Origin of the sequence: Bradyrhizobium sp. sBnM-33, assembly GCF_032917945.1 — a bacterium.
Taxonomy (GTDB): domain Bacteria; phylum Pseudomonadota; class Alphaproteobacteria; order Rhizobiales; family Xanthobacteraceae; genus Bradyrhizobium.
Genome location: NZ_CP136624.1, coordinates 3,318,813 through 3,374,563, shown reverse-complemented (window position 1 = coordinate 3,374,563; position 55,751 = coordinate 3,318,813). Strand labels below are relative to the sequence as shown.

55 protein-coding genes and 4 pseudogenes (2 of these 59 cut by a window edge) are annotated in these 55,751 nt (G+C 61.1%); 27 read left to right on the top strand and 32 right to left on the bottom strand.

The window, feature by feature from the left end; genetic code table 11:
* The 10 genes from RX328_RS15635 to RX328_RS15590 all read right to left on the bottom strand — a co-directional run.
* Positions 1-573 carry the 5' portion of an ABC transporter ATP-binding protein gene (locus RX328_RS15635; protein WP_213251562.1) on the bottom strand. Its footprint begins 138 nt before the window's first position, so only the first 573 of its 711 coding nucleotides appear in the window; its start codon is at positions 571-573; the stop codon falls past the left edge of the window.
* On the bottom strand, positions 570-1,289 hold the full coding sequence (locus RX328_RS15630; RefSeq protein ID WP_213251563.1) for an ABC transporter ATP-binding protein: 720 nt from the start codon (positions 1,287-1,289) through the stop codon (positions 570-572). The genes RX328_RS15635 and RX328_RS15630 overlap by 4 nt, the downstream gene beginning before the upstream one ends.
* On the bottom strand, positions 1,286-2,317 hold the full coding sequence (locus tag RX328_RS15625; RefSeq protein WP_213251564.1) for a branched-chain amino acid ABC transporter permease: 1,032 nt from the start codon (positions 2,315-2,317) through the stop codon (positions 1,286-1,288). The genes RX328_RS15630 and RX328_RS15625 overlap by 4 nt, the downstream gene beginning before the upstream one ends.
* A 7-nt stretch (positions 2,318-2,324) precedes the next feature.
* Entirely contained in the window at positions 2,325-3,188 is an 864-nt protein-coding gene (locus tag RX328_RS15620) for a branched-chain amino acid ABC transporter permease (protein ID WP_213251565.1), read from the bottom strand.
* Between the two features lie 6 nt (positions 3,189-3,194).
* Entirely contained in the window at positions 3,195-4,460 is a 1,266-nt protein-coding gene (locus RX328_RS15615) for an ABC transporter substrate-binding protein (RefSeq protein WP_213251566.1), read from the bottom strand.
* Between the two features lie 279 nt (positions 4,461-4,739).
* A complete protein-coding gene (locus RX328_RS15610) occupies positions 4,740-5,129 on the bottom strand; it encodes a nuclear transport factor 2 family protein (protein ID WP_213251567.1) in 390 nt (129 codons plus the stop codon).
* A 14-nt stretch (positions 5,130-5,143) separates the two neighbouring features.
* Positions 5,144-5,941, bottom strand: a complete 798-nt coding sequence (locus RX328_RS15605; protein WP_213251568.1) for a MoaF C-terminal domain-containing protein — start codon at positions 5,939-5,941, stop codon at positions 5,144-5,146.
* A gap of 15 nt (positions 5,942-5,956) precedes the next feature.
* Positions 5,957-6,745, bottom strand: coding sequence for an SDR family NAD(P)-dependent oxidoreductase (locus tag RX328_RS15600; protein ID WP_213251569.1), 789 nt, complete (start codon positions 6,743-6,745; stop codon positions 5,957-5,959).
* Positions 6,746-7,229: 484 nt separating this feature from the next.
* Entirely contained in the window at positions 7,230-8,129 is a 900-nt protein-coding gene (locus RX328_RS15595) for an MBL fold metallo-hydrolase (protein ID WP_213251570.1), read from the bottom strand.
* 114 nt (positions 8,130-8,243) lie between these two features.
* Entirely contained in the window at positions 8,244-8,876 is a 633-nt protein-coding gene (locus tag RX328_RS15590; RefSeq protein ID WP_213251571.1) for a DsbA family protein, read from the bottom strand.
* 120 nt (positions 8,877-8,996) lie between these two features.
* Between RX328_RS15590 and RX328_RS15585 the strand changes: the two genes are divergently transcribed.
* Positions 8,997-9,911: a LysR family transcriptional regulator gene (locus RX328_RS15585; protein ID WP_213251572.1), complete on the top strand. Its 915-nt coding sequence runs from the start codon at positions 8,997-8,999 to the stop codon at positions 9,909-9,911.
* Positions 9,912-10,264: 353 nt separating this feature from the next.
* On the opposite strand, the gene RX328_RS15580 is transcribed toward RX328_RS15585, so the two are convergent.
* The 4 genes and pseudogenes from RX328_RS15580 to RX328_RS15565 all read right to left on the bottom strand — a co-directional run bounded on the left by RX328_RS15580 (position 10,265) and on the right by RX328_RS15565 (position 13,338).
* A complete protein-coding gene (locus RX328_RS15580) occupies positions 10,265-10,978 on the bottom strand; it encodes a dihydrofolate reductase family protein (RefSeq protein ID WP_213251573.1) in 714 nt (237 codons plus the stop codon).
* Positions 10,979-10,988: 10 nt separating this feature from the next.
* Positions 10,989-11,762 carry a glucose 1-dehydrogenase gene (locus tag RX328_RS15575; protein ID WP_213251591.1) on the bottom strand — a complete coding sequence of 258 codons (774 nt, stop codon included), beginning with the start codon at positions 11,760-11,762 and terminating at the stop codon, positions 10,989-10,991.
* A 286-nt stretch (positions 11,763-12,048) separates the two neighbouring features.
* Positions 12,049-12,439 (bottom strand): annotated as a pseudogene (locus RX328_RS15570) (cupin domain-containing protein).
* Between the two features lie 116 nt (positions 12,440-12,555).
* Entirely contained in the window at positions 12,556-13,338 is a 783-nt protein-coding gene (locus tag RX328_RS15565; RefSeq protein WP_213251574.1) for a carboxymuconolactone decarboxylase family protein, read from the bottom strand.
* A 113-nt stretch (positions 13,339-13,451) separates the two neighbouring features.
* Here RX328_RS15565 and RX328_RS15560 point away from each other — a divergent pair, with 113 nt between their 5' ends.
* From RX328_RS15560 to RX328_RS15540, 5 genes are all read left to right on the top strand, one after another.
* Positions 13,452-14,348, top strand: coding sequence for a LysR family transcriptional regulator (locus tag RX328_RS15560; protein WP_213251575.1), 897 nt, complete (start codon positions 13,452-13,454; stop codon positions 14,346-14,348).
* A 409-nt stretch (positions 14,349-14,757) separates the two neighbouring features.
* Positions 14,758-15,648 (top strand): LysR family transcriptional regulator, encoded by an 891-nt coding sequence (locus RX328_RS15555; protein WP_213251576.1) that lies wholly within the window; start codon positions 14,758-14,760, stop codon positions 15,646-15,648.
* Between the two features lie 164 nt (positions 15,649-15,812).
* Positions 15,813-16,259 carry a (2Fe-2S)-binding protein gene (locus RX328_RS15550; protein ID WP_213251577.1) on the top strand — a complete coding sequence of 149 codons (447 nt, stop codon included), beginning with the start codon at positions 15,813-15,815 and terminating at the stop codon, positions 16,257-16,259.
* Positions 16,260-16,269: 10 nt separating this feature from the next.
* Positions 16,270-18,513, top strand: a complete 2,244-nt coding sequence (locus tag RX328_RS15545; protein ID WP_213251578.1) for a xanthine dehydrogenase family protein molybdopterin-binding subunit — start codon at positions 16,270-16,272, stop codon at positions 18,511-18,513.
* Positions 18,514-18,599: 86 nt separating this feature from the next.
* Entirely contained in the window at positions 18,600-19,484 is an 885-nt protein-coding gene (locus RX328_RS15540) for a LysR family transcriptional regulator (RefSeq protein WP_213251579.1), read from the top strand.
* A 65-nt stretch (positions 19,485-19,549) separates the two neighbouring features.
* Here RX328_RS15540 and RX328_RS15535 read toward each other — a convergent pair whose 3' ends face one another.
* From RX328_RS15535 to RX328_RS15520, 4 genes are all read right to left on the bottom strand, one after another.
* The gene (locus tag RX328_RS15535; protein ID WP_213251580.1) at positions 19,550-19,780 is read right to left on the bottom strand and encodes a hypothetical protein; all 231 of its coding nucleotides are present in this window, start codon (positions 19,778-19,780) and stop codon (positions 19,550-19,552) included.
* A complete protein-coding gene (locus RX328_RS15530; protein ID WP_249726374.1) occupies positions 19,777-20,223 on the bottom strand; it encodes a cyclophilin-like fold protein in 447 nt (148 codons plus the stop codon). The genes RX328_RS15535 and RX328_RS15530 overlap by 4 nt, the downstream gene beginning before the upstream one ends.
* Before the next feature lie 332 nt (positions 20,224-20,555).
* Positions 20,556-22,952, bottom strand: a complete 2,397-nt coding sequence (locus RX328_RS15525; RefSeq protein ID WP_213251581.1) for a membrane-bound PQQ-dependent dehydrogenase, glucose/quinate/shikimate family — start codon at positions 22,950-22,952, stop codon at positions 20,556-20,558.
* Between the two features lie 178 nt (positions 22,953-23,130).
* A complete protein-coding gene (locus RX328_RS15520; RefSeq protein ID WP_312018004.1) occupies positions 23,131-24,246 on the bottom strand; it encodes an alpha/beta hydrolase in 1,116 nt (371 codons plus the stop codon).
* Positions 24,247-24,952: 706 nt separating this feature from the next.
* On the opposite strand from RX328_RS15520, the gene RX328_RS15515 reads away from it, so the two are divergent.
* From RX328_RS15515 to RX328_RS15505, 4 genes and pseudogenes are all read left to right on the top strand, one after another.
* Positions 24,953-25,162 (top strand): SDR family oxidoreductase, encoded by a 210-nt coding sequence (locus RX328_RS15515; RefSeq protein WP_213251582.1) that lies wholly within the window; start codon positions 24,953-24,955, stop codon positions 25,160-25,162.
* Positions 25,163-26,789: 1,627 nt separating this feature from the next.
* Positions 26,790-27,008 (top strand): DUF1214 domain-containing protein, encoded by a 219-nt coding sequence (locus RX328_RS15510; protein ID WP_213251583.1) that lies wholly within the window; start codon positions 26,790-26,792, stop codon positions 27,006-27,008.
* On the top strand, positions 26,969-27,106 hold the full coding sequence (locus RX328_RS43620) for a DUF1214 domain-containing protein (RefSeq protein ID WP_410734061.1): 138 nt from the start codon (positions 26,969-26,971) through the stop codon (positions 27,104-27,106). The genes RX328_RS15510 and RX328_RS43620 overlap by 40 nt, the downstream gene beginning before the upstream one ends.
* Before the next feature lie 682 nt (positions 27,107-27,788).
* Positions 27,789-28,288: pseudogene (locus RX328_RS15505) on the top strand (winged helix-turn-helix transcriptional regulator).
* 125 nt (positions 28,289-28,413) lie between these two features.
* Here the strand turns inward: RX328_RS15505 and RX328_RS15500 are convergent.
* Positions 28,414-29,601 (bottom strand): ABC transporter substrate-binding protein, encoded by a 1,188-nt coding sequence (locus tag RX328_RS15500; RefSeq protein ID WP_213256099.1) that lies wholly within the window; start codon positions 29,599-29,601, stop codon positions 28,414-28,416.
* Positions 29,602-29,726: 125 nt separating this feature from the next.
* Positions 29,727-30,479 (bottom strand): alpha/beta fold hydrolase, encoded by a 753-nt coding sequence (locus tag RX328_RS15495; RefSeq protein WP_213256101.1) that lies wholly within the window; start codon positions 30,477-30,479, stop codon positions 29,727-29,729.
* 667 nt (positions 30,480-31,146) lie between these two features.
* On the opposite strand from RX328_RS15495, the gene RX328_RS15490 reads away from it, so the two are divergent.
* A complete protein-coding gene (locus RX328_RS15490; protein WP_213256103.1) occupies positions 31,147-31,329 on the top strand; it encodes a hypothetical protein in 183 nt (60 codons plus the stop codon).
* Between the two features lie 150 nt (positions 31,330-31,479).
* Here RX328_RS15490 and RX328_RS15485 read toward each other — a convergent pair whose 3' ends face one another.
* The 4 genes and pseudogenes from RX328_RS15485 to RX328_RS15470 all read right to left on the bottom strand — a co-directional run.
* Complete coding sequence (locus RX328_RS15485) at positions 31,480-32,151, bottom strand: TetR/AcrR family transcriptional regulator (RefSeq protein ID WP_213256105.1); 672 nt, start codon at positions 32,149-32,151, stop codon at positions 31,480-31,482.
* 103 nt (positions 32,152-32,254) lie between these two features.
* Positions 32,255-34,117, bottom strand: coding sequence for an AMP-binding protein (locus tag RX328_RS15480; protein ID WP_213256107.1), 1,863 nt, complete (start codon positions 34,115-34,117; stop codon positions 32,255-32,257).
* A gap of 206 nt (positions 34,118-34,323) precedes the next feature.
* Entirely contained in the window at positions 34,324-34,965 is a 642-nt protein-coding gene (locus RX328_RS15475; protein ID WP_213256109.1) for a 2-hydroxychromene-2-carboxylate isomerase, read from the bottom strand.
* A 435-nt stretch (positions 34,966-35,400) separates the two neighbouring features.
* Positions 35,401-35,697 (bottom strand): annotated as a pseudogene (locus tag RX328_RS15470) (STAS domain-containing protein); the annotation flags it as partial.
* A 50-nt stretch (positions 35,698-35,747) separates the two neighbouring features.
* Between RX328_RS15470 and RX328_RS15465 the strand changes: the two are divergent.
* From RX328_RS15465 to RX328_RS15455, 3 genes are all read left to right on the top strand, one after another.
* Positions 35,748-35,915 (top strand): DUF1488 family protein, encoded by a 168-nt coding sequence (locus tag RX328_RS15465; RefSeq protein WP_213256112.1) that lies wholly within the window; start codon positions 35,748-35,750, stop codon positions 35,913-35,915.
* Between the two features lie 640 nt (positions 35,916-36,555).
* Entirely contained in the window at positions 36,556-36,927 is a 372-nt protein-coding gene (locus RX328_RS15460; RefSeq protein ID WP_213256114.1) for a hypothetical protein, read from the top strand.
* A gap of 34 nt (positions 36,928-36,961) precedes the next feature.
* Positions 36,962-37,105, top strand: a complete 144-nt coding sequence (locus tag RX328_RS15455; RefSeq protein ID WP_213256116.1) for a hypothetical protein — start codon at positions 36,962-36,964, stop codon at positions 37,103-37,105.
* 329 nt (positions 37,106-37,434) lie between these two features.
* On the opposite strand, the gene RX328_RS15450 is transcribed toward RX328_RS15455, so the two are convergent.
* Entirely contained in the window at positions 37,435-37,878 is a 444-nt protein-coding gene (locus tag RX328_RS15450; RefSeq protein ID WP_312018126.1) for a hypothetical protein, read from the bottom strand.
* 232 nt (positions 37,879-38,110) lie between these two features.
* On the opposite strand from RX328_RS15450, the gene RX328_RS15445 reads away from it, so the two are divergent.
* From RX328_RS15445 to RX328_RS15435, 3 genes are all read left to right on the top strand, one after another.
* Positions 38,111-38,380, top strand: a complete 270-nt coding sequence (locus tag RX328_RS15445; RefSeq protein ID WP_213256118.1) for a hypothetical protein — start codon at positions 38,111-38,113, stop codon at positions 38,378-38,380.
* A gap of 49 nt (positions 38,381-38,429) precedes the next feature.
* Entirely contained in the window at positions 38,430-38,660 is a 231-nt protein-coding gene (locus RX328_RS15440; protein ID WP_213256120.1) for a hypothetical protein, read from the top strand.
* A 447-nt stretch (positions 38,661-39,107) separates the two neighbouring features.
* The gene (locus tag RX328_RS15435) at positions 39,108-39,320 is read left to right on the top strand and encodes a hypothetical protein (protein WP_312018127.1); all 213 of its coding nucleotides are present in this window, start codon (positions 39,108-39,110) and stop codon (positions 39,318-39,320) included.
* 167 nt (positions 39,321-39,487) lie between these two features.
* Here RX328_RS15435 and RX328_RS15430 read toward each other — a convergent pair whose 3' ends face one another.
* Positions 39,488-40,357: an NmrA/HSCARG family protein gene (locus RX328_RS15430; RefSeq protein WP_213256122.1), complete on the bottom strand. Its 870-nt coding sequence runs from the start codon at positions 40,355-40,357 to the stop codon at positions 39,488-39,490.
* A gap of 105 nt (positions 40,358-40,462) precedes the next feature.
* Between RX328_RS15430 and RX328_RS15425 the strand changes: the two genes are divergently transcribed.
* Complete coding sequence (locus tag RX328_RS15425) at positions 40,463-41,353, top strand: LysR family transcriptional regulator (RefSeq protein WP_213256124.1); 891 nt, start codon at positions 40,463-40,465, stop codon at positions 41,351-41,353.
* A gap of 33 nt (positions 41,354-41,386) precedes the next feature.
* Here RX328_RS15425 and RX328_RS15420 read toward each other — a convergent pair whose 3' ends face one another.
* On the bottom strand, positions 41,387-41,905 hold the full coding sequence (locus RX328_RS15420) for a hypothetical protein (RefSeq protein WP_213256146.1): 519 nt from the start codon (positions 41,903-41,905) through the stop codon (positions 41,387-41,389).
* Here RX328_RS15420 and RX328_RS15415 point away from each other — a divergent pair.
* A pseudogene (locus RX328_RS15415) lies at positions 41,871-42,497 on the top strand (NYN domain-containing protein). The gene RX328_RS15420 and the pseudogene RX328_RS15415 sit on opposite strands and share 35 nt — an antisense overlap.
* Before the next feature lie 33 nt (positions 42,498-42,530).
* Here RX328_RS15415 and RX328_RS15410 read toward each other — a convergent pair.
* Positions 42,531-43,184, bottom strand: a complete 654-nt coding sequence (locus RX328_RS15410; protein WP_317258743.1) for a GGDEF domain-containing protein — start codon at positions 43,182-43,184, stop codon at positions 42,531-42,533.
* 1,901 nt (positions 43,185-45,085) lie between these two features.
* Here RX328_RS15410 and RX328_RS15405 point away from each other — a divergent pair.
* Positions 45,086-45,274: a hypothetical protein gene (locus tag RX328_RS15405; protein ID WP_213256128.1), complete on the top strand. Its 189-nt coding sequence runs from the start codon at positions 45,086-45,088 to the stop codon at positions 45,272-45,274.
* Between the two features lie 15 nt (positions 45,275-45,289).
* On the opposite strand, the gene RX328_RS15400 is transcribed toward RX328_RS15405, so the two are convergent.
* Positions 45,290-45,517 (bottom strand): hypothetical protein, encoded by a 228-nt coding sequence (locus tag RX328_RS15400; RefSeq protein ID WP_213256147.1) that lies wholly within the window; start codon positions 45,515-45,517, stop codon positions 45,290-45,292.
* Between the two features lie 294 nt (positions 45,518-45,811).
* Positions 45,812-45,973, bottom strand: a complete 162-nt coding sequence (locus RX328_RS15395; RefSeq protein WP_213256130.1) for a hypothetical protein — start codon at positions 45,971-45,973, stop codon at positions 45,812-45,814.
* Between the two features lie 1,081 nt (positions 45,974-47,054).
* Between RX328_RS15395 and RX328_RS15390 the strand changes: the two genes are divergently transcribed.
* Complete coding sequence (locus RX328_RS15390; protein ID WP_283772446.1) at positions 47,055-47,177, top strand: hypothetical protein; 123 nt, start codon at positions 47,055-47,057, stop codon at positions 47,175-47,177.
* Between the two features lie 437 nt (positions 47,178-47,614).
* The gene (locus RX328_RS15385) at positions 47,615-48,076 is read left to right on the top strand and encodes a GFA family protein (protein ID WP_213256132.1); all 462 of its coding nucleotides are present in this window, start codon (positions 47,615-47,617) and stop codon (positions 48,074-48,076) included.
* 399 nt (positions 48,077-48,475) lie between these two features.
* On the opposite strand, the gene RX328_RS15380 is transcribed toward RX328_RS15385, so the two are convergent.
* On the bottom strand, positions 48,476-49,510 hold the full coding sequence (locus RX328_RS15380; protein WP_312018129.1) for a hypothetical protein: 1,035 nt from the start codon (positions 49,508-49,510) through the stop codon (positions 48,476-48,478).
* Complete coding sequence (locus RX328_RS15375) at positions 49,413-51,311, bottom strand: ATP-binding protein (protein ID WP_312018130.1); 1,899 nt, start codon at positions 51,309-51,311, stop codon at positions 49,413-49,415. The genes RX328_RS15380 and RX328_RS15375 overlap by 98 nt, the downstream gene beginning before the upstream one ends.
* Before the next feature lie 237 nt (positions 51,312-51,548).
* Here RX328_RS15375 and RX328_RS15370 point away from each other — a divergent pair, with 237 nt between their 5' ends.
* From RX328_RS15370 to RX328_RS15350, 5 genes are all read left to right on the top strand, one after another.
* The gene (locus RX328_RS15370) at positions 51,549-52,823 is read left to right on the top strand and encodes an epoxide hydrolase (RefSeq protein ID WP_213256134.1); all 1,275 of its coding nucleotides are present in this window, start codon (positions 51,549-51,551) and stop codon (positions 52,821-52,823) included.
* A 19-nt stretch (positions 52,824-52,842) separates the two neighbouring features.
* Positions 52,843-53,259, top strand: coding sequence for an organic hydroperoxide resistance protein (locus tag RX328_RS15365; protein WP_213256136.1), 417 nt, complete (start codon positions 52,843-52,845; stop codon positions 53,257-53,259).
* A gap of 67 nt (positions 53,260-53,326) precedes the next feature.
* Positions 53,327-54,388 carry an alpha/beta fold hydrolase gene (locus tag RX328_RS15360; protein ID WP_213256138.1) on the top strand — a complete coding sequence of 354 codons (1,062 nt, stop codon included), beginning with the start codon at positions 53,327-53,329 and terminating at the stop codon, positions 54,386-54,388.
* A 67-nt stretch (positions 54,389-54,455) separates the two neighbouring features.
* Complete coding sequence (locus RX328_RS15355) at positions 54,456-54,923, top strand: cytochrome P460 family protein (RefSeq protein ID WP_249727163.1); 468 nt, start codon at positions 54,456-54,458, stop codon at positions 54,921-54,923.
* A gap of 250 nt (positions 54,924-55,173) precedes the next feature.
* Positions 55,174-55,751, top strand: partial view of an alpha/beta fold hydrolase gene (locus tag RX328_RS15350; protein ID WP_249727165.1) — the 5' portion only. 148 nt of this gene lie beyond the right edge of the window; only the first 578 of its 726 coding nucleotides appear in the window; the start codon lies at positions 55,174-55,176; its stop codon lies beyond the right edge, outside the window.

The following is a 55,751-nucleotide window of genomic DNA, read 5'->3' as shown; positions in this document are numbered from 1 at the left end:
CAACAGGACGCCGACCCCCTGGGATGCAAGCTTCTGAAGCACCGGAACCAAACGGGCGACGATGACTGGCGCCAAACCGAACGACAGCTCATCTGCAAGCAGATACCGCGGTTTTCCGATGATGGCCTGCGCGAGCGCCACCATCTGCTGCTGTCCGCCGGACAAATCGCCCGATCGAACACGCAAGCGGTCGCGCAGCTCCGGGAATGTGTCGAGCGCAACGTCGAGGGCCGACCGGAGTTCAGCACGCGTGAGATGGCAGCCCGCCACCTTCAGATTGTCCTCCACGCTCAGGTCGTTCAGCACCTGATGACCTTCGGGCACGGCCGCGACGCCGCTCGCCCGAATGCCGTCCGGCCTCTTCCCCACGATGGACTGGCCGTCGAGCGTGACAACGCCGCTGGAAACCGGCAAGACGCCCGCGATTGCAAGCACGAGGCTGCTCTTGCCCGCGCCGTTGGCGCCGAGCAGAGCGGTTATCCTGCCCGGCGAGATCGTCAGATCTACGTCGTGCAGAATCGCCTTGCCGCTGCGCGCGACGTTCAAGCGTTGCACTGTCAGCCCGGTGCTCACGCGTCCTCCTCCACGACGCCGAGATACGCGGCCCTGACCTTCGGATCGGCAAGCACGTCCGGAGTTCGGCCGTAGGCAATCGGCGAACCGAAATCGAGCACCAACGTCGCTGCGCAAGTTGCGGAGATGAGATCGACATCGTGATCCACCAGCAATACCTGCGCGCCGCAGTAGTCGTGAACATTCTTGATGACTTGGCGCAGATGCTCGCTCTCGTCCTGCGCAAGGCCGGCGCCGGGCTCGTCCATCATGATCAGGCGCGGGCTTCCAACGGTCGAGCGGGCGATCTCCGCCATGCGCCGCTCATAGGCGTTGAGGTTACGGCCGAGCACATTCGCCTTGGCACCGAGACCAACGAAGTCCAAGGCCTTCGCAATCAGCGTCCGACGCGGCTGGCCGTCGGTCGGCACATTATCGAGCACCGCGGCCACATTATCGGCTGCGCTCAGATTCTCGACCACCTGCTCGTTCTGGAACGTACGGCGTATGCCGAAGGCGGCGCGCTTATAGGCGGGAATGCCTTTAAGGTCCTTGCCATCCACCCTGACCAAGCCGGCTGCGGGACGTATGAAGCCGGACAGAACATTGATGAGCGTTGTTTTTCCGGCCCCGTTAGGCCCAACCAGTCCGGTAATCGGCTCCGGCAAGTTCGCCGTCAACGCGTTCAGCCCGCGCACACCACCGAACAGCACCGTCAGATCGTCGATCTCGATCACGAGGGTGCCCTTCCTTCGCGTTTGAAGCGTCGGGCAACTGCCTGGACCATATCGGCAAGTTGACCCGCAATGCCCTGCGGGGCGGTCATCAGGGCGTGCAGCAGTCCAATCCCGAAAAGCATTGTCGCGATATTGCCGTCGACATGAAATTCATTCAGCAATGCAGGGAAAGCTCGCAGCAACAGCCCGGCGATGATTGGTCCAAGCCAGGAATAGGCGCCCCCGACAATCGTCAACGCAAACAGCATGATTGACTGGCTGGCCGGGAATGCGCTGCCGTCGAGCTGTCCTACGCCGCCGGCGAGCAATCCTCCTGCAACGCCCGCGAGGAAGCCGGCAAGGGCGAAGGCCCAGACCTTGTACGCGACGATGTGGACGCCTCCCGCCAGCGCGCAAACTTCACCCCGTCGAATCATGGCCCAGGCGCGGCCGGGCCGTCCGCGCAAATGCGCCAGGACGACGAGATAGCAGAGCGCCGTGATGACCACGGCATAGCGGAAATAGGCCGGATCGCTTTGCGCAAGGAATGGGCGGGCCATCATGACGCGGCTCCCCGTGCTCTTGCCGAGAATGCCGGTGCCGCCGTCGGGAAACCCAAAGGCACTGATCAGCACCTGTATCGCGCCCGCCATCATCAACGTGATGATGGCAAGATACAGCCCACGCATCCTGAGAGCTGGCAGCCCGACAACCAGGCCGACAAGAGCCGCCGCTGCTCCACCGGTCAGAAGCGCGAGTTCGAAGGGCGCGCCGATTCCGTGGGATATCCGCAAGGCGAACCACCCGCCGACGCCGAGCAGGCCGAACTGCGCAAGGGAAACCATGCCAAGCTGCGCAAAAAGAAGGCTGACGCTCAGGCTCGCGACCACGAGTGCGGCGACCGAAATCAGCACACGGAGCCAATAACCGCTAAGGAGCGACGGAAGAAAACAGAGGGCAATGAGCGCGCTTACGCAGAGAGCGATCTCCCGAAGTGGTAATCGGCCGGAGACGACGAGCGAAACTCCATCAAGACTTCGATCGGTCACTTCACGATCACCTGTACACAAATACGGGTTTGCGCTGCATCCACAGCATCGCGCCGACGGCAAAGATGAAGGGAGTCGCGGAGCGGAACGGGCCTATGACGGGCACCGGTGTCAGAAGCGCCTCGCAGACGCCGATCGCAAGGGCGCCCGCAACTGTCGCGGGAAGAGACGAAAAACGCCCGATGACCGCAGCGGCGATAGCCGGGATGACAGCGAACGTAAGAGATTGCCCGCTCAACCGCTGCAGGTCAGCGAGCAGCACGCCGCTCACCCCAGCCAGCACGCCGGAGATAACCCAGGCCCAACCGTCGATACGAAAGACGCGGACTCCTAGCATCGCGCTGAGCTCACGATTGCTGGCGAGAGCGCGCATCTGAAGACCCATGCGGCTGCGCGCGAGAAACAGCATGACGACGGCCGTTACCAGCACCCCGAGCCCGAAGGCGATGGCGCGCGTCAACGTGACACGGACGCCAAGAAGTTCGAAGCCCATCGTGTCGGTCGGCAGGCGAAGACGACGCGGCGCCTCTCCCCAGAGATAACCCATGAAGCCGAGCAATATCAGAGCAAAGCTGAGTGTTGCCACCGCACGCGTGATCGGGTCGCTGTGTACCAGACGCGTCGCGATCAGGCGACCATAGGCCAGCGAGACAACAGCGGCGACGGCCACGCCTACAATCCATGACAAGGCCTCCGGGCCGCCGCGCTCGACGATCGACCAGGAAATGAAGGCCGCCAGGGCGCCGACGGCGCCCTGGGCAAAGTTGACCACGCCTGAAGCCCGGTACAGCACGACGATACCGACGGCCGAGAGTACATACGTCGCGGCCAACGCGAGACCCGAGACAAGAAACGGCGCGAAATCGGGCATACTGACTTACTTCGCGAGGCCGATCGTCTTCTCGTACGCGCGCACGTCGTCAAGTTCAGGATCTTCCGACTCGATGCAAGTCGGCTTCGGCATCAGCTTGCCGTCCTTCACGAGCGAGACGGGCCCTGCATGGTTGGCGTTGTGGCGGGGACCGTCGCCGATGTACCAGGGTGAGCACAACATATCGCTTTCGAAGCGCTTGACGTTCCGCAGGGCCGCCGTCACCGCCGCCCGGTCAGTCTTGGCGGGGTCCAACTTCAGCAGGGTTTCTGCGGTGACGCGAGCGGCGAGATACCCGGCTTGAGAGAACGTGTCGCGAGGATCCGAGGCCTTGCCATATTTCTCCATCACCGCGAGCCAGTTCTGCATATCCGGCGTTCCGGCATCGGCGGCCTTCAACTCCATGTCGACCGTGACCTTGCCGTCCCAATATTTGCCGATTGCGCGGGGAAAATCCAAATTGTAGAGCGACGCCGGACCCGTGAAGTGCACCTTGTCCGCCAGCCTCTGTTCCTCTGCAGCCGCGAAGATGGGAACCGCCATCCCTTTGGGCGTCCCCACGCTGATCACGTCCGGCTTGAAAGCCATCGCCTCAAGGATAATCGAGGTGGCATCCAAAGTACCGGGGTCAAAGGTTATGATCTTTCCATCGCCGCCCTGCTTCTTGATCCACGTGACCGCTCCGGTGCACGACCATTCGCCGACGTTCGGAATATTTGGCGCTATACAGACAAGGCGCTTGATCTTGCCAGGATAAGATTGCGCCACATCCATCACTGCTTTGGTGTTGCTGACGCGTGGGCCGGCATTGGTCGGTGCGTAATTCTTCTGGAAGAAACAGTCACGGGGCACGCCGACGCCGGCGATCACCATGATGTCTTCCTTTTCGTAAAGCCCCTGGTTTGCGCCACAATCGACGAAGCTCATATTGCCGACCAGGGCGACTGCTTTTTGGTCTCGGATGAGCTTGGCTGCAACCTGCGAGGACTGCTCTGGATTCCAGGCGTCATCCTCGAGCAGATACTTGATGGGGCGTCCGTTCACGCCGCCATTGGCGTTGAGGCACTTGAAATAGGCGGCCGCCGCCAGGCCAGAGGAGCTGAAATTATCGGGGCCAGTTATGCTGACGATGCCGCCGATGACGATCGGCTCGCCAGCAGCTGCCTTGCCGGTATTGGCGCCACACTTGGGATCTGCGGCATACGCCGCGCTGGTCAGGCAAGACATCAGCGTCCCGACAATCACAGCTAAGAACGCACTTCTCGACTTCATAAGGTTTCCTCCCCTGAAAAATCTCTCGCCTTCGGCTCAGCGATCTCCAGCGCGTCTGGCTCTCGCCATGGCGAACGCCTACCCTTGAAGCGCGAAACGAGCGCTCGCCGAGGAGGGACGCCACAGCGCATTTTTTGTTGACTGCGCAGAACGATCAGACACTAGGCCCGACGCACGGAGCCCGTCTTGGACTCGGACGCGGCCGTCTAGGACGTAAACGCGCGAGTTCAGCGAGGAGATGCCGGTCGCCATGGGAGGCCGGCATCTCTTCCAGCGTACTTAATTCGTCGCTTCAACGACGAGCTTCGTGTCGGTGAACTGCTCGAAGCGAACGACCTGGCCGTCCTCCATGTCCCAGACATGGACCACGCGGGCCTTCATCGTCCTTCCCGTCCTCTTGAACCGTCCCGTATAAGTGCCCATGCCGACGATGATCGAACCGGCGTCGGCAAGCCTCTCGAGCGAGAACGAGTAGTCGTCCCACTCTTCGCCGATCCGCTTGAACACTCCGGCGATGATCGCCTCCGGGCCGACATAGGTGCCCGCGTACGGGAAACCGGCCATCTCCGTCCACACGGTCTGCCCAGTGATCGGGGCCATCATGCCGTCCACGTCCTTGCGATCCGAGGCAGCATAATGCGCCTTGATCGCCTCGTAATTCTTGCTCATGTCGTTCGTCCCGATCAGACCGGCTGCTTGCCGGCGTCGTAGATGGTCCTGGATTTCATCTGGATGAATGCCCCGGCGGGTTTGTTTTCGACCGCGCCCTGGCTGGTCACGCCGAGAAACTTCCCTGTCGAACGCATGGCGTCGAGATTGTAGAAGAAGATCGACGCTACGGGGATGATGAACTCGCGGAAACCGAACACATACTGGTCGGTGTCGAATTTATAGGTCGTCGCCAGATCGACGTCGCCCTGGCCGCGCTGCACGCCGACCAGATTCTGCCACGCGTATCGCTCGGAACTCAGGTAGATATGCTCATAGAGGTGATTGGGACTGTATTCATAGTGTGAGGTAAGCCCAATCAAATCTCTGGTCGGTGCCGGCTCAACGCCGCCGGGCGTGTCGGCGGAGGTGCCGAGAATACCAGGTGTGTAAACTTGCGCTACACGTGGCTCGCCGGGGGCCTCGGCCGCATCGCGGACGCGCTCACGTACCGACAACACACGACGCGTCTTGACGTTGACGACAAAGGCCTCGTCCTCGCGCGGTCGCGCAGAAAACGTCATGTTGATGAAGAACACGTCAGGCGCGACCGAAAGCGCCTCGTACCAGTCTGCGCTCGCTTCGCTGCCTTCGCTCCACTCTACTTTATCGGGTGAAGCAAACAGCAGCCTGATATTGCGCCCGCTCTTCAGTACAATGTCGAAGACCTGCCCGGAGAGCGCATCTGTTACGGGTAATCGATTGGTCGCGATGCCGGCAGAAAAATCATCGAAATGCTTCCAATCGGCAGGTCGGTTTGCTTCTGCTTCCATTCCTCTTCCCTCTACTCAATCGACAAACGCCAGCGTCGGGAGGTCCACAACCGCGGCGCCGCCATCGACGGTCAAAATCGATCCGTTCATTGCCGAGGCTTCATCCGAAGCGACAAAGCAGATCACATTGGCAACCTCCTCGGGTGTCGCTGGACGGCCGAGCGGAACGTCCTTCGTGACCAGCCGATACGCTTCGTCGATCGACGAAAGACCATGCTTATCGACGACGACCTGCATCTGTTCGTCGGCCATGGCTGTCGCCACCCAACCCGGGCAGACGATATTGGTTCGCACACCCTGGCGACCGTAGTCCCGTGCAAGCGACTTGCCGAGCCCGATACAGGCGTGCTTCATCGTCACATATCCGGCCGCCTGGGGTCCTGCAAACAGGCCGGCGATCGACGCGACGATCACAATGGCCCCTCTCCGCTCGATCAGATCGGGAAGGCTCTCGCGGGCGCAAACGAACGCCGTATCCAGATTGAGCCGTGTCGCAAGCGCCCAATTCTGATCGCTCATGGAGATCGTTGGGCCGACGCCGTGCCCGCCGGCGTTGGCGATCAGAATGTCGACTGGACCGAATTGGCGATGGATCTGCTCGAGTGCCCCCCGCACGGCCTCACCGTCGGCGGCGTCGCCCTGCACCACAAAGCACCCAACGTCATCAGCGATGGCGCGAAGTGGCTCTAGACGGCGGCCCATGATCGCCACCTTGGCACCCTCGGATACGAGGCGGCGCGCAACAGCGGCGCCAATTCCGGTCCCACCCCCGGTGATAAGAGCGGTTTTTCCTGAGAATCTCATGTTCGCGATTTAGCTCCCCGTATCTGTGCACTCACGAAAGTTCGGGGCATCCGTGCGTCGGCGTTAGCGGTGATGTAAGCGTCGCGACGCCAATAGCTGCCATCACCAAGCCGCTTTAGTCCCCGGGGCTTGGATGGAGATCAGAAATACGCCGGTTCACCGGCTTCGTCTTGGACTCCGGCGCGATCACTGTGGGACCCAAACGCATGTCGGCGCCGCAGCAAGGCAGCCTCGGTCGAGCCGATCGTCTGGACCTGAATGGACTGCGCAGGGGCAATTTGCGGAAGCGACGAGAGCAGCTATTGAAAATCAGAGACGGAGTCTACATCGTCACCTGGCGGGAGATACTGATCGATCTCGCCGCGGCGTCTGAGGCGGCCTCCGGAGAATGCAAGCCGTGAGCGAGAGCGACCAGCGGGTAGCGGCCGCTCTCGTCCGACGAGGCTTCACGAAGTGGCGCGGATCATTGAGATCGGCGCACGTATCAGCCCCACTTCATTTCGCCTTTGGCGACCTTGGAGCCGATGTCGAGGGCGACGCCCATCCCGAGATTGGGAAACCGCGCTTCCATCGCAGCTTTCAGCGCCGCGCTGTCCTTGGCCTTGGCCAATTCCTCTTCGAATGCGACCAGATAGGCTTTGGTGTGTTGAACGCCTGAAAGATCGGTTGCCGCATCAGGCTTCATATGGCCGGCCACGACGACGGCCGGCTTGCGCGCGGCGATCTTGTCGAGGTTTGCGATCCAGGCAGCGCGTATATCCGCTGTCGGCGTGTCGGCGGTCCAGACGTGGACGCCTGAGAAGATCATGACGCCGCCGAAAACAGCTTTGAGTGATGGCACCCAAAGATAGCGACGGTTGGCCAGACCTTCCGCGGCGATGATTTCGACGGTCTCGCCGTCGACCGTCAGAGATGGACCGTCAAACGCCTCTGGCAGAACGACATCGGAGAGGGTCTGCGGGCCGTTCTCCTTGAGCTGCGGTCCCCATACGGCAAGCTTCTTCTCGACATTGCCCTTGATCGCTTCGAGCGTCGCCGCGGCGGCGATCACCTTCACACCCGGAAAGGCGTCGCGAACCGGTTTAAGGCTGAAGTAGTAGTCTGGATCCGACTGGCTGATGTAGATCGCAGTGAGCTTCTTGCCGGTCGCCTTGATCGCGTCGGCCAACGCGCGGCCATCTGGATAATTGAAGCCGCCGTCGATCAGAACGGCTTCGGTCGGGCCGGATAACAGCACCGGGGCGCGGAAGAATCCGTTGGGACCCGCCGGGAAATGCTTCCAGCTCAATTTGGATTCGGCGGCATGGCCGAACTCCGCTGAGGCAAGGACGGCTGTTGCGCTGGCCGCAAGGGTTGTCATCACGATATCTCTCCGAGTGTACATCTGGATCTCCATTGGGTCTTTGCGAAACGATTGAACGTTGCCGGCAGGCAAGTGAAGTATCCGGCGATCTCTACGTGAAAGCGGCGAAGCCTTGAGCACTGCCGATTGGCGGGATCAGGCGGCCTGCAGCTGTGAAACGAGAAGGTCGAAGCGGCCGAACAGGAGGTTGCCGCGCAGCAGACGACGTTCGGCACCGTCGCCCACGAGCAGTGCCGGAACGCCGGAAACGCCGAACCGCTGCATCTCGGACCGTGCGGCCTCGATCTGCCGGCGGTAGGCTAGCGTCAGTTCATCGTCCGGCGTTCGCACGCGTTCAGCCGCAGCGGGAACTCCGATCGACTGAAGGATGTCGCCGACCTCGGGCAGGCTGCCAATGTCGCGTCCATCCACATAGCGCGCATGCTGGATCGCCTTGAGTGCTTCGAACTCCCTAGTGGGTTCAGTGACGCGCACGGCGACCAGGCCGAGGGTTGCCGGTGCCGAGTCGAACATGCCGCCGGTCTTGCCCAGGACGTGGGTGCGGTAGATTTCGGAAAAGGGTTGGCCCGTGAGGCGCGCAATCCGTTCATCGTTCTGCCAGGCATAGGCCGCGAATTGCGCATCCATCGCGCGCGCCCCCTCGCCCGCGAACAGACCGGTCGGCACAAGCTCAAGCGCCACATCATCCCGCCGGGTGAGTTCTTCCAGCGCGGGGTGCGCGCCATAGCACCAGCCGCAAAGCGGATCGAATAGATAGGTCACGCGCATGTTCAATCCCGCCGTCGATTTCGTTGACGGCGGGATAGGCGAATTCTATTCGTCGATAAATAGCATGTAATGGTACATACTGTGTGCTAATAACTTACAATATGTTTCCGAAGGTGAGGTATGGAATCGATCAATCTCAACCGCCTGGCCTACTTTGCGGCTGTCGTGGACGCAGCTTCCTTTACCCGCGCAGCGGATCGGCTCGGCATCACGAAGACCGTGGTCAGCCAGCAAGTCGCCAAGCTCGAGCAGGAACTCAAAACCGGCCTGCTGGTTCGCACCACCAGGCGTGTTGAGCCTACGGAAGCCGGCCGCTTGCTTCACGCGCGATGCGTCATGATCTTGCGTGAAGCTGAAAACGCGTTCGCGGAACTAGCTCAGACGAATGCGGAGCCGATGGGACTTCTGCGGATCGCTGCTCCAAACGATTATGGCTCATGCACGCTTGCGCGGCTGGCAGCGGCGTTTTCGCGAAATCATCCGGCCTGTCGGGTCGACTTGATACTGGCCGACAGCAAGATCGACCTCGTTGCGAACCAGATCGACCTCTCGATCCGCGTCGGCTGGCTCGACGACTCGAACCTGCAGGCCAGGCGGATTGGGAGTTTTCGGCAATTGCTGGTGGCCGCACCGGGCATCGTCAAGAGAGGCGCCATAGTGCAGCCGAAAGACCTGGCATCCCTGCCATTCGTTACCAACGGCGCGCTCAAGGAGCCGCTGCAATGGCACTTTACCAAGAACGATTTTGACCGGCAGGCGGTTCGCATGAAGCAAACGCTGACCATCAATACAACTCCGGCAGTTCTCGCCGCGACCCTCGCCGGCGCGGGTCTCGCCGTGTTGCCCGATTTCCTGGTCACCGAAGACATCAGGGCCGGCCGGCTGATCCGCGTGCTGCCGCTATGGACGCTTCCGGCCGGCGGCATCCATGCCGTTTACCCGGCCGCGCGTTTCCGCCCGCCCAAGGTAACCGCATTCGTGGCGATGCTGATGGAGGAGCACAAGCGCACGGCGCTGACCAGGCTGGGAAGGTAGACGCTCGTGATCGTCTTGCGCGCTGGCGAGCTCGATCGAGAAGGTGCCGTCCGGCGAGCGCTGGATCGAGGAGATCAAATTCGCGGTTACCGCGTCCAGCTCCATATCCATAACTACACCATCAAACTACTCACTCGCCGCAGCAACCTCCCTTAGCCAGCGCGGCTCCAGAAATGTCTTATTCGCCACTGCAGCTGAAGAGCTGGGCTTATCTTGCGCACGAAGCTCTAGCGGTCGGTATTGGGGTGACCGGTGGTCCCATGCTTCTGGCAATGAAACCGACTAACTACCTCCTGAGGCCGCCGTTCGCTTTTGATCCCTCTGCAGATAATCCGTAGTGACGGCGGGTGAGTTTACCGAGCGTCCGCCCGCGGGCTCGCGTTTTCGATCCGGTACCGCAGCAGCATCGCACCGCCTTCGAGGGCTTGGCTGCCCTCCAGCACCATCCCGGTGACCGGTGCGCGCTGGTCGGCTTCGGCTTCCGTGGAATCGAAGACGCTCGGTGCCCCCTTGGCGCCGTCGACCACCGGACAAAGGATGAGGTGGAGTTCATCGACAAGTCCCGCTCGCAGAAACGCGCCATTGGTGCCGCCCCCTCCTTCCAGGAGGAGGCGCTTCACACCGAGTTCGCGATTGAGGACATCCAGCGTGAGGAGGAGGTCGAGCTCCGACTTTCCCGCGAAAATGTAGGATATGCCCTCGCTGCGCAGGCCCGCCAAATGCGAGTCCGCGACCGTCTCGCAAAGCACGACCACGATCGGATCGCCGCCGATGTCCGAACGGCCCCAGCAGATCTTGCCCTGACCGTCCAGCGCCACGCCGTACGCGTTTGCGTCGCGCCGAGCGAACCAGGGCTCACGGGGAAATCGCTCGCTCGCCGACGCCGCGTAGGGCTTGCCCTTGGCGAACTCCTGACCGGTGACGCGGCCGACCAGCCAGGCGTCGCCGGCAAGATCGTCATGCACGCGCTCGAAAAGTTTCCCGACTGTTCCCGTGGGCCGCCAGCGGCTGGGAAGCGTTCGGCCATCGACGCTCGCGGCCATCAGGCAGATGACATGCGGTTTCATGCAAATCCCTTCAAGCCGTCTGCCCGCCATCGACGATCATCGCGTGCCCTACGACGAAGGCGGCCGCCTCCGAGGACAGCCAGACGACAGTTGCGGCGATTTCCTCGGGCTTGCCCATCCTTCCGACAGGTTCCTGTGCGATCACTCTTGCTCGTCCCTCAGGCGTACCACCGCTGAAGCGATCCATCATCGGAGTCTCGATGATGCCGGGGCAAACGACATTGACGCGAATGTTCGACCCGGCGTAATCTAGCGCCGCCGCCTTCGAAAGGCCGACCACACCGAATTTGGCCGCGCAGTACGCCGCCTGGCCAAAGCCCTTGACCCCCGCACCCGAGGAAGTGTTGACGATCGAACCGCCCCCCTGCTTCATCATCAAGGGGATCTGGTATTTCATGCACAGGAATACACCGCGCAGGTCGACTTCGAGGATCCGGTCCCACTGTTCTTCCGTGATTTCGGCCAACGGCATGACGGGCTGTTCGATGCCGGCGTTGTTGAAGGCGTAGTCCAGCCGGCCGAACGCGTCGATGGTCTTGTCCAGCGCTGCCTTTACGTCCTGCCCACGCAAGACGTCGCGGGCGATGGCGATGGCCCTGCCGCCTGCCTCCTCGATCAAGCGGGCAGTTTCCTGGGCGTGCGCGTCCGATCGATCGACGACAGCGACGGCGGCGCCCTCGCACGCGAATGCCATTGCTGTAGCGCGACCGATGCCGGCTCCTGCCCCAGTCACAAAGGCGACTTTCCCCGCGAATTTGCCGTTCTCGTTCGACATTGGCGTCATCTCCGCAGTTGAAACAGGCCGCACTTCAGAACTCGCCTCACTTGGGCTTTGCGCCAAGCAGAAAGGGGGACGGGTCGCGAAGCGTGAACATCAGCGACAACAACGAGAGGAAATCGCTGACGGTCTCGTGCTGTCTCAGCGTGGCCTCAAGCGACTTGCCGTTCACTTTAGGCGGATTTTCATCGTCTCGCCTTGCGCAGCATCCGGCCTACCGCTCTTCCGCTGCCTGATCCAACGGCCGCCTCAAACCGAGGCCTCCCAAAGCTTTTCATTCGGCGTCTCAAAACTATTTGCGGTATTGCTCGTCGCTGACCTTTTCCATCCAGTCGACGTTCTTTCCGCCGATGGCTTCCTGGATCGCGATGTGCGTCATCCCGGTCGTAGGTGTGGCCCCGTGCCAATGCTTTAAGCCCGGCGGAAACCAAACGATATCGCCCGGTCGAACTTCCTCGATCAGTCCGCCCTCGCGCTGTACCCAGCCCAGACCGGAGGTAATCAGCAGGGTTTGCCCGAGCGGATGGGTGTGCCACGCCGTCCGGGCGCCGGGCTCGAAGGTGACATGTGCGCCGCTGACGCGAGCGGGCTCAGGCGGCTGAAATAGGGGATCGACGCGAACCGGTGAACCATTCCGCCGGTCCTTTGCGGGAGGGCTGTGAACCACTTCGCTTGATCTCCATCGTGCTGCTCCCTAGGTGCGAAGTTTGACCGGCGGCGGCCTGAATTCCTGCGAGTGAAGCAAGCGCGACACTAACGTCGACGAGCGCGCGCCTGCGCGATATCCGGTTCACGATCTTCATCGCGGTCGCTTCTCCATCACCTCTTTGAAAACGGGCAGCGCGGAGAAAGCGTTGGGCCAGCCGGAGTAGAAGGCGAGCTGAGTCACGACCTCGCCGGCCTGCTCCCGCGTCAAGCCGTTGTCCATCGCCCGGTTGAGGTGATAGGTGACCTGTGCCACCTGGCCGGTCGCGACGAGAGCGCTCACGGTCACGAGGCTGCGGTCGCGTGGTGCCAGACCGGGCCGGAGCCACAAATCGCGAAACAAGACGTCGGTCGTATACTGAACGAGCCCGGGGGCGACATCGCCGAACTGTTGACCAACCCGGGTTGCGCGCTGCGCTTCGGCGGCCTCGTCGAGCGGCAGTTGCGGCGCCGACGCGGCCGGAAGTTGATCCGCTCCGATGTTGCGGGCCTTGAAGACTTCCCTGGCAATTTGGACCGCCGATACGGCGTTAGCCCAGCCGGTGTAGAACGCAAGATGGGTGATGAGCTCTGAGAGCTCCGACGGTTTTACCCCGCTGTCGAGCGCAAGCCCGAGATAATGTGGGAGCTCTACTGTCTGGTTGCGCGCGATCAATGCAGCGGCCGTGACGATACTGCGGTCCCGCGGCGACAAACCCGGCCGCTTCCAGAGGTCGCCAGTGACGACGCGCTGGCCATACGATTCGAGCGCGGGCGCGACCGCCCGAAGGTCTTCCACCATCTGCGCCCCGGTTCCTTTCGTTGCTGCCGGCTGCGCCGCGACCCCCGTTGAGGCAACGAGGCACAAGCACGCCATGATCGTTGAAAACCGTTTCATCCAGTCCTCCTCAGTCCTTCAGGCGTCCGCCCCTCGGTCCGACCAACCTATGACTTCCCGAACACAACGATTAGATGATAAAAATTGGATGCAATTATTAGTTAGGCTCATCAATGGACCGGGACAATGCAAGCGACCTGCTTGTTTTCCTTGCGGTGGCCAGGGAGCGCAGCTTCACGCGCGCGGCCGCCAAGCTCGGCATGTCGCAATCCGCCGTCAGCCACATCATCCGTGCGCTCGAGGAAAGGGTCGGTATCAGGCTGCTCAATCGCACCACGCGCAGCGTGATGCCGACACAGGCCGGCGAGCGGCTGGTTCGGAAGATCGGCCCCAAATTCGAGGAAATGGATGGCGAACTGGCGGCCCTGAGTGAACTACGTGAGAAGCCGGCGGGTGCGATCCGAGTAACCGCGACCGAATACGCTGTTCACACGATACTGATGCCAGCCCTGGCTAGGATTCTTCCTAACCATCCCGACATCAAGGTAGAGATATTCATCGACTACGGCCTGACCAACATTGTCGCAGCCCAGTATGATGCGGGTATTCGGCCAGGCGAGTTGGTGGCCAAGGACATGATCGCAATGCGGGTGGGTCCGGATCTCAGAATGGCCGTGGTGGGCTCGCCCTCGTACTTCGCGGACCGGAAGAAGCCGCGCACCCCTCAAGAACTTACAGGGCACAATTGCATCAATCTTCGGCTTCCCACGCACGGCGGCAGCTTGTACGCTTGGGAATTCGAAAAGAACGGACGCGAACTGAACGTTCGCGTGGAAGGGCAACTCGTCTTCAACGGCGCCGGCGCGCTGCTTGACGGGGCCCTGCAAGGCTTTGGCCTAGTTTATCTGACGGAAGGTCACGTGGAGCCGTACCTTTCGAGCGGACGGCTTGTCAGAGTCCTGTCCGATTGGTGTCCGCCCTTTTCGGGATATCACCTGTACTATCCGAGCCGCCGGCAACCATCTCCGGCATTTTCCTTGCTAGTTGATGCGCTTCGATATCGAAGATAGGCGCGCCTCGTCCGAGAAGACGGTCGTCGGTGTTTGCGACATGCCGACCTAATTGGAATTGTGCGCAGCACAGCAACGCAAATGGCATCTCGAGAAGGCGCCCCAGGCTGCCGGCCGGCAGATCGTGTCGTTTTCGGAAGCATTTTTGTGGCCACTACGTCTTGCAACGGCTGTCGTCGCGCCTTCTGATCATTGCAATGCATCGCGCATCGCCGGGGCTCCGCTCCGCGCGCATCCGAGGCTCCTGCACTCGATTCGAACCGTCCACAGCGTTGTCAGGGCCTTGACCGGACTGTCGCGACGGCAGCTATCACTTTGGGGCTGCCTGGTTGGTCATGGCGCTGATTTAGCGCGCATCGGCGGCCACTAGCCAGTATAATCGGCATAGACTTATATGAGGATTAGATAAATGCCGAGCGGGAAGCTGGACGACCTGCTGGCCTTCGTGGCGGTTGCGCGGGAGCGCAGTTTCACAGGCGCGGCGGCCAAGCTCGGGGTGTCGCAGTCGGCGCTGAGCTACACCATCCGCGAACTCGAGGCGCGTCTGGGTGTGCGGCTGCTGACGCGCACCACGCGAAGCGTCGCGCCGACCGAAGCTGGCCAACGCCTGCTTCGGACCGCAGCACCTCGGCTCGAGGAGATAGAGTCCGAGCTTGCGGCGATCCGAGAGCTCCGGGAGAAGCCGGCAGGCACGATCCGGATCACAGCGACAGAATATGCCGCGGACGCGATCCTGCTGCCGAAACTGGCAAAGCTCCTGCCGGACTATCCCGACATCAAAGTCGAGATCATCATCGACTATGGGCTGACAGATATCGTCGCTCAAGGCCTTGACGCCGGCGTGAGAAGCGGTGAGCAGGTCGAAAAGGACATGATCGCCGTGCGGATTGCGCCGGATATGCGTATGGCTGTGGTCGGCGCTCCATCGTACTTTAGAAGCCGGCAAGCACCCAAGCGACCGCAGGATTTGATCGGCCACAACTGCATCAACTTGCGTCTGCCCACCCATGGCGGGCTGTATGCCTGGGAATTTGAGAAGGGCGGCCGTGAACTGAAGGTGCGCGTCGATGGTCAGCTGACCTACAACACGACCGCCCAGATATTGAATGCCGCCCTGGCCGGAATGGGCTTGGCGTATGTGCCCGAGGGTTGGGCACAACCCTATATTACCAAGGGCCGCCTCAAACGGGTGCTTGAGGAATGGTGCCTTCCGTATTCGGGCTACCATCTTTTTTACCCGAGCCGCCGACAACAGTCGGCAGCATTTAGCCTAGTGGTGGATGCACTGCGCCACGGCTAGCCGCTGCTCGGCTGATTGATCAAATAGACTCATAAGCTCATGCGGACCTGGCCATCTAATTCGGGACTGGAGCTTGAGTTAGACGTTGTTCCTCATTCCACGTCTTGTCCTGCGCACAGGTCCGCAACGTCGCGACCTCACGGGACAACCTGAGGAGCAGCTTTATGGAAGTAACCATCAACGGCAAGACTCATCAGGTCAAGATGGAGGCCGATACGCCTCTGTTGTGGGTGATCCGCGATGAACTCGGCATGACCGGCACGAAGTATGGTTGCGGCATTGCCCAGTGCGGCGCCTGCACCGTGCTGATTGATGGTCAGGCCACCCGGTCGTGCGTCACGCCCGTCGGCAGCGTCGCAGGGCAATCCATCACCACGATCGAGGCCATCGCCGACGATGCGGTCGGCCGCCGGGTGGTCGACGCGTGGGTAGCCATCCAGGTGCCGCAGTGCGGCTATTGCCAGTCCGGCCAGGTGATGGCCGCGACCGCTCTCATCAAGCAGAACCCGAAGCCCAACGACCAGGACATCGCGGCCGCAATGGTCAATCTATGCCGCTGCGGCACCTACAACGCCATCGCCGCCGCGGTCCGGCAAGTCGCACAGGGTTAAAAGGGCCGTCATGAACAGCATGAACCACGATTTCGGCCCCGCCAGCGATCTGATTGAACAACGGCCGGTGAACCTTTCGCGGCGCGACTTTCTCGGCGCCTCGGTCGGCGCGATGGTGCTTGGCGTGACGCTGCCCCGCACCAAGGCGCTGGCGCAGAACGCCGCCGCTGGGGCGCAAGGCGCTCCGCGGGTGGCCGCCTTCCTGGAAATCCGCGCCGACAGCAGCGTATTGTTGCGCAGCCCCTTCGTCGAGGGTGGCCAGGGGATCTCTACCGGCTTTGCCCAAATCGTCGGCGAGGAGCTTGATGCCGATCCGGCCAGCTTCACCGTGGAATGCGCGCCGCCCGGCGCCGATTATCTGGTTTTGAATGGCAACCGCTTCACGGGCGGAAGCCGCTCGATGCGGTCGAGCTACGAGTTGATGCGCCGTGTCGGCGCCTCGGCGCGGCAGATGCTGCTGCAGGCTGCGGCCGCGCGCCTTCGTGTGCCGCTCGCGAGCCTCTCGACCGAACCCGGACGCGTACGCCACGCCGCTTCGAACCGTACGATCGAATATGGCGCACTGGCGAGCGACGCCGCCGGATTGCCGGTGCCGGAAAACGTGACGCTCCGGGCGGACAAGGATTTCCGCTGGATTGGCAAACCGGTCGCTCGCCTTGACGTGCGCGACAAATCCACAGGCAAAGCGATCTACGGCATTGACTTGAAGATCGACGGGATGCTGCAGGCAGCGGTCCAGCACGCGCCGCGCCTCGGCCTCGAACCCGCAGCTTTCGCCAACGAGGCGGAGGTAGCGGCGATGCCCGGAGTGCATTCCATTCACCGTCTGCCTGGTGCGGTAGCTGTGCTTGGCGAGCGCTGGTGGCATGCCCGGCGTGCGGTGGAGACACTGCAAGTCACCTGGAAAGAACCGACGTCGAGCAACCAGCGGTCGATGCCCGCGGACTTCTCTTCCGCGGGACGGAAGGCCCTGCTCGCGGCGACTCCAGGGCCTGGGATTCCTGCAGAAACCGCAGGTGATGCTTCGGCGGCTCTTAGTAACGCCGCGCAGGTGATCACCGCCAGCTACGATGCGCCCTATCTGGCGCATGGCCAATTGGAGCCACCCTCGGCGCTCGCCCGCTGGAACCAGGATGGCACGCTCGATCTTTGGACGCCGAATCAGGCGCCCGAGTTGTTCCAGACCGCTGTTGCGAAGGTAGCCGGCATTCCACCCGAAAAGGTGAAGATTCATTCGCCGATCCTGGGTGGCTTCTTCGGCCGCCATTTCCTGTACGGAACGGACGCACACCCGTTCCCTCAAGCTATTCTCCTGTCGAAGGCAGTCGGACGACCGGTCAAGATCGTCTGGAGCCGCGAGGAGGAGTTTTTGCGGGATGCACTGCGGCCAATGGGCTTCGTGCGCTTCCGAGGCGGCCTCGATGCGAAGGGCTTGCCGTTGGCGTTTGAGGCGGAGACCATCGGCGAAGGGCCGGCCGGCCGCTGGTTTGGTCGCAAGCCTGACACCGCGGACCGTTCGTCGGTCGAGGGCATCGCAAACAAGCCGTATGCCATCCCCCATCGCCGGGTTGCCCATGTTCCGGTCGACGACCCGAACGTCATCGGTTTCTGGCGCTCGGTCGGCCACTCCATGAACGACTTCTTCTACGAGACCTTCTTCGACGAGCTTGCCGACGCAGGCCAGCAGGACCCCTATGAACTCCGGCTTCGCCTGCTGGCGGACAAGCCGCGCCACAAGCGGCTTCTTGAAGTCGTTGGTGATCTCTCGGGCGGCTGGAAGCGCGGCCCTTTCACGGCAAGCGATGGCAGCAAACGCGCGCGCGGCGTCGCCATGGCTTCGCCCTTCGGCAGCGAGGTCGCGACCATCGCGGAGGTTTCGCTCAAGAGCGGCGCAGTCACGGTCCATGATGTCTGGGTGGCCATCGATCCCGGCCGCATCGTCAACCCCGCCATAATTGAAGCACAGGTCAATTCCGCCGTCGCGCTCGGCCTTTCGTCGGCGCTGTTGGAAGAGGTGGTATATGCCAACGGTGCGCCCCAGGCGCGCAACTTCGATGGCTATTCCATTCTTCCACCTGATCGCATGCCGCGCGTTCATGTCCGCATCGTAGAGAGTGGTGCTCCCATGGGCGGCATCGGCGAGCCCGGCTTGCCCGGTGTGCCGCCGGCCGTGGTCAATGCCATCGCTGCTCTGACCGGTCAGCGAATTCGGAGCCTGCCTCTATCGAAGTTCAAGTTCGGAGACGTGGGGTAATCGGGACCAGGTCCGGCTACGGAGCCATCTCCTGGTCAGGCGACCAAAAAGCGCTGCGGCGCGCAGGCTGACGAGCAGAGACATAAATGCGAGGCTACCTGGACGACCTGAGAGCCTTCAAGGCGGTAGGCCGTGAACGCAGTTTCACAAAAGCCGCGGCGAAGCTCGGCGTATCCCAGTCCGCGCTTAGCCACACGATTCGTGAATTTGAAGGTCGCCTGGGCGTCCGGCTGCTGACCCGCAACACCAGAGGCGTTAATCCCACCGAGGCCGGGGAGCGCCTGCTTCGAACTGCTGCACCCCGGCTCGACGAGATCGAAGCGGAGCTTGCCGCCTTGTTTGACGAGACGCCCGCCGCGACTATTCGGATCACGGCCGGAGACCATCCGGTTCGATCGATCCTCTGGCCAAAGCTGGCCAAGCTTCTGAGGAGCTATCCGGACATTAAGGTCGAAATCAACCTGGATAATAGCAACGTGGACATCGTCGACCAGCGTTACGACGCGGGAGTGCGTCTCGGCGAGCAGGTCGCCAAGGATATGATTGCGGTGCGTATCGGGCCCGAGGTCCGCTTTGCGGCAGTCGGCTCGCCTTCATACTTCGCGGACCGGCCTCTCCCGGTCACCCCGAGCGATTTGATCAATCACAAATGCATCAATCTGCGTCTTCCCACATACGGCGGACTATACGCTTGGGAGTTCCAAAAAGATGGCCATGAAGTGAAAGTGCGCGCGGAAGGCCAACTCATTTTCAACGGCATCTTCGAAGTGCTTGAGGCCGCGGTAGCCGGCTTTGGCGTTGCCTACGTGCCTGATGACTTGGCGTTACCCCACATCGCAAAATGCGATCTCATGAAAGTTCTCGACGATTGGTGCGCCCCTTGGCCCGGATACCATCTCTATTACCCGATCAGCCGCCAATCCTCGGCGGCATTTGACGTCGTTGTCGACGCACTCCGCCACCGGGAATAGCACGGTAGCTTTTCAAAGCTGCCTTGCCCGTGCCGGAGCTAGACTAGGTCGGACGCGATGCCCCCTCAGGACGCCGCGCGTTGCAGTCGCCCCATCATCGGTCGCGAAATGTCCCTCGGTGCCCTGATCCAGCGATGCAACGTAACCAAGGTCGTCGAAACGGCGGCCGCCGCGGCCGTGCCGAACATGAAGCCCGGCTCGACAATCGACATGATGCAGACCAACCACGGGGTCAGTTCTCCCCGGTCATCCAGGCCCTTCAGCGCCGCCAGGATCGGCCGGCGAGAACGTCTCATCTAACCCGTTCAATCCGGACAGTGACCGGACCGGGCCGATCAAAAATCGAAACGTCGCCCGTCACTCGGCCGAGTGAGATAATCCCGGGTTGAGGGACGCGACCGTCGCGATAGTAAATGACAAAGTGATCGGAGCTCCAGAGTCCCAATGTACCGGTCGCGAAATCGAACTGCCGCTCGACCGCAGGCAAGGGCGAAGGCAGATTGCCGGTCTTTTCCTGACGGAGGTGGTCGCGCATTTCGATCGAGAGCGGCAACATCTGGACCAGCGTTCGGGTGGCGTTGTTGTCGACCAGTTCTGCAGTGACCTTGCCCCATTCAGACGAAATCAGAATGCGCTCTTGTGCCATTGCAGGCCCTATCAATCCGAATGTAATGACGAAAGCTCTGAAGAGTAAATTCAGCATTTTGCAGGCTCCTACACTGGCTGGTACGACCATCATGGGCCGCCCTCGAACATTTAGTTGCCGGCTACCATGTGGTTCATATTCACCTTCAAGGCGCATGTTTCGGCCTTTGCTCCAGATCGATACCTTCTGCGGACGTCGCGCGGAACGTCCGGAAAAAGTACCTCTATGAAAACCTTGGCCGGACCATGCCTTCGCTATCACATTCTCGTCGCGACAGTACGCGCGATCGCGAGGCACCGGACAGCGAGACGCCGGCAAGTCCCTTACGATCTGGCGGGCATGCTGTGTACGGCTTCCACACTTGCTCATCGCGGGGAATGAAACTTGAGTTTGGAAATAAGATGCTATCAACCGGCATAAACGCGTCACCGAGGTAGCGCGAAAGCAACCAATTTCGTACCCGCCGGCAGCGAGAAGGCTGGACGACCGCCGGTCGCGATAACAACGATCTGGCGGCCGCTGAGCGGCGCGCGATACGTCATCGGCGTTGCCGTCGCGGCGAACGGCAGGCGGCCATGCCACAGTTCGCGCCCCGTGATGCTATCCAGCGCCCGGAAGGTCCGTTCGGCCGCGGCGGCAACGAGCACGAGACCTCCACGTGTCACCACCGATCCGCCCGAGTTCGGCGGACCGATCGTGACCGGAAGCATCGAGGGAATACCGAGCGGACCGGTGTCGCGTGCGGTGCCGAGCGGCTTTGACCAGAGCAGTTTGCCACTGGTCAGGTCGATCGCGGAAATCGAGCCCCAAGGCGGTGCGGTGCAGGGGGTGCCGAGCGGAGAAAGAAAGTTCGTACCGACTGCGCCATAAGGTGTGTTGAGCATCGGCCGGTCGCGCGACCCACCAGCGTCCAGGCCGTCATGCACGGTGAGCTTCTGCTTGATCGCCTCAGCGCGCGTCATCAGTTCCACGCGATCTGGAAGCTGCATCCAGTTAGCCACCATAATCCCGCGATCGACGTCGATAGAGGCGCTACCCCAGTTGATCCCGCCGATCGATCCCGGCGCTATGAGCACCGGCTTGTCGAGGGTCAGCGGGGTGAACTGCCCCTCGTAACGCGAGCGTTTGAATAAGATCCGGCAGATCATCTGGTCGATTGGCGTCACACCCCACATGTCTTTCTCGCGCAGCGTCGGCGCCCGGAGGGCGGGCAGACCAATCGAAGCGGGCTGCGTAGGCGACAGCCGCTCGCCTGGCGCAGTGCCGCCTTGCGGTACAGCCTGTTCCGCAACGGGCAGGATCGGTTGGCCCGTCACCCGATCGAGCACGAAGATCTCGCCGCGCTTGGTCGGCTGGATCAGCGCCCGGCGGATGCCCTCCAGGGTCGGCAGGTCCACCAGCGTCGGTTGCGAAGGCACGTCATAATCCCAGATGTCGTGGTGCACTGTCTGGAAGCGCCAGCGCAGCCGGCCCGTCTCGGCATCGAGGGCGATCACCGACGAGCCGAGATCCTCATCGAACGGCCGCCGCTGGCCGCCGTAGTTGTCCGGGGTCGCGCCGCCCATCGGTAGATAGACGAGACCAAGCGCCTCGTCCGCACTGATCGGCGCCCAACTATTGGGCGAGGATCGCGTGTATGTCTGGCCCTCCGGCGGCGCGCCGGTGCGCTCTGGATGAGCCGGATCGAAGGCCCAGGCGAGTTCGCCGGAAACGGCGTCATAGGCACGAATGACGCCGGAGGGTCCACCCCATTCCTGGCCATCGGGGATGCCGCCGCCCACCACGACCTTGCCCCGCACGATCTGCGGGGCCGAACTCACATAGTAGTGGCCATACGGATAGTGGCCGATCCCCTCCTTGAGGTCGATGCGGCCGCCGTTCCCGAAGCCGGGACAGGGTTCGCCGGTCCTGCCGTCAAGCGCGAGCAAATTTGGCGTCTGGTTGGCGAAGAAGATGCGTTCGGCGCACAAGCCATTCGCGCCCGGCACGCGATAGTACGCAACCCCGCGGCAGGGTTTGCCCGACTCGGTCGCCCCTGCCGTCGTGTCCTGTCGCCAGCGAAGTGCTCCCGTCTCGGCATCGAAAGCAGAGACGCGGTTGTAGCCATCGCAAGCATAGAGCGTGTCACCGATCATGATTGGGGTGACTTCCAGCCCGTTCGGCCTGGCTCCGAGCGGCCCCAGATCGGCTTCCCAGATTTTCTCTAGTTGGGCGACATTGCTTGCGTTGATTTCGGAAAGAGGACTGAAGCGCGTGCCGCCCTGGTCGTTGCCGAACGCCGGCCAATCGCTATGGCCAATCGATGCGAGGGGTTGAGCGAGGCGGCTCGGCGACGTAGATTGTATGCCGGTTCGCAGAACGGGCGCTGGTGGGGCGTCAGGCCCGATCGCGTGCAAGGCCGCTCCGAGCAATACCGCGGCGCCCAGCGATCCAGGGAAAACCAGGCGCCAACGCGACACCCGCGATGCGGTTGCCCTGACGCTGCTTTTGCGCACCGCCGGGAGCAATAACAGGAGACCGAGCGCAAAGGGCGCCACCAGACGCGGAACCAGTTGCCAGCCGTTCCCGCCGACCTCCCATAGGGCCCAAACGACCGTCCAAACCAGCATCGCGGCGTAGAGCGCCGCGCCGCGCCAATCACCCCGCCCGATCAGCACCCCGCTGGCCATCACGGCAAGTCCGGTCAAAATGTAATAGGGCGAGCCGCCGTTGAGGACCAGCGCGCCCCCGCCAACCGACAGCGCCGCGCCGATCACTACCAGAATGGCGACAACGAGCAGACGCGTAGCCCGACCCGACTGCGTTGCGATTTCCGCCTCCATTAGATCTCCTCTCTCGCCTGACGCGGATAAGGGAAGATGACGAAGCATTACTGGTCCGCGTTACTGCCGCCTGTTCTGCTCAATGCAACGATGAGAATTAATCATCCGTCGGTAACCGACCATGCCGCCACTACGCGTCCCTCTTCGATGTGCAGGCTGCGGCCACGGTGGCCCTCGCTCATGCCATCAGGTAGCGGTCGAAGAAGGCGTTGAGCTTGTCGAACGGAATGAGATCCACGCGGTCATAGAGGTCGACATGGCCGGCGCCCAGGACCCAGACAAGCTCTTTCGGCTCGGCCGCACGCTTGTAGGCATCTTCGCTGAATTCGCGAGAGTGAGCCTGGTCGCCGGTGATGAACAGCATCGGACGAGGTGAAATCGTCTCGATATCGTTGAACGGGTAGAAGTTCATGAACTTGACGTTGCTGGTCAGGGCCGGATGCGTCGTGGTCAGCCGCGTTGCACCTGGGGGCGTATATTCGCCTCGCGGCGTGCGGTAGAAGTCATAAAACTCGCGCTGAATGGGGTGCGTGTTCGCGTTCAATTCATGCACGGTCCCGCCGGTCAGCTGGATTTTACCGCCGGCGAACTCCGCATAGCGTTGCTGCGCAGCCGCTGCGATGATCTCCTTGCGCTGCGCCACCGTCTGCGAGAGATTCAGCGCGTTACGGTTGGCGGCGCCCATATCGTACATGCTGACCGTGGCGATGGCCTTCATGCGCGGATCGATCTTGGCTGCGCTTATGACAAAGCTGCCGCTGCCGCAGATTCCGATGGCGCCGATGCGCTCCCTGTCGACAAACGGCTGGGTGCCGAGGAAATCGACGCCTGCGCTGAAGGCCTCCGAATAGACGTCCGGCGAAACCAGGTTTCGGGACCGCCCCTCACTCTCGCCCCAGAACGGCAGATCGATGGACATGGCGACGAAGCCCTGTTCAGCCATTTTCGTGGCGTACAGGTTCGCGCTCTGCTCCTTCACCGCGCCCATCGGATGGCCGACAATGATGGCCGGATGCCTCGCATTTCGATCGAGGCTCCGGGGCGTGAAAAGGTTGCCTGCGACGTTCATTTGATACTGAGTCTTGAAGGTAACCTTCTGCGAGGTCACCCGGTCGCTAGTGTAGAAGTTGTTGGCGCCATTGGACATATCTTGAGCCTTTGCAAACGGAATACCGATGGCCGACATCATGCCGACCGCAGCGGCACCGGCGCCAGTTATCTTCAGGAAGTTACGGCGGCCGACATCGAGCTGGGCTTGTTTGATTAGATTGCTAGTCTCATTCTTCTCGTTCACCTTGCGCTCCATGAACTGCTGCTGCGATTGCAATATAGGCGCCGGAAGACAACCCGATTAGATCGCTAGCTTCGCTTGTCGATATGAGCAGGGCTTATCAATGAAGAGGGTTTGCGCGAACACCGTGGCGTGAAAGATCATCCTCCCTGTCCGCCGATCACATCGCTGGTCCCGATGTAAGGATCATTTCTCCAGGCCGGACGGTCATGCCGGGCCCTTGATCCGGTTCGGCAAAAGAACCGGGCTGATGGGAATTCCGTTCCAGAAGACCAAAACGCGGCCTTGGCATTAGATGGCGCCGTTGAGGTTGCCGTCAGTATCCGCTCGCATCGAATCTGATGCAGGGCCGTTTATCGTGCCCGCTTATGACCCTTTGCAGATTATGGGGGTAATCGGCCGGGAACAACGGGCCAAGGACGATAGTTGGGGATCATCGTAAGGCGCAACGCACGTGCTCTCCTAAGAGCATCAGGCCGTCGAACACGAAGGCCTAAGATACGCAGCGATTGATACGACGGGCGGCGGCCATCGGGGCTGGCCTAACTCGCTCACGTCGGCAGCGGTCTAAGAAACCTACTAAATGAGTTTGGCAGTTATTCGTAGCGGCTGGCTCGGAAACCGGAGATAAGATGCTGTCGTCGCCGATCTGCCGGCGATCGGAACCAACCTGCAGGATCACGTGCTAACCCGTATAAGTACAGAGCGCATGGAGTCGCTGCTGCGCCAGCAGGCGGTTGAGCGTTTCGGTGACGCACAGCGCTGGCGCGAGTGCCAGGACACGAGCAAGCTGCCTGCCGGTCGCGCAGCGACGCCTCAAGAGATCGCCGATGTGGTGGCCTTCCTCGCCTCCGCACGTGCCAGCTACATGAGCGGAACCATCGTCACGGTGGATAGTGGTCGCTCCTACCGTTCCTAGACAGCGGGCCGGGGCAAAAGTCCACCCCCCGATAGAAAAACATGCGCCGTAGCGGGTCACGGAGGAGACCTGCATGACCGGCGCGGCAATCGGAAAGCCTTTGCGGGCGCACGGCGAATAGCACCGATCGCTGTGGTGCCGCGGCCGATCCGCAAGTCGAGGAAGATGCGACCACGCCGACGCGCGTGCACCGACAAGATGTAGTCGTCGGGATATCGAGCAGCGAGCGCCGATGTGCGACGGCGGATGACCATGGGGCACATCAGATGGATGAACGCCAAGCGCTTGAACTGTTCGGAGCGGTAAGCAGTATGGCAAAACAAAGAGTTGCGCCTCGCGCGAACGAAGAACACCAAGCGGTAAAATGGCCGAACACCCAAATTACTATTTTCCCTTTTCGGAAGCGAAGGAAGTGATGAAGAACCGCATTGAGCCAGTTTCTACTGGCTCGCCGTCGGTGGGGATGCAGTCATCAACACTGAGCTCGCGCTTTTCAATAGGACCGGCAACATGTTGGCCTTTGGGCCGTCTTCGCCATATGCTCCCAACACGCCATCAGACCGCATGAAAAAGTGGAAAGGAACTTGGCAAGATCGCAGAGAAGCTTGTCAAACTCGCGCTCAACGAAACGGTGGGCGCGAGCATTAGCATCGGCCTCGTGTTGATAGACCCAGTGGCAAGGGTTCGCGGGCGACCAGTAGGTCACGCGTTCGGTCACTCGATGCGATCAATTCGGAAATCAAGGCTGCCCCGCTTTCATGGTCACGAATTCCCAGCAGGCTATGATGCAAGGTCAGCCTGACGTTGAACAACATGCTGCGGCAGGAACGACCCTATCTCCCAGAATGGGAGCACTTTGCTCCAAGGCAGCAAAGTCAGTGAACCTGCAGTCGCGGGATTTCTCACTATTCTTAACCGCTTCTGACGAGTGCGCGTCATCGCGGCCGCGACCGGTGCCGGGTCAGGCGACGGTTGTTGATTGATCAGCCGATCAAACTTACTCAGCACCATTGATAGCTGAGATGCCGTCACCTCTCGGGGGTCAAGTTCCGATATCGCATCCTCCCAGAATCTCGCGGGCTCAAGACCCAGGCGGGTCGAGCGGAAGGCAAACGGCTTGACGAGACAAGTCCTGACAGCATGAGGGAGTGTTCTCAGGATCGGGTCATGACGTTCGTAGCGCCGAAGCTCTGTGAGATATAGGCACAAACTCCCAAGGCACCCACCGCTTGTGCGCCTCCTTCTCGGTACGTGCAGCCTTCAGAATGATCTTGGCTTCATCATCCGAGTATCCTCACCTCTTCTCTGACGATCGGCTCCTCAGATCAATGTTGATACGAGCGGCCGGATTGGCGTCGAGTTTTCGGTTATCGACCGCGCACTGAAAGGTTGCTCGCACAGGGGCCAACTTGCTGTCGCGAATGGTCTTGGCAGCCCGCCCGCCGCTTCTTAAGGAGTTCTGCTTTCCAGCCAACAAGGTCGTCCGGGCTGATCCGGCGCGCGTCATCATGGCCTAGGAACTCCGAAAGTTCGCCATGACCCGACGCTACGTATACTCCGTCTTTTCATTTGGCTTCTTCTCAACTATAACTATCGGGCAATCATCGCCCTCAATGCGCTGCTGGCCATGGCGCCCGCCGAAGCTATCTACCCGAGCGCCAAAACAGATGTGCGCGGCGATGCTCTCGCCGACGAGCGAAAATACCGCCTCCATATCCCCGCGACGGGTATTCCTGCTGAGGCGTTCTGGTCGCTATCGATGTATGAACTGATGGACGACGGCCGGTTGTTCTTCACCGCAATCCGATCAACCGTTACGCGATTGGCGACCGCACCAGCGGCCTGAGGAAGAACGCCGACGGCAGCATCGACATCCTGATCCAGCATGAACCGCCAACGGCGACAAGGAATCGAGCTGGCTTCCGGCTCCAAGCGGCCAATTAAGGATGGTCTTCCGGGCCTATCAGCTGAGGTCAGATATCCTCGACTACCGGTTTCGGATCCCGGGTGTGGAAAGAATTCAGTAGAGGAGCGTCCACGTCGGATGGCAGTCGCCGTCGAATGAAGTCGTCCGTCTGGGTAAAGCGATTTTCATCTTGCTCTATTCAGGTGCAAGCATTCACTAGAACGCCCTCGTTGGTATAAGCGTCGGCTGCCGCAGCAGAGCACAAGCTGCGCCCTGCTCTGATCACGTGATGCTTGCCGGTCTGTAAAGCGCTTTCGCCGAACGCCGGTCAAGCTCGCAATGGGCGCGATGTTCACGACGAGGTGCAGTCGGCACGCGTAGCGTAACGCGATGTCGCTTATCCGACGATCTGAGAGAAGCGTGCGCTACTCGGACGACACGCGGTCCGGATGGCGCCTCGGTCATCGCCTGCCGGACGCCGACGGCAGGGCACGGATCGGCCCAATAAAAAACACAACCTGCCGATGAAATCACCCGATTCCAAATATCTTATCGATGCTCCTGCATTTTCAGAGCACCATGGTCGCGAATGGCCGACGAACAAGACCACAGATATTTATCTCTCCGCAATCAATCTGTTACGATCTCCCTTCCACACCCATGAAGCGCAACAAGTTCTATTTTGGAATTCAGGTAGTCGCGACGTTGGTGGGGATTCTGATGAAGTGGGATGCACTCGAGGATGAACCCTGTTCGATCGCGCGCACGGTCGCCGTGATCGGCGACCGTTGGACTCTACTCATCTTGCGCGAGAGCTTTCTCCGCATCCGCCGTTTCGACGAGTTTCGGGCCTCGCTCGGAATCACGCGGCACCTGCTGGCGACGCCTCAAGAAGTTGGTGCGGTTCCGCGTTCTGCGAAAGGACCCCGTATCAAGACTCGCCTAAGCGCTACGAGTACATCCTGACTCAGAGGGGCCTCGACCTTTACCCGATCGTCATGTCGATCGTGCACTGGGGCAACACCCATATGGTGGATACACGCGGTCGCCCGATGTTGCATGAACATAAGTCGTGTCAGAAGATGTTCGATGCGGTTCTGGTCTGCTCCGAATGCGGCGAGCCCATTACCGCGAAGGCAGTCCACGTGCATCCTGGTCCGGGCGCGAGAGCTTCTTCTTCCGCAAGGATCAGGGCACGCGCCAACAATCGGTCCGCATGAGTTGGAGCTCCTGCTGTCGAGATGGTATTACGGAATGCGCATTACGCACCGCCACCCTCAGGCTCACCGAGCGGGACGCCCGCGCCGCGACTGTCAAGCAGTCGAGCGCCCCTTCGGTGCGGTCGCTATGGTTGACCATCGTCGAGGATTTCGCCGAAGGTCTCCCAACTCTTCCCATTGAACCTTTGCAACCGGAGTTGCTGGAACGGAAGATAGTCGTCCGGCCCCGTCGTGACCGTGATCCCGGGGAGGAGCAGAGGCAGCTTCAGCTGCTTGAGCGAAGTTGCCTGCTTCATGACGCTATCGCGCGTACACTCGCTGCCGCAAGCGCGAAGCAAGGCGGTCAGCAGATGGGCAGCCTGATAGCCGGAGGCGAAGTTGCCGTTCTTCGGATCGTCGTTGGGCATATATTGCTTCATGAAGCCGAAGTAGTCCTTCACTCCTTGATCTTCCGCCCATTGTGGATCCAGGATGTCCTTCAGATTGCTTGAAGAGATCACGTCCGTCGCATTTTCCAGTCCCGCCGGCTCCAGGAAGGAGATCGACGAGGCCGACGTCGGCAAAAAGAACAGCTCCGGCTTCCAACCCAGTTCCGCCACCCCCTTGATCATCTGCGAGGTGTATTTGCCGAGCACGACACCGAAGAGGACGTCGGCGCCGGACGTCTTCAGGGTCGAAAGCTGAGAGCTGATGGTCGGCGATGTAGGTTCGTAAGTGGTTTCGGCTACGATCATGCTTCCGGCTCGCTCGCCGAGCGCGCGCTTGAAACCGGTCACGTAATCCCGCCCGAAGTCGTCGTTTTGCGACAAGATCGCGATTTTGGCGTTCGGCCTGCTCTTCAACACATGTTTCGCGTATATGGCCCCCTCGGACTCGTAAGCCACCATTCCAGGCATCGTCCAGGGGAATTTCTGCGGATCGGCCCATTTGGTAGCGCCGCTTAGGACGAAGAGTTGCGGGACCTTTTTAGCGTTCAAGTATCGGTGCACGGCATTGTTCGTGGCGGTGCCGAGCGAGCCGAACATCAGCAACACCTCTTCCTGCTCGACCAGTTTGCGGGTCTGCTCCACCGTTCTCGGCGGAGAATAACCGTCATCGAGCGTGATGAACTTTACCTTTCTGCCGCCTATCCCACCTTGAGCGTTGATCATCCCGAGGTAGGCCTCCTCGGCACGTCCGATCGCCCCGAAGCCCGAAGCGGGCCCGCTGTAGGGCATCGTCTGTCCGATCTTCAGCGCGTCCTGACCATCTCCGGCGTTCGCAGCGCCGAAAATTCCGAGCGCCGCGAGCAAGATCGTCGTGGTCTTCTTCATCGCAACTTCCCTCCAAAGTTCCTATGGCACCCGCATTCGGCGCTTACTAACCTTCGATCACTCGCCGCGACCTTCCTAGCCGTCAAGCAACCGCGCAGGTCGCCGGCAAGTGAGAAGCAAAGGCGTCAATGCTTACGCGCGGATCGGCCTGCTTGCGATGCTACGAAGCCATCCAGCGCGCCGGCTAGTTCGTTAGGGCGCGAGAGGAATGGCGAGTGATCCGTGTCCAAGGTAGAAACGTATCGGACCCTACCGTTCTGATGCATCCGTCTCTGCGCGCCGATCGATATGGCCCGGTCCTGCAGACACTCGATGTAGTATCTCGGCAGTGCCGCGGCCGATAAGTCGCCTAGGGAGACGGGCGTAGCCGCTGGTAGACCCGGCTGCTCGCGGCGCAAATGCGAGACCGCCTTCCGAACGGCCTCCTCGCTGCAGCTCGAGTAGAAACACTCTCGGAGATGTTCGTTCGGGACCGAAGCCGTTCCCTTCTCCTGATCGAGCACCATGACCTGGTTCAAACGGCTGTCCGCATCTTGCGAAGCAAGATCAAGAAGGGATTGCCCGTTCGGTGGAACGAATGCGGCGAGGTACACGAGCGCCTCGATTCGGTCCGCTACCTTTTCCGCGGCTTGCGTGGTCACCACCCCGCCCATCGAATGACCGAGCAACCAAACTGGGCGGCCGATGCGATTGATCCGATCCGCGACGCGTGAGGCGCATGCATCGAGGCTGACTTCCGAAGCTGCCGTCCGATCATCTCCCAAACCCGGGAGGTCCAGAACATGAGCGGCATGCCCGTAAGATGCGAGCGCCGGAATGAGGTCATCCCAACACCACGCGCCGTGCCATGCGCCATGTATCAACACAAACTCGGCCATCCGCGACTCCTCCAAAGAACAACGCTATCGACTAGTGAAACCCAGCCTGCACGGATCGCCGACCTCATGACGAAGAAGCTGACGCTTCCGACCGGCGACGGAGCATGAGCAAGCTCCATTTTTCTCCGGGAAATTTGCGATACGGGCGGCAGAAGCGCCTGCGCGAATGATGCGCCCATCGCTTCGTGCCTGAACGGCGCAAACGCAGATGTTGGTGGCTCGTCGAGCAACAGCTCCGGCATTTCGCATCCCTCCCTCTCGCAGCGATGTCGCCGCAGCTAATTTGACAGACCATACTGGATTAAATTAACAGCGTCAACTTTTGCGGCCAATCTGAAGATCTGCACGCCTGTTCAGGCATGAAGGCCATCGGCTCAGACCAACATGCCTAGCTCGAGAGCTGTCGGCAGACACGGTTCTGCGGAAGAAGAATGTATTGGCCGAGGTCGCTCGTACGTCAGCTGTAAGCGGATCCTGACTCGCCGCTCGAACCACGAGCGAGATCATGAGCCTCATCTCGGACGGCTGCTCGCCGGCTGCGAGGCGCATAGCGATAGATGTGATTTCTCGATGAGCTAGTGAATTGGCTCACATCCATTTTGCCGAGTCCGAGCCAACTTCCACGATACAGTTTACTCCATTTTCGGTAGTCATTGGAGATCATTGTATGCAGAAGTTTCGTCACGATTTTTCGGCTTCGGAGCGCCGTGCAGTTCGCAAATGGAGACTTGCCGTGGTCAGCTTCTACGGCTCGCTGTTGGCGATAACTGCAGCGCTTGCTTCAGTTGCCCACCGTGACGTGCAAATTGCGCACAAGGACCCGCCGACGGCAAGGCTGGAAATGCCGTGAACAGGGAAACTCGCCCCGTCTTGGATCCATCGCTCTGCGATAGAGCTTTTGAGGCGCATAATAGCGCCCGAGACCCTCAATTCGCGGGCGGCTGCTGGCCTTCGGATCGAGGTGAAAAGTAAGCAAATCCCCGCTTCGCCAAGCATCAGTTCAGATCTTCTTGCTTCGCCCTATGACTTTCAGAGGCGGTTTTCCAGCCTTTGCCTTGCCTCTTAAACGCGCAGCACCAGGTGCCGCCGCGCCTCTGTAGATCAGACGTGCGGTAGCTTGGTGCAGTTGGTCCCGCGCTGCCACGGACTCTAGAAATCCTCCCAGGTGCATCATCACACTTCCATGTGCGGCGACCCAGAAGGCACGTCCGAGCTCGACTGGGTCGCCCTCCAGGTGCCCGTCGTCGACGAGGGATTGCACATAGTCCGTCATGGTGGCGAAGAACCGGGCGACAGTCTGCGAGAACGCCGGCAACCTCATTTCCGGCGCGCGAGAATCGAAGATCAGTCGGTATGAATCTGGCTCATCCAGCGCGAACTGCAAGTACGCTTGCCCCACTGATCTCGCGTTCTCACGTGCATCCCGGCCGGGTTCAAAAGCCGCCTCGAGCCTGCTGCAGAATCGGTTCAGAGCGGCGGCGCGGACAGCCAAAAGTATTTCGTCCTTGTCCGCGAAATAGCGATAGGCTGCAGTCTGGCTGTACCCCAGCGCCTTTGCGATCTGGCGCATCGTAACGCCTTCCACGCCCTTGGTCGCGAACAGCTTCTCGGCAGCTCGGACGAGGCGCCCTCTGAAAGCATCGATCTGTTCATCCGTGAGCTGCTTTCGCATCCATTTGATCCGATTTTCCGGTTTGGTTCGTCCGCGTGTCGATGAATACTTCTCGGGCCGGAAAAATCAACGATTTCGATGGATTAGGAGCGCGTCTGGATCGTCATGCGGAAGACTCTACGATTGCCTCGAAGCTGTATCCGTCGAGCAGTGCGCGGACGGCAGCAGTCTGAGCAGCCGAGGGGCCGCTCAGCTTGACTTCCACTCTCATCCCGCGCTTCCCTCCCAGGGCGGCCGACACCTCGACGCCTGCATCGCCGATTGCCTGCCCCAATGTACGCAAGACGAACCTACGGACGGCATCGATTCTGAGTTCGGGCTTGAAAATTTTGCCCACGCCCGTGATCGGAATGGATGGGACGATGTAGTAGTGCTTAGGCCAGGCGGGCCGTTCGCCCATTCGGGGCTCGGCGAATGCCCGGAGTTCATCCTCCGTTGCATTTGCGCCAGGCTTCAGCATGACGTAACAGACAGGCAGCTCTCCGGCATACTTGTCCGGCTCGCCGACCGCAGCGGCGATCGAGACTGCCTCATGCTGCTGAAGTGTCTCCTCGATCAGGAGCGGGTCGATGTTGTGTCCGCTGCGGATGATCAGGTCCTTCGCTCGTCCTGCGATGTATACCCTCCCCGCCTCGTCCATGTACGCGAGATCTCCGCTGTCGAGCACGCCGTTCCTGACGAGATCGCCGCTATCCTGATTGCCGCAGTACCCCGGCGTAACCGTCGGGCCTGAGATGGTGAGGACACCGATTTCGTTGGGCCGACATTCGTCTCCGAGCGAACCTCCGGAAAGGAGCTTCCTTACCGAAAGCCTCGTATACGGTAAGCGAAAGCCGACTGAGCCGATGACGCGGTCCGCGTCGGCAGGCATGATCGTGGCGAGCCCACCGCATTCCGTCATGCCGAACAGTTCGTGCACTTGCACTCCGGTCTTTTTTTCGTACTGCTCGACCACCGCTCTCGGCGCTGCGGCGCCACCTGAGATCGCGAAACGGACTTTCGAGAGATCGTCTCGATCTAAGGGCACGTCGAGAAGCGTGGACATGACCGTGGGAACTCCGCCCGAGATGGTAGCACCGTGGCGCTTGAGGATTTTCCAGATGTTCCTGACCATCAGCGGGTTGCGGTAACCCGATGGAGAAAGAACTATCAGGCGCCCGCCGGCCATGAAGAGCGCCAAGCCGCAGCAGATCGTACCCGCGACATGAAACATCGGAAGCCCATGCGGCAACACGTCGCTTTCCGTATAGCCGAGCATGGCCGCGCCCCCGAAGGCCGCTACGATCTGATTGCGATGCGTATGAGCCACGAGTTTGGGGGATCCGGTGGTGCCGCCGGTGTGGAAATAAGCGGCGATCTGATCCCTTCCTCTTGCCCTTCCGAAACCCAGTTTGCGGCTATCGGCACTTTTGAGGGCCGCCGGGAAGGCAATTGCACCGTCGATCTCGACATTCGGCGGAGACACATGGATCAGCTTCAATTCGGGCAGCAGCCTGGATACGGCGACCGCCTTCTCCCAGATGTCGGACTGCGGGCTCGGTCCGAGCGCCACCAGGACCCGCGCACCCGATGTTCGTAGAAGTTGCGCGATGTTTTCGGGCTGGAGGAGAAAGTTGATAGGAACAGCAAAACCCGCAGTTTCCGCTCCCCATAAGGCGAAGTGCGTTTCTATGAGGTGAGGGAGAAGGATGCCGACGCCCGGTTGGGGGCCACCGATTCCAGTGAAGGAGTTGGCTGCGGCGGTGATGCCTGCCAGCAGATCCCGATACGAGATCTCACGCGGTGTCTCGTCGTCCTCGCCGGTGCTGATGGCTGTGAGCGCAATTCGATCGCCAAGTCGCTCTGCGCTCGCCACGAACAGATCATAAATGCTGCGGGCGCTGCAGCGATCCGCGAATGTTTTCTCCGTCTCGAACCGCTCTATGTCGGTCAAATTTCTCAACTGAAATTGGCGTTCCACCGGCATCGGTTCGCTCCCTAAGGGACGCATTTATGCGTCCTTGTTCATTCGGCATGCCGCCGGGCGCTGGGGACGTCCGACTACCGGCATGTGATCGTATCGCCGCCTTTGATCGTCGGCCGCCATGACGCTACCTGTTTATTTAACGCTGTCAACTTTACTCAGATGCCGGCGGCCGGCAACCGTCACTTTCTTGCAAGCTCTGCGTCGATTCAGGTCGGCACGCAACAGAACGCCTCGAGGTCCGCTGCTGGCGACACGGTGGTGTATCTCTGGCCACGGGAGAGGTAGTGGTCGAGGAGCCACATACGATCCACACCCCAGAACAGCTCCTTCCCGATCGCGAAAGTCGGCGAGCCGAAAACCCCTCGGGAAATCGCCTTTTCTGTCACATCCTTCAGCAGCCGCCGCGTTTCGGGTGAGCGGATGGCTACGCGCACCTCCGCTTCACTCATTCCGAATGGTTTTGCGATTTCGATCAGATTGGCTTCCTCGCTCATGTCGCGGCGCTCTGACCATTGGCCCCGGAAGATGGCTTTGGCCAAGCTCCCTGCAATCTCTGGAGGGGCGGCATAAAACAGCTGCGCCGGCGGGAGGGGATTTTTCATTTCCACCGGATCCAACGGCACGCCTAAGACTGCCGCGAGCCGAGCTATATCCCTTTCAATGTATGGAGCCTTCAAGGGCGTCTCCATGTTCGGCCGGAGACCCATCACCTTCACCACCGCCACGCCGATGCGGAAGGGATTCCAACGGACGCTGCAATCGTGCCGCTTTGCAAGGGCATCGATGCGTGTAGACGCGAGATATCCATACGGCGAAAGGAAATCGAAATAGAAGTCAATGTGTTCCATCGGTAGGCTTTCGGTGAGTTGTTGTAGGGCTCTGAACAGTCTACCTGTCGAGGCGTTACGTAACCGGCAGGCTGTACCGGAGATGATAGCCGATAAACTTGACGGTGTTAAATTTTGTGCTATGTTGTGGGTATAAGCCTCCGCATCCCATCGAGTGTTAGGTTCAAATCCCGGACATGCAACCTCTCAAATTACTATTTGAAGCAGCAGCCTGAACGGATGGATTGGTTGGCCATTCCGTGGGGAATCCGAGAACCGAAGTTGCAATCACCAGGAACGAACTGTGGTTGTTGGTGGATATGGCCGGAGGGTCGGGATCGTCCTGCTACCCCTGCGTCCCGAACCCGATTATTGCAGCGTATAGCCGTTGAAAAACCTATATCTTTGGTTCTGTTTGCGGACGATTACCCCCGTTCGTTCGTGGTGTAGCCGGGGTTATTCTGGGGTTGGCCCGGTCCGTGCTGGATCGCTTTCAACCGACGGTTTTACAGCCGGTTGCTGGGAGAGACTGTCCGTGCCGACCGGGAATTTTTTGCGATCGCTTTCGATATCGGCGATCGCCCGCGCGATAGTCTCGCGGTATCTGGCGAACGGCGGCCGGACGCCGTGGGTCAGCAGCGCGCGGCGGACCGTGTGAGAACTGCCGGTAACGAAAACCGCAACGCCCCTCTTGCGGGCCTTCCGCGCGATCCGGCTGATCGTATTTGCCGCCGAGGAGTCGAGGAACGGCACGCCCCCGACCATGAGGCGCCAGGAAAGTGTCTTCCATCAGTGCGTCGGCCATGGATGATCTGGAGCACGTGCCGCGAACGCCTGCAAATCAACGTCAGGAGCAGTTCGCGCGATTGCGGGACCGTATCGAAGCGTGTGCATCGCGCAAATTCCTGGCCCGGGAGTTCGAAGGGAATCCCCCCGGCATCATCGTGCGCAGCATCGACCTTAGGACCTAAAGACGCTGCCGCTTAGCGGGCCCAATTCCCGGGGAACCGGTCCGCGGGTGATGAAGTGGCGTGCCGTCGTCTCCTCGCGCATAGCGCACGATGTCTTTGCCGTGGGGCTAACGCCGGCGAAACACGTGCGGCCATGGCGCAATATTCCCGTACTAGCTCAAGGACAGCCCCAACGGGCAAAACCATAGAAAATCGTCCGACCGGCGGATGCCGCGGTCCTCCATCCAGCGAGCAAAGCGCGTCCAGGACCACGGAGATAGCTCTCTGTCCTGGCCGATAATCTGACGCGGTCATGAACATCGTCGGGACCACGCCACTGATAGCTGCGATCACGGGCGGGGATCGCTCTTCAGAGACGATGGCGCTGCGACCTTCTGACTAGAGAGCAAGAACGTGCTGTACGCATCACGACAAAGGCCTACCGAGGAGCGATAGGGGCGGCAGTTGTTCGCCTCGAAGCTGTCCATGAAGCGGTGACGTCCGAAGTCGCTGCTCGTCCTCATAGCGGCAGCGTGCGTGCCATCGGAAGGCGCAATCCCAATAGGCTGGATGTTTTTGCCAAGCGCGGATGCAAGCGGCGTCCTGCGGCTGCGAATGCGCTCGTGCGCGCAAACAACAACAAACAACAAAGGAGACCATCATGAGAATGCCCGACATTTTGCAAGGTGAGGCGCGGACCCGCTTTCTCCAGGGTATCGCGTTCGGCGCTGTTGCCGCGGTGGCGATCGGATTCATGTGGGGCGGCTGGATCACCGGCGGCACCGCCAAAACCATGACCGCCATGGCAGAGAGCAACGGCCGGATGTCTGTCCTGGTCCCGATCTGCGTCGCGCAGTTCACCGCGGTCGACGGCGCCGTCGCCAAGTTCAAAGCGGCGGGTTCCTATTCAAAGGACAACGTCATCAGCGAATACGTCAAGGCCGTTGCCGCCACGAGCATGGACTATTCATTCGCGAGGGCCTGCGCCGCCGGCGTCGAAGCCGAACTCTCGAAGACGGCGACGAAGAGCTGAGCGATCGGTTGGTCCAGACAGAGGTTGCAGTGAAATGAATGGTCAAATATCCGGACGGCGGTCCTATCTTGTCTACGGCTTGCTGGCCGCCATCCTGTTCGGCGGCTATGTGCTGGTCAATGGGGTTCAAACCGACAACTCCGCAACCATGGCCCCGAATCTGACATTCAATCGCTGACGTCTCGCACACTTTTCTTTCTCGCTGCGTCGGGCGAGAAGGCTCCCTGTTGGCGCCGATCGGAACGACTTACGGCAACTTGCCACGGGGCTTGTCTGGCTGCACCGCAACGGCATGGATGCCTTGACGAGACGGCGCCTCGAAGACGATTTTGACGGTGGCTCAATCGATCCGAGCGGCGATCACCAAGCTACTTTTGCACAAGAATCGGTTACTAATTATCGGGCTGATTGATCGCCGATTGATCGCACTGGGCATCACGGGCTTAGCGCATCTCAACGCAACTTCTAGTGACCCAACCACGAGCCCGATGGATCGATTGGGACCGGCTAAGCGCTCCAGTGGCCGGAACGAACCGGCCGGTGTAAGCTTGATCTCCTTTCGGATATGCGTTTGATCTGCGGGAGTTTGCGGAGATCTCCATCGCGCCAGAGGAGGTCGAATACATAAAAGATCAGTCGATCCTGCCGACCGGCTGCAAGTTCAGCCTGCAATTCCGAAAAGTTCGTGCGGCCCTCGTGGACTACGACCACTTCTCCATCAATGATCGCTTGGCCGGGAATGTCGAGGGCGCCAGCAATGACCGAAAAGCGTTTAGTCCAGTCTAGCCCAGTGCGGGTGTAGACTTTCTTGCGACCGCTATTGACATGAACTTGGACGCGATAGCCGTCGAATTTGATCTCATGAAGCCACTGGTCACCGTTCAGTGCCTTGGTCTTCAGGGTGGCGAGCTGGGGTTTAATGAACCCCGGCATTTCGGTACGCTTTGACACTTAGGAAACTCACAAAAGAAAAGCCAGCCGCACTTTGGAGGGCAACGGCGAGCACTTTACTTACTTCGGGAAAACTCGGAACAATCTGGGGACGTGATCGCTCCTGTCCCCACCGATGCTATAAGGGTGCGCGCAAATACCTTGCGGCGCAGTAACGGAACAGCATTACATCTGAGGGAAATACGCGGAACGAAACGGCTCGTCAGACTTTCTTTGGCTTAGGAGGGCGCCCATGACTTCTAATGCCGTAGAAGGTGCGTGCGCATTCGCTTGGCGGAACTACTTGCTGCTCCACAGCGGTGTGAGCGAAAACGACGAGAGGCGTGCTGCCCTCTACCGCTACATCAGCAGCCTTTGTGATACCGGCGAATACGATTTCGGTCCCTTGCAAATAGCGGCGGTCGCTTACCTGAAAAAATTGGACGAATTGCATGAAGACCGAGATGCGAGGCGCGCAGCAGATCACGCTTTGGCTACGTGTTTAGAATCGCGCGGCGCGTAAGCCGACACAGCTTTTGGAGCACAACACCAGCGCAGAAGGAGCGAACAGCATGGCTGACAAGATACATGAAGCAAACCACTTCGCGCGCGACCAAGAAAGGCGCATCACCGCCGCCACAGCAATCGGCATGAACGCCTTGAAGCCAATTGTGCACTTTCAGGTCTCTATGTTGAGGATGTGGGCCGACAATATCGAGAGGTTCGCGGGCAATTACGAAAAGGGGTTGGAAGAAACCGCGACCGCTGTGGAGGAACAGTCGGACAAGGAACGCGTCGCTTAGAGTCAAACGCGTGCGCAGCGGAGACTTTGTGATGCCAAGGCGCGTAGGCGACTTGGTTACTCAAGAGCGGAGTAGTCCAAGGCGCGGACGCAAAAGCTGGTAGCAAGCCCGAGAACGAGCGCACAGGTCAGCTACGTGTCAAAAGCAGACCCTCGCGCGTCAGATCTAAGTCCGCTCGCCGCTACATCGGAAGGCTGCCTGCTGCAGGTCAACAAGGCGCCCAAGGGCCGCCTCGGCTGACCAGGCCATCGCGGCCTGCGACGGCGACGCCCGGGAAGCCGTCAAGGCGCTCATCGTCGCGAACGGCTTCCTCGAGGCGCAGGTCGAGGAGCTTCGCGCTTCGGTTTCTGCCGGCTACGCGCGCGGCCGTTTCGACATCTCGCGCGATCGAAAGGACTGGTACGACTGAGATGAGCGAGGTCCACCTACTATGTCGCCCTGCCCTTCGTGGCAGCCGAGGACGGCGTCGCCGCCGGCGAGGCGGTCGAATGCTTCAACCCCAACGCGGCCCTGATGAAGGCCGAGGCGCTGTCGCGAAAGCCCGGGATCGTCGGCGCCCTCGCCTTCAGCCGCAGCGGGGATCCCGCGACCGGCGACATCGGGGACGCCACCGTCATCCGCAAATTCGGCGACGTCCCGGACGATCTGAGCGCGCTGTAAGTTCGACATCCCCGCCCGGCACGTCAATTGAGCACGCTCGCCGCAACCGCGCAGAGTCGATTACGTGCCGAGCGCATGAGCGCACTCAGTTGCTGTTAGGTTGCGGGCCCGGTCTCCCAGGCACTCCGGGCTTCGCTCGTTGCGAGTGACGGGTAGTGCCCCTGCCGTCAGGCAGAGGCCGTGATCTCGGCGACGAAGTCGCGATAGGAGCGAAGGGGCCGGCGCAGCAGCGTGGTCAGACGCTCGACGTCGCCGGCATCGGGGATCATCCCGTCGGTGAGGAAGCGCTCGCTCATCAGCCGCATGTCGAAAGCCATCCAGCTGGGCATGAACTGCCTCAGGTTCTTCTCGAAGCCCGCAGTGTCGTCCCCGGGATACGCTATCGAGCGACCCAGCACCTCCGACCAGATGGCGGCGGCTTTCGCCCCAGTGAGCGTGTCCGGACCGACCAGGTTGATGCGGTCGAGCGGAAGCGGCGTGGCGGACTTCTCGCGGCGGACCAGCTCGATGGCCGCGATCTCGCCTATGTCGCGCGCGTCGATCATGGCGAGTCCCTTGCTGCCGATCGGCATCGGGTAGATGCCGTATCCGCTCACCACGTCCTTGATCGTCAGCTCGTTGTTCATGAAGTAGGCGGGGCGCAGGATGGTGGCCTTGAAGCCCATTTGCTCGATCATCCGCTCGACGCCGAACTTACCGGCGAAGTGCGGCACGTTCACGTAGCGATCGCTATGGATCACGGACAAATAGACGATCCGCTCGATCTTTTGTTCTCGCGCCACGTTGAGCGCGATCAACGCTTGGGTGAATTCATCCGCCACGACGGCGTTGAGCAGAAAAAGCGTCGAAACGCCGGAGAACGCGGTGCGCAAGGAATCGACGTCGAGGAGGTCGCCCTTCACTACGTCGACCCCCGCTGGAAACTTGGCTTTCGCGGGATCGCGGACGAGGGCGCGGACATCGGCCCCGCGCTTGCCGAGTTGCTCGATGACTTGGCGGCCGACATTGCCGGTGGCGCCGGTAACGAGGATGGTCATGGGGATCACTCCGGATTGGGATTAGAAAACACCCCCGCAAGTTAGTGATCCACATTCGTGCCGATAGATGCCATATTTGGACAGACCGTCTCATTGGTGGAACACATGGATTTGCTTGCACTCGCCGATTTTAACTTGGTCGCCCGTCACGGAGGGTTCGGACGGGCCGCGCGCGCCTCCGGGCGACCGAAAGCGACGCTTTCTCGCCGGGTCTCCGAACTGGAGGACGGTTTGGACTTGCGCCTTTTCGAGCGCGGAGCGCGCACGCTGAAGCTAACCCAGGAGGGGCGAGCCCTTCATGAACGGACGGGATCGTTGCTTGCCGAACTAGACGAGACGGCGGCGGCGATCGCTTCCGGCGGAAACAAGCCGCGAGGCAGGTTGCGGATCAGCGCACCTCTGCTCTTCTCGCAGACCGCGATGGGAAAGCTGGCCGGCGCTTTCGCGCTGAAATATCCGGAAGTTCGACTCGAGGTTACGGCGGAAGATCGGGCCGTCGACATGGTGGAGGAAGGCTATGACTTGGTGATCCGGGTCAATCCGGATCACGACGAAAGTCTCGTCGGACGAATCTTCCTGCGCGATCGGCTCGTCGTCGTCGCAAGCCCGGACCTCGCAAGGCCGGCAGACGATCACGTTGTGTCCGCGGTATTCCGGGGTCCGGCCGACCAGGCTGCGACTTGGGATTTCGTTTCGCCAACCGGGAAAACACGTATCGTGGTAGATCCCGTTCTTCGCCTTTCGTCGGTCATCATGGCACGGGACGCGGTCCGATCTGGCGCCGGCGCGGGTCGGCTCCCGATTTCACTTGTCAGCCACGACCTGACGGCCGGAAGGCTGGTACATTGGGGCGATGTTGAGGGACCGGAGATCGCTCTCTGGACACTCTATCCATCGCGCCGACTGCTGAGCGCTCGCGTATCGGCGTTTCTCGAATTCCTCAAGGAAGCCTTCCCTTCGGGCGTGCCCGAGGAGCTTGCGGCCTTCATCGACTAGGACGGGTGCTGAAATCTCAAGGATACTCCGACCTCAACCGGCGGATGAACGGATTCGGCGCGAACGGATCCCGTCCGGATGACTGAGCGGTGGCGGTCGATAGGCCGATGCCAGGAGCATCAGGAACAGCGCGCGATGGCTTTGGTACTTGGCGGCGGTCCGACTGCCCGCCGATCCCTGCATCACGGCATGGCCCTCGGTCGTGCACAGGCACCACCGACAGCCTCGGCCGCGCTTTCTCAGGTGGATTTCGAACAGCGGGAGTTGCTCGGGCATCGAATCATCTGTCTCCGCTTCGCAGCGCAGGTTCAAGTGTTCATGGGAAAGGTTTTGAAACCGCAAACAATTGGGAATAGACTCTGCACGTCGGAGCTCGGATTTCTTGGACAATTCCAGAGAATGCGAGTGAGCGGCGCCAGCTAAAGGCCGCCCCAACCTCAACTTCAGATCGCTTCGGTAACCAGAGTCCGCGCGCGAGCGCATGCCCCGCCTCGGATTCCAATTCGGCCGCGCAAGAATGTCGTCCGCTTCCAGCAAGATTGCGCTCTTCATCGATGGCCCCAATCTGTACGCGACGGCGAAGACGCTTGGGTTCGACATCGACTACAAGCGTCTCCTGAACGAATTCCAGGGCCGCGGCACGCTGCTCCCGCCTTCTACTACACGGCCATCATCGAGGATCAGGAATTCTCCTCGATCCGACCGCTGGTCGATTGGCTGGACTACAACTGCTACACGGTGGTCACCAAGGCGACCAAGGAATACGTCGACGCCACCGGTCGCCGCAAGGTCAAGGGCAACATGGACATCGAGCTCGCGGTCCATGCCATGGAGCTCGCCGGCCAGATCGACGAGATGGTCCTGTTTTCGGGCGACGGCGATTTCCGTCCGCTGGTCGAGGCGGTGCAGCGCCGCGGCGTCCGCGTCACTGTGGTCTCCAGCATCGCCAGCCAGCCGCCGATGGCCGCCGACGAACTCCGCCGCCAAGCCGATATCTTCACCGACCTGACGGAGCTGCGGGCCAAGGTGGGACGGGACCCGTCCGAGCGCCCGCCCCGCGAGCGCAGCGAGATACGCCCCGCAGTTCGTGCAGCGTGCGACCGGCACAACTCCGCGCGGCGAAGCCGACGAGTTCAATCGCTGATATCCATCAGATGCCGGTCGGGCACCGCCCAGATTACGCGGCGATCGACTCCGCCAAGATGTCCGCCCGGACGACGCGATTGCGCCCTCGATGCTTGGCCGCATAAAGGGCCTGATCGGCCATGCGCATGACCTTGGCCAGGTCCGTTTTACCGTGGCATTCGGCCAGCCCGATGCTGATCGTCACGTTAGCCGAAATCTCTTCGCTCGAGATTTCCTGGGCGGCGCAGGCCTGCAGAAGCTCCTCGGCGTATAGAGCGGCGCGTTCCCTTGATGTCCCGGTCATCAGGACGGCAAATTCCTCGCCGCCATGCCTTGCCACCAGCATCTGCCTTCGCTCGCCGAAGGAGCGCAGCACCTCCGCGATCGCGATGAGCACCCTGTCTCCGAACTCATGCCCGAACTGATCGTTGATCGCCTTGAAGCGATCGATGTCGCACATCAGCACGGTGGTGGGCAGATTCGCCTTGCGCGCCTCGGTCAGGGCAGACATCGCGGCTTCGTCGAAGCCCCGCCGGTTAAGCAATCCGGTCAATTGGTCGGTACAGGAAATTCGCAGCAGCGCGGCGCGCGCCAACGCCAATTCACGCATCACCAAGGCAGACCGATAGCTCAGGCCTGCCGTCAGCAGCCCCGAAATGAGCATGCTGATCAGGATCGACGATTTGGTCACGAAGCCGGCGCGCACGAACGCCTCCGGATCGGATCCGAACTGCAGGAGGCACAAGGACAACGTCAAGACGACGGTCAGGCCCACGCTCACAGCGGTGCGACCCGCGGTGTGGTGCAGCGCATCCTTATGCGTGATGATATCGTTGGCCATTGGCTCTGCCGTTGTCGGCGACGAGCATTAGCTCATCAACTTCACGGCAAGTTAAGCGAGCTTTTGTGCCGGGAGATGCCGTTAACGCCCGCATAACGACAATGCTCGAATTGTTCTGCCGAGCCCGTTGAGAAGCGAGATGCGTAAGCGCTCGGAGCCGCCTACACTGGTGGATCCGTCCGACGCCGCGCAGCGGCTCCAACGAAAGAACGGCCCCAGCGCTAAGGGGGCTGTGGGCTGGGACCGTCCAGTCGGTGAGTGCCCCGGCGGCGAGGCACCCGACTATGCAAGAGTTCTATCGCCTCAAAGGTTCCTGCCTCCGCGGGCCAAGTTCCTCGGCCGAAACTGAACAAATATTAATAACGCGGAACGAAAATCCTCACCGATGCATTGATGTGCGAGACCGTCGCCCGCCGTCAACGAACGGCGCATGTCGCGGATAGCCAAAGGTCCTTTTGGACCCGCTGTTCAAGAACAAGCGCTCGCGCACGATAGCCAAAGGCGACGGTCTCCGTTCGTTTGAGATCATCACGGGCGTTTTGATCTGAAACCATCGGCATTGGTGTCGAGGTTGCTGGGAGTTCGTCGTGCCAAAGCCTGTTGACATTGACTCCCGGCATATTCGCGCGATCGTCAGAGAGATTGGTGAAAGACTACGCGCGTCATTGAAAGAAGATCGAGAGTTACCCGCATCAAAATGCAAATCGAACGACTACGTCAATCAGAGCTGCAGGCCAAGCGTTGCGCATAACCACGCAACGGTCCGGTCCACTCCAGAACCTCGTACTCGAAGGCAACGCCTTCCGGATCATTTTCGGCAAGCCGAGTCTGAGCAGAGTCGCTCGCAAGGACCTTCAGGGTGATCTTTGTCGCCAATTTCCTTGCTGGTGTTGACATAGATCCAAACCGGAGTGCAAAGGCTGCCGCCATCAGCGCGCATTCGTCTAATGCCAAACACGACCGCGGCGGCATCGACCAAGTCTGATTGGCGCCTCAAAGATTTCGATCCCACTCTCGTCCCGAACCGAGATGTAGTTTCCCGGCTATACGTAGCAACACTGACGTCGACATGGATGATTCGGAGCCGGAGATCGAGCATTTCGGCAACTGCCCGGTTTGCCGTGCCTGGTCATGCGCGACCTCGGTTAGGTGATGACGCATATGCACGGCGAGCAGCCGCTCGATCTAACGGGTAAGCCAAAGCCGGATGAACAATAGATCGCGCGAAGCGCTGGGGAAACTCAGCGCATTGACCGGATGATAGCCAAGGAGACCGCGGCAAGTACGACCAGGACGGCAGAACCCGCGATCCAGTACATGATCTCCATGGCCCGAAACGCGCCGCCCCGCCGGGACGTTCCTTTGCCTTAGTCAGCGCGAGCGCTCGCTACCCACGCCCGCCGAGCATCAGATCAATGTGGCGATTTCCTGCCCACCGCTGCAAACAATTCGCACGCCACCAATTCGCATTCGCGCCGGAAACGTTTGCGGCCGGTGTGCATTTTCGATGGGCGTGCTGGATAGCACGCATTGGGCAGGCTCCAGCTGACCATCCAGCCCAGGTCGGCTGGGGCCGCCTTCATTCATCGAATGGGGCGTGTTGGAGAGATCTGGACGGCACGCTCTGGACCCCCAGTCATCATCACGGCTGGCTGGGGGTCTCTCGCCGCGACGAGTTTTTCAGCGCGAAGCGCTCGCCGGCCACGCGGAACAATTCACAGCCTCTTGGCGTTGGCGCGGACTATTCAGTCTACTTTGGGGAATGCATGCCAAATTCGAAGAAGAAAAAGCCCGCCCCCCGGCGGGAATACACTCGCGACGACCTGAAGGCTCTCAAGGCGCACTCGAAAGCCAAGACGCCGATCACGAAGATCTCCAAACAAATGAAGCGGACGGTGCCCGCGTTGCGGGCGAAGGCGCACCAGCTTGGAATCGGCCTCGGCCACCAGCGCTGAGGCGTACTGCTTAGATCAGGGCGCCTGCACTCCAAGCGCCCTGATTGCTTGAGCCGAAATATCCGCAGGATCACGCACGCCCGTTTGCCCGATCTCGATTATCTTCTTGGCCACCAGGTCGGCTATGGGGTCGTTGCGATCAACGAGGCCGAGAGTCCGCATCGCTCGCTGGTAGGCCGTCGTCAGCCGGCCAATTTCTTCAGGGCCCATCGGCACGTTCTGCAGCAAGCGAGCAATAGGCATCTCTCAGTCCCCCCATGGAGCAACACCGTATCATGAAGGAACTGGGAAAAAGTGGAAATAGCGACGCGCCCTGACGGCAGAATTCACGTTTGAGAACAGACCGAAACAAACTGAGATCAGACGCCCGAACGTTTACAGGTAGACGGCGTTGGCATAGGCGTGCTGGATTGCATGCGAGGCGGCCTGGCCTCTATGCCCCCAATGCCCCCAGACCGGGCGTCCTCCTTCCGTCGCCGATCGCTCATGCCTGGGCGGCCGGCGCGGAGTGGAGCTTCTATCAGCGCGAAGTACTCGCTACCCACCGTCGCATTGGGGCGGGTGCAGCGTCACCTTCTCTGCCTCCAGGGCGCTGATCAGGCGCTGGTACGTATCGATCATCGACTGGTCTGGGACGCGGTCGGCAATATGCCTTGCGCTCTCGATCCTCTCCTCGAGGTTCTTGCACTTCGCGCACATGGGCTCTCCCGCTTCAGAAGCGGGGCAACGCCGCGGCGCCGGTTTGGTTCTTCTTTTAGCGCGAAGCACTCGCTACCCACGCCCGCCGTGGGCGCGGCTGCTCGGTCAGTGGCCGTTCATTGGCAGATTGCGTAGGCGTTTACCATGGCGGCCCTGGAGGTGGGCCTACAGGCCCATTGACGGTCCCCCGAAGGAAAGCTTGCCGAAATGCCCACTGAGTTTGAGCTATTCATGCATCCGCCGCTCACGACCACCGTTCCAGGATCGCAGTTTACGACACAAAACCCGGTGATCTTGTAGCAAGTGGCCTGTTTGGTTGTGAACGCCTTAGCGTCCACCGAGAGCCAGCACACTGCCAAGGACACCATAACCAGAATTTTAATACTCAAAACTAATCCCCCTTCTTTCTCGGCATTCGTATCGTGAAACGGGCCCCCCGAAAACAGGGGGGACTTTGGAAAAGGTTGGGGGTCGCTGCGTCCCGAGGTATTCCGCCGCGGCCCGTCTTGGTATCTCCAGAGCGAAGCCCTCGCCGGCCATGCTTCCCAGGAACGATGGCCAGGCCACAGCGTGGACTTGACGGCGACCGAAGTCGCCCCGACGCGGCCCCGGCTCAAAACACTCCATGGATGGGACATCTCGCCGGGGTCGCTTCCTCCTCAGCGCGAAGCGCTGGCTACATCCGTGGGCACAAGCAAAGGGCCGCAGATTCACCCTCTGCGGCCCGCTGATAAGTATGCTTACGTGTTGAAACGCGCCGGCACCGTACCCCAGATCCATTTCAGATGTGTGTCGTGACGCCCCGTATGACTACGGGTGCAATTTGCAGCGCCTTGCGGCGATCGAGCGCGCGGCCGGAATTGGAATCTCCAGGGCGAAGCCCTCGCCCGGCAGGAACGATCCGCTGGGCCGCTGCGTAGACTCAGCGGGCGAAAGGAAGCGCCCCTGACGCGACCCCGGCTCGCAACACTCATGGAAAAATCTCTGGCCGGGGTCGCTCCCTCTCCCTCGCTGCGGTCGTGGGATCGATATGCCGATTGAGGTCTTACATGGACGCCCGCTGGAGCCGGAGGAGCTGGAGATGATCCGGATGCAGATCGAGGCGTTCGATAGGATCGAGGCGATCGATCCCGAAATCCGCAGGATCGTCGAACGCAACTGGCCGCACTTGTTGGCGAAGCTGCCGCCCGACGAGGACGACTGAACGACGCCCCGGCGCGCCCTGGTGTGACTCCTCAGCGCGGAGCGCTCGCCACCTAGAAACGGAATGTCCGCAGATTGCTCTGCGGCCCGCCGGATCGAAGATATGCTCGTCAGTCCTGAAATGCGCAGCGCCGGTCGGCGCGAGCGTTAGCACCTTTGCTTCCCCGGGAGACTACGGAGCAGCGCGGCGGCGTGCTGGTTACGCGAACGTTGACGGGTAGACGACGTGGATCCAGGCGTGCTGGACTGCATGCTTCCAGGTGGCCCGGCCTCCATAGCCCCCAAAGCCCCCAGACCGGGCGATCTCCTTCCGTCGCCGGTCGCTCATGCTCGGGCGGCCGGCGCGGATTGGGGCTTCTATCAGCGCAAAGCGCTCGCCGGCTATGCGATCGGTGATCGGAATCCCGTTTTCCCAATGAAACCGAGGAGCATCAGCACATGACCACCGACACGTCGTTGCCGCTACGCGGCTCCTGCGAATGCGGCGCTTGCTCGTTCGAGGTGCATACGTCGCCGAAAGCCAGGTTCCGGTGCCACTGTCTGATCTGTCAGGCGTTCAACGGCAAACCGTTCGCGGATGTGGTCGCCGTTCGCGCCAAGGATGTCGTGCTGAACAACGCCGGCGATATCTCATTCAGGAAATACCGTCCGCCGCCAAACTTCAATCGCGGGGTCTGCCGGACTTGCGGCAAGCCCGTTGTAGAGGTTGCGGGCGTCGGGCCGTTCAAGGTGATGTTCATCCCGGCCAGCACTTTCGAGCCCGAGGCCCGGCTGCCGCCGGTTCAGATGGATATATTCTATCACCGTCGTGTGCTGGACATGCCCGATAGCTTGCCCAAATACAGCGGCTATTTTCCGAGCGAGCTGGCGGTCGCAAAAATGATCATGACTGGCTTGTGAAATGGCGAGTCGATCCGCTGGGCACTCAGCGCATTGACCGGATGAGAGCGAACGAGACCGCGGCAAGTACGACCAGGTCGGTAGAACCAGCGATCCAGTACATAATGGTCCATGGCCCGAACGCGCCGGTGGACCGGTTGGCCGTGAACAAACGCAGATTTTCGTGAATTGGTTTTACAAATAATGACGAAAAATCATGTACTTGGCGTTGGACCCGTGCGCTCATAACGGTCTGGTTGCAGGTTCGAGTCCTGCCGGGCCCACCAGCAAGATCAATTAGTTATCACCGCCTCTCCGAACCCCCACGCGCTGACCGCGAACGACATCGGTCAGAAGCACTGGCTGACGGATGGACAGCGATGGACTCCGGTCTTCGTCAAGTCACGGCGGGAGCACGCTCTAACTCAGCGTTGCCAGCAGGCGGGCTGCCGACTTCAAATCCGGCGTATCGGAACCCTCCACAAAGATCTCGAATAGCGGCTGGAGAAGTTCTCGGGCAGGCTCACGTTCACCGCGGGCGGCCAGCAGAGCAGCCAGATCGATTGCGGTGCGCAACTCCCATGCCCGAGCCCCGTGACGACGGCTCAGTTCGAGCGATCGCGTGAAATAAGATTCCGCCTGATCGGCGCCAGGCCCCGAGGTTGCAAGAACAAGGTTGCCTTTCACGCGCAGCAACTCAGGCATATAGCAGAGATCACCATTCGCTTCGACCGACTGGATCGTCTCGTCGATCAGTGTGCGGGCCTCTGCGAGCCGGCGCGTTGCGGCGAGGCCCTGAACGAGCGCGATGTTGAGCGGCGTGGTGAGCAGTTCATAGGGCGCCGCGTGAAGCTCAGCGAGACCGAATTGCAAGCTCCTGATCCCTTTGTCCGCATCGCCTTGCCGAATGGCAATTTCCCCCTGGAAACCACGCCCAACCGCCAGATAGGGTCCGAGAGAATGGAGTTCGGCACGCGCGAAAAGGCGATCAATATGCGCGTTTGCGCGATCGAGGTCGCCGATCCAGAGAAACACCGAGACAGCCCAGACAAGAGCGATGGAGAGTGTCAGCGGATGATCGAGGACTTCCGCATCCTGGATTGTCAGAAGGGCACGCTCCACCGCGCGATCCGGATGGCCTTGCAGCCAGAGCGTCCTAGCCAGGATCGCGCCGGCCAGAATCCTGCCGTCGAAGCCAAGATAGTTCGTGGTGGTCCGGTCAGAACGCGGCCCATACCGCAGCGCCGCTTCGAGCGCAGTTTGTGCACGGCCAAGCTCTCCATTGAGGTGAAGCGAGATTCCCATCAACGAGTGCGCCAATGTGGTCGAGAGCGAATCCTCGAGGACCCCGGCGATATCAACAGCGCTCCGCGTACCGCAGCGCAGTCCTGAACTCTCCGGTGCGCAGGTGGAACATCTGAAGCGGGCCCAGAACCTGGAGCTGATCGAGCGCATCGCCGTACTCGTCGGCAATGGCGAAGCTTCTGTTCAGCGCCGCGCGCGCCGCATCCCTTCCGCCGCGCGTGAACATCAGGGATACCCCCAGAGCCGCCTGAAGATGCATCTCCTCGTGACCCCCGCGCATGGTGTCATCGAGAGCCAGAATCGCCCGAGCCGCCCAGAGATGACATTCGGTCAGCAGGGACATCGACAGGAACACCGGAGCAGCAGCAGCCGCAAGCCGGATGCCAAAGTCGGTATTACCGTTAGGTCCGAAGCACCAATCCAGAGCCACTCGCACATTCGCGAGGCCAGCGAGATGCAGCGACCGTTGCGCCGCGCTTGACAAAGTCGGCCATTCGGCCCCCGTCTCCTCCAGCCATCGCAGATAATACGTCGCGTGACGTGAAGCGAGGTTCGTGAGCTCGGCATCGCCGACCTCGAGCCGGAGAGCATAAGCCCGCGTCGTGTCGAGCAGCCGATACCGCATCGATGCCCCGGCCGGCCTCGTCGCGACCATCGACTTGGTGACGAGGCTGTCGATGGCGCCAAATACGAGTGCATCATCGACAGACGCACTCGTCATGACCGCCCGCGCCGCCTCGATCGAAAAATGGCCGACGAACACGGCAAGCCGACGAAGCACCAGACGTTCGAACTCGGACAATAGTCCGAAGCTCCAGTCCAAAGTAGCCTGGAGGGTCTTCTGGCGCGGCGGTGCTGTACGTTGGCCCGGCCACAGCAGGGTCAGACGCTCGTCGAGAAGAGCCGCCGTTTTCTGCAAGCCGTAGCTTGCAACCCGACCGGCCGCCAGTTCGATCGCGAGCGGCACGCCGTCGAGCTTCCGGCAAATGCTGGCCACGACTGCGGCATCCGCGTCGTTGAGATCGAGACGAGCCCCACTCGCCGCGGCGCGTTCCACGAACAGCCGGGTCGCAGGGAAGCCCTGTGCGACCGCCGCGGTGAGCTCTAGATCGTCGGGTGGACAGGCCAGCGGCGCAAGCTTGTAGACATGCTCGCCCTCGACGTGGAGAGGCTCACGGCTTGTCGCCAGAATGTGAGCCTGCGGCGCGGCGGCGAAGATGCGGGCCGCCAGCCCTGCTGCCGCATCGATGACGTGCTCGCAGGTGTCGAAGATCAGGAGGATGCGCTTGTTCGCCAGATAGGCGATGAGACCGGAGATGGCATCACCAGTCTCGAGCGACAGATCCAGCATCGAGGCCACGGTGGTCGGCACCAGGCCGGGATCGCTCAGCGCGCCGAGATCGACGAGATGCACAGCGCCCGCGAACGCTTCGATCAGATCATGCCCCATCGCCACGGCGACAGTGGTCTTGCCGACACCGCCCGTGCCGACGATCGTGACGAAACGCGTGGCGGCCAGTTGAGTCGAGAGCGCGGCGGCGTCATCGGTCCGCCCGACCATGCGGGTCAGACGGCTTGGTAGATTGGCTTGCGGATAGCCTGTGGCGATTTCGCTTTGTACGTCATCACGGCTGCCCGATCGCGAAACCGGCGCCACGAAACAATAGCCCCGTCCCGTCAGTGTGGCGATGTAACGGGCGCCGTTCTTGCCGTCGCCCAACGCCTTTCGGAGGTTTGCGATGTGAAATCGCAGGCTGCCTTCCTCGACGGTGACGTCGGGCCAGACCCGAGCCAGCAAATCCGCCTTGCTGACGACTTCGTTCGGGCACGCGGCCAAAATGACAAGGAGGTCGAAAGCTCGTGCTCCCAGTTCGACCAGCACGCCTTGCCGCAGCAGGAGCCGCTCGTTCGCAAGCAGCGTGAAAGGACCAAACGTTATCTCTTCGCTCATCTGCGATGTAATCCTTAGTAGCCGCCTGGGTCACAGACCAGGTCTGCATCGCAGATTCTTCAGGTTCGGCAACGACTTGCGGGAAGGTCACCGCGCGACCTGGCGCAAGGTGGATGCTCCAGGACTTGCCGCTGCTAGCGAGCGCTAACACCACATCATAATGCATAACGGGTGGTCCGGGCGATCTCCTTCTATGTGTCGAAGCAGCAAGACACTGCCGACCCAAGGAGAATGACCATGCCCGCACCGTCCCTGTCGCTCACGCGGCGTAACGTGCTTGCCGGAATGGCGGCCGCGAGCGGTCTCCGCGCGCTTCCCGTAAGGGCGCGCGGAGACGTCGGTAGCGAAGCCATCCAGCCTTTCCGCGTCGATGTTCCAGAGGAGGATGTCGCCGATCTTCGTCGGCGGCTGGCGGCAACGCGCTGGCCCAAGCGCGAGACCGTCACGAACCAGTCCCAGGGCGTGCAACTCGCAAAGCTCCAGGAACTCGTTCACTACTGGATGACCGACTACGATTGGCGGAAGGTCGAGGCGCGCCTGAACACGCTGCCGATGTTCGTCACCGAAATCAATGACCTCGACATTCACTTCATCCATGTACGTTCGCCGCATGCGAACGCTATGCCGATGATCATGACGCATGGCTGGCCCGGCTCGATTCTGGAATTCCTGAAGGTCATCGGCCCGCTCACCGATCCCACCGCGCATGGCGGCGCTGCCAAGGACGCCTTCCACCTCGTCGTACCCTCGATCCCCGGCTTCGGCTTCTCCGGGAAGCCGACAAAGACCGGCTGGGGCTCCGACCATATCGGTCGTGCCTGGGCCGTGCTGATGCAGCGGCTGGGGTACGAACGCTACGTGTCTCAGGGCGGCGACTGCGGTTCAGTGATCTCCCATCGCATGGCTCTCCAGAACGTGCCGGGGCTGATCGGCATCCACGTCAACATGCCCGGAACCGTTCCAAAGGAGATCGCATCGATCCTTGTGGCCGGCGGAGCGGCGCCGAGCAGTTTGACCGAGAAGGAAAGAACGGCTTTTGACGCGCTCGGCACCTTCTATAGAGATAGCTGCGGCTATGCGAACATGATGGTCACGCGGCCTCAGACCATCGGCTATTCGCTGGTGGATTCGCCCGTCGGCCTCGCCGCATGGATCTACGAAAAATTCCCGCAGTGGACCTATAGCGGCGGCGAACCCGAGCGGGTTCTGACCAAGGATGAGATGCTCGACGACATCTCGCTCTACTGGCTCACCGCATCCGGAACCTCCGCGGCACAAATCTACTGGGAAGATCATTCCAACAATTTCAACGCCGTGGACATCGCGAAGATGCCCATGGCGGTGACCGTCTTCCCCGGCGAGATCTACCGCGCACCGCGGACTTGGGCCGAGCGCTGCTACCACAACCTCATCTACTTCCATGAAGCCGACGACGGCGGGCATTTCGCGGCGTGGGAGCAGCCCAAGCTCTTCACCCAGGAGGTCCGGGCGGCCTTTCGCTCGCTGCGCTGACCGAAGAGGAACCAAGACAATGAACGCGCAAGCGAAATCGCTTTACACCGCCAAAGTCCGCACCACTGGCGGCCGGGAGGGTACATCGCGCAGCTCCGACGGCCGGCTGGACATCAGGCTTTCGACACCCGGTGGCCCTGGTAGCGGCACTAATCCGGAGCAGCTCTTCGCCGCCGGCTGGTCGGCCTGCTTCGAGGGCGCGATGGCAATCGCGGCCCGCAAGATGAATGTGGCGCTACCGGCCAACCTGACAATCGACGCGGAGGTGGATCTGAACGTTGCTGATGGTGCCTACTTCCTCATCGCGCGCCTCAATGTGAGCATGCCGGGCCTCGACCACGACATCGCGCGCGCCCTCGTGGATGCCGCGCACCAGACCTGCCCCTATTCAAAGGCAACGCGGGGCAACATCGAGGTCGAGATCAACCTCATCTAGTCGTGTCGGCCTTGCCCATCAATCAGCCGTAAGGCCTCCCCAACCTCGCAGTAAAGGCGATGTACCAATGAACACCATCAGAACCCCGGAAGACATCGACCATCCTCGCCGCCGCCTCTTCGGCATCGCTGCCGCGACCCTTGCCGCCGCGCAGTTCGGCGGAATCGCAGTCGCGAACGCACAAGGCGGTGGGACAGGAACGGCCTCGTCCCGCCCGCTGACGCTGCGAACTTCGTTCGCATCGCTGAAGCAGATCGATGCGGGTCCGCTCAGCGTCGGATATGCCGAAGACGGTCCTGCTGATGGACCTCCGGTCATCCTCCTGCACGGGTGGCCCTATGACATCTACAGCTACGTCGACGTCGCGCCCCTGCTCGCGGAGGCCGGCTATCGGGTCATCGTGCCCTTCCTGCGCGGCTACGGCACGACGCGCTTCCTGTCCGAAACCACCGTCCGGAACGGCCAGCAGGCCGCGCTCGCCGTCGACATCATCGCGTTGATGGATGCGCTCCGCATCCCGAAGGCGGTCGTCGCCGGCTGCGACTGGGGCGCGCGAACCGCCAATATCCTTGCCGCGCTCTGGCCGGAGCGCTGCAAGGCAATGGTGTCCGTCAGCGGTTATCTGATCGGCAGCCAGGAGGCCAACAAGGCCCCCCTGCCGCCTCAGGCCGAGCTGCAATGGTGGTACCAGTTCTACTTCGCCACGGAGCGTGGGCGGGTGGGCTACGCGAAATACACGGACGATTTCGCCAAGCTCATCTGGCGGCTCGCATCGCCCCGCTGGGCTTTCGACGACGCGACCTTCGCGCGCAGCGCCGCCGCGTTCCGCAATCCCGACCACGTCGCCATCTCGATCCACAACTACCGCTGGCGTCTCGGTCTTGCTGAAGGCGAGCGACGATATGACGAGCTGGAGGAAAAGCTCGCCAAGGCGCCCGTGATCGGCGTGCCCACGATCACGCTGGAGGGTGACGCCAACGGCGCCCCGCATCCTGTCGCCAGCGCCTATGCGAAGAAATTCTCAGGCAAGTACGAGCACCGGTCGATCACCGGCGGCATCGGGCACAACCTGCCGCAGGAAGCACCGCAGGCTTTTGCCAAGGCGGTAGTCGACGTCGACCGGTTCTGAGCGCGGTCAAAAGGAGCTTCCGATGAGACCTTTTTCCGTGCTGCCCTATGCCGGTGCCGTTATCGCCATGGCCATCGTCGGCGTTACCTCCGTCGCCAGCGGCGATGGAGACAAGAATCCCGCCTCGCCGATCTACGGGGTCACGATCCCTGACGGACACCGGAAATGGGAGCTGATCGCGCCGGCGCTGGAGCACGAGCCGCTCAATGAATTGCGGGCGGTCGTCGGCAATCAAAAGGCGATCGATGCCTACCGTGCCGGCACCTTGCCATTCCCGGACGGGACCGTGCTGGTCAAGCTCGCCTGGAAGCATATCCAGTCGCCCGAATTCGAATCCGCTCTTGTCCCCGGAGCCGCCACGACCGTGCAGGTCATGGTCAAGGATTCGAAGAAGTACGCCGCCAGCGGCGGCTGGGGTTTCGGGCGCTTCATCGACGGTAAGCCCGTGGACGAAGCTCAGCACGAGACATGCTTCGCCTGCCATGAATCACGGGTGAAGGCGCGAGACTACGTCTTCACCCGGTTCGCGCCGTAGCCGGCACGCCGAAGCGACGCTGTGAAAATCATCGCGCAGGCTGACCTCAAGAAGCTGAATGAGCTCGAGAGATGGCGCGGGCCGAGCACCTCCACGCACTTCCCGCAGGAAGGGAGCGCCGCCGCAGGTTCGCCTCGGAGGCATCTCCGTCCCTGACCCTGCGCTCATCGCAATGAACGCCGCATCGATAGGCCCGTGAAAGGATACGTCAGTGAAGAGATTGTTGGCAGGGCTGGCACTCGCCGCAGCCATGTTCGGCGATGCGCATGCGCAGCCCGCGAAGCCCACCATTGTTCTGGTTCATGGCGCGTTCGCGGATTCATCGAGTTGGAACGGAGTCGTCAAGATCCTCGAGAAGGACGGTTATGCCGTCGTGGCGGCCGCCAATCCATTGCGGGGCGTCAAGAATGACGCTGGCTATGTCGCCGACATCCTCGCCTCAATCAAGTCGCCTGTAGTTCTTGTTGGCCATTCCTATGGTGGGTCTGTGATCAGCGAGGCTGCCGACGGCCATGCGAACGTGAAGGCGTTGGTGTATGTCGCCGCGTTCGCGCCGGATATAGGAGAAACCGCCGCCCAACTTGCGGGCAAATTTCCAGGCAGCACGCTTGGCCCGACGCTTGCTCCGCCAGTGTCACTTTCCGGCGGTGGCAAGGACCTCTACATCCAGCAAGACAAGTTCCACAACCAATTCGCCGCGGACGTCTCCGACGCTGGAGCGAAGCTGATGGCCGCGACGCAGCGACCCATAACGGAGGCCGCGCTGAACGAGGTCCAAACCGATGCGGCCTGGAAGAGAATTCCCGCCTGGTTCATCTATGGCGACAA

Excerpts from the sequence above, each read along its gene's own strand:
- RX328_RS15620 (WP_213251565.1), bottom strand. The coding sequence starts at position 3,188 with ATGCCCGATTTCGCGCCGTTTCTTGTCTCGGGTCTCGCGTTGGCCGCG.
- RX328_RS15615 (WP_213251566.1), bottom strand. The coding sequence starts at position 4,460 with ATGAAGTCGAGAAGTGCGTTCTTAGCTGTGATTGTCGGGACGCTGATG.
- RX328_RS15610 (WP_213251567.1), bottom strand. The coding sequence starts at position 5,129 with ATGAGCAAGAATTACGAGGCGATCAAGGCGCATTATGCTGCCTCGGAT.
- RX328_RS15605 (WP_213251568.1), bottom strand. The coding sequence starts at position 5,941 with ATGGAAGCAGAAGCAAACCGACCTGCCGATTGGAAGCATTTCGATGAT.
- RX328_RS15600 (WP_213251569.1), bottom strand. The coding sequence starts at position 6,745 with ATGAGATTCTCAGGAAAAACCGCTCTTATCACCGGGGGTGGGACCGGA.
- RX328_RS15595 (WP_213251570.1), bottom strand. The coding sequence starts at position 8,129 with ATGTACACTCGGAGAGATATCGTGATGACAACCCTTGCGGCCAGCGCA.
- RX328_RS15590 (WP_213251571.1), bottom strand. The coding sequence starts at position 8,876 with ATGCGCGTGACCTATCTATTCGATCCGCTTTGCGGCTGGTGCTATGGC.
- RX328_RS15585 (WP_213251572.1), top strand. The coding sequence starts at position 8,997 with ATGGAATCGATCAATCTCAACCGCCTGGCCTACTTTGCGGCTGTCGTG.
- RX328_RS15580 (WP_213251573.1), bottom strand. The coding sequence starts at position 10,978 with ATGAAACCGCATGTCATCTGCCTGATGGCCGCGAGCGTCGATGGCCGA.
- RX328_RS15575 (WP_213251591.1), bottom strand. The coding sequence starts at position 11,762 with ATGACGCCAATGTCGAACGAGAACGGCAAATTCGCGGGGAAAGTCGCC.
- RX328_RS15565 (WP_213251574.1), bottom strand. The coding sequence starts at position 13,338 with ATGAAACGGTTTTCAACGATCATGGCGTGCTTGTGCCTCGTTGCCTCA.
- RX328_RS15560 (WP_213251575.1), top strand. The coding sequence starts at position 13,452 with ATGGACCGGGACAATGCAAGCGACCTGCTTGTTTTCCTTGCGGTGGCC.
- RX328_RS15555 (WP_213251576.1), top strand. The coding sequence starts at position 14,758 with ATGCCGAGCGGGAAGCTGGACGACCTGCTGGCCTTCGTGGCGGTTGCG.
- RX328_RS15550 (WP_213251577.1), top strand. The coding sequence starts at position 15,813 with ATGGAAGTAACCATCAACGGCAAGACTCATCAGGTCAAGATGGAGGCC.
- RX328_RS15545 (WP_213251578.1), top strand. The coding sequence starts at position 16,270 with ATGAACAGCATGAACCACGATTTCGGCCCCGCCAGCGATCTGATTGAA.
- RX328_RS15540 (WP_213251579.1), top strand. The coding sequence starts at position 18,600 with ATGCGAGGCTACCTGGACGACCTGAGAGCCTTCAAGGCGGTAGGCCGT.
- RX328_RS15535 (WP_213251580.1), bottom strand. The coding sequence starts at position 19,780 with ATGAGACGTTCTCGCCGGCCGATCCTGGCGGCGCTGAAGGGCCTGGAT.
- RX328_RS15530 (WP_249726374.1), bottom strand. The coding sequence starts at position 20,223 with ATGATGGTCGTACCAGCCAGTGTAGGAGCCTGCAAAATGCTGAATTTA.
- RX328_RS15525 (WP_213251581.1), bottom strand. The coding sequence starts at position 22,952 with ATGGAGGCGGAAATCGCAACGCAGTCGGGTCGGGCTACGCGTCTGCTC.
- RX328_RS15515 (WP_213251582.1), top strand. The coding sequence starts at position 24,953 with ATGGAGTCGCTGCTGCGCCAGCAGGCGGTTGAGCGTTTCGGTGACGCA.
- RX328_RS15510 (WP_213251583.1), top strand. The coding sequence starts at position 26,790 with ATGGCGCCCGCCGAAGCTATCTACCCGAGCGCCAAAACAGATGTGCGC.
- RX328_RS15500 (WP_213256099.1), bottom strand. The coding sequence starts at position 29,601 with ATGAAGAAGACCACGACGATCTTGCTCGCGGCGCTCGGAATTTTCGGC.
- RX328_RS15495 (WP_213256101.1), bottom strand. The coding sequence starts at position 30,479 with ATGGCCGAGTTTGTGTTGATACATGGCGCATGGCACGGCGCGTGGTGT.
- RX328_RS15490 (WP_213256103.1), top strand. The coding sequence starts at position 31,147 with ATGCAGAAGTTTCGTCACGATTTTTCGGCTTCGGAGCGCCGTGCAGTT.
- RX328_RS15485 (WP_213256105.1), bottom strand. The coding sequence starts at position 32,151 with ATGCGAAAGCAGCTCACGGATGAACAGATCGATGCTTTCAGAGGGCGC.
- RX328_RS15480 (WP_213256107.1), bottom strand. The coding sequence starts at position 34,117 with ATGCCGGTGGAACGCCAATTTCAGTTGAGAAATTTGACCGACATAGAG.
- RX328_RS15475 (WP_213256109.1), bottom strand. The coding sequence starts at position 34,965 with ATGGAACACATTGACTTCTATTTCGATTTCCTTTCGCCGTATGGATAT.
- RX328_RS15465 (WP_213256112.1), top strand. The coding sequence starts at position 35,748 with ATGGATGATCTGGAGCACGTGCCGCGAACGCCTGCAAATCAACGTCAG.
- RX328_RS15460 (WP_213256114.1), top strand. The coding sequence starts at position 36,556 with ATGAGAATGCCCGACATTTTGCAAGGTGAGGCGCGGACCCGCTTTCTC.
- RX328_RS15455 (WP_213256116.1), top strand. The coding sequence starts at position 36,962 with ATGAATGGTCAAATATCCGGACGGCGGTCCTATCTTGTCTACGGCTTG.
- RX328_RS15445 (WP_213256118.1), top strand. The coding sequence starts at position 38,111 with ATGACTTCTAATGCCGTAGAAGGTGCGTGCGCATTCGCTTGGCGGAAC.
- RX328_RS15440 (WP_213256120.1), top strand. The coding sequence starts at position 38,430 with ATGGCTGACAAGATACATGAAGCAAACCACTTCGCGCGCGACCAAGAA.
- RX328_RS15430 (WP_213256122.1), bottom strand. The coding sequence starts at position 40,357 with ATGACCATCCTCGTTACCGGCGCCACCGGCAATGTCGGCCGCCAAGTC.
- RX328_RS15425 (WP_213256124.1), top strand. The coding sequence starts at position 40,463 with ATGGATTTGCTTGCACTCGCCGATTTTAACTTGGTCGCCCGTCACGGA.
- RX328_RS15420 (WP_213256146.1), bottom strand. The coding sequence starts at position 41,905 with ATGAAGAGCGCAATCTTGCTGGAAGCGGACGACATTCTTGCGCGGCCG.
- RX328_RS15405 (WP_213256128.1), top strand. The coding sequence starts at position 45,086 with ATGCCAAATTCGAAGAAGAAAAAGCCCGCCCCCCGGCGGGAATACACT.
- RX328_RS15400 (WP_213256147.1), bottom strand. The coding sequence starts at position 45,517 with ATGCCTATTGCTCGCTTGCTGCAGAACGTGCCGATGGGCCCTGAAGAA.
- RX328_RS15395 (WP_213256130.1), bottom strand. The coding sequence starts at position 45,973 with ATGTGCGCGAAGTGCAAGAACCTCGAGGAGAGGATCGAGAGCGCAAGG.
- RX328_RS15390 (WP_283772446.1), top strand. The coding sequence starts at position 47,055 with ATGATCCGGATGCAGATCGAGGCGTTCGATAGGATCGAGGCGATCGAT.
- RX328_RS15385 (WP_213256132.1), top strand. The coding sequence starts at position 47,615 with ATGACCACCGACACGTCGTTGCCGCTACGCGGCTCCTGCGAATGCGGC.
- RX328_RS15380 (WP_312018129.1), bottom strand. The coding sequence starts at position 49,510 with ATGCGCTCGATCAGCTCCAGGTTCTGGGCCCGCTTCAGATGTTCCACC.
- RX328_RS15375 (WP_312018130.1), bottom strand. The coding sequence starts at position 51,311 with ATGAGCGAAGAGATAACGTTTGGTCCTTTCACGCTGCTTGCGAACGAG.
- RX328_RS15370 (WP_213256134.1), top strand. The coding sequence starts at position 51,549 with ATGCCCGCACCGTCCCTGTCGCTCACGCGGCGTAACGTGCTTGCCGGA.
- RX328_RS15365 (WP_213256136.1), top strand. The coding sequence starts at position 52,843 with ATGAACGCGCAAGCGAAATCGCTTTACACCGCCAAAGTCCGCACCACT.
- RX328_RS15360 (WP_213256138.1), top strand. The coding sequence starts at position 53,327 with ATGAACACCATCAGAACCCCGGAAGACATCGACCATCCTCGCCGCCGC.
- RX328_RS15355 (WP_249727163.1), top strand. The coding sequence starts at position 54,456 with ATGGCCATCGTCGGCGTTACCTCCGTCGCCAGCGGCGATGGAGACAAG.